Annotated in this window: 52 protein-coding genes and 1 tRNA gene (2 of these 53 cut by a window edge); 34 read left to right on the top strand and 19 right to left on the bottom strand. The window is 61.1% G+C overall.

Features of this window, described 5'->3' with window-relative positions:
* The 3 genes from G7068_RS08535 to G7068_RS08525 all read left to right on the top strand — a co-directional run.
* A protein-coding gene (locus tag G7068_RS08535) for an RNA polymerase sigma factor (RefSeq protein ID WP_166291123.1) crosses the window boundary here: on the top strand, positions 1-680 show its 3' portion. 667 nt of this gene lie to the left of the window's left edge; 680 of the gene's 1,347 nt are visible here — the last part of the coding sequence; the start codon falls outside the window, past its left edge; its stop codon occupies positions 678-680.
* Positions 681-829: 149 nt separating this feature from the next.
* Positions 830-1,402 carry an HdeD family acid-resistance protein gene (locus G7068_RS08530; protein WP_166291121.1) on the top strand — a complete coding sequence of 191 codons (573 nt, stop codon included), beginning with the start codon at positions 830-832 and terminating at the stop codon, positions 1,400-1,402.
* Positions 1,403-1,435: 33 nt separating this feature from the next.
* Complete coding sequence (locus G7068_RS08525; RefSeq protein WP_244304398.1) at positions 1,436-3,907, top strand: arylsulfatase; 2,472 nt, start codon at positions 1,436-1,438, stop codon at positions 3,905-3,907.
* Between the two features lie 138 nt (positions 3,908-4,045).
* On the opposite strand, the gene G7068_RS08520 is transcribed toward G7068_RS08525, so the two are convergent.
* Complete coding sequence (locus G7068_RS08520) at positions 4,046-4,501, bottom strand: SseB family protein (RefSeq protein WP_166291119.1); 456 nt, start codon at positions 4,499-4,501, stop codon at positions 4,046-4,048.
* A gap of 16 nt (positions 4,502-4,517) precedes the next feature.
* Positions 4,518-5,672, bottom strand: coding sequence for a sensor histidine kinase (locus G7068_RS08515; RefSeq protein ID WP_166291117.1), 1,155 nt, complete (start codon positions 5,670-5,672; stop codon positions 4,518-4,520).
* 231 nt (positions 5,673-5,903) lie between these two features.
* Here G7068_RS08515 and G7068_RS08510 point away from each other — a divergent pair, with 231 nt between their 5' ends.
* Both G7068_RS08510 and G7068_RS08505 read left to right on the top strand, forming a co-directional pair.
* Positions 5,904-6,554, top strand: a complete 651-nt coding sequence (locus G7068_RS08510; protein WP_244304396.1) for a response regulator — start codon at positions 5,904-5,906, stop codon at positions 6,552-6,554.
* Between the two features lie 271 nt (positions 6,555-6,825).
* Positions 6,826-7,602 (top strand): hypothetical protein, encoded by a 777-nt coding sequence (locus tag G7068_RS08505; RefSeq protein ID WP_166291115.1) that lies wholly within the window; start codon positions 6,826-6,828, stop codon positions 7,600-7,602.
* Positions 7,603-7,918: 316 nt separating this feature from the next.
* Here the strand turns inward: G7068_RS08505 and G7068_RS08500 are convergent, their stop codons facing one another.
* The 4 genes from G7068_RS08500 to G7068_RS08485 form a co-directional block, all read right to left on the bottom strand.
* Positions 7,919-8,401 carry a hypothetical protein gene (locus G7068_RS08500; RefSeq protein WP_166291113.1) on the bottom strand — a complete coding sequence of 161 codons (483 nt, stop codon included), beginning with the start codon at positions 8,399-8,401 and terminating at the stop codon, positions 7,919-7,921.
* 63 nt (positions 8,402-8,464) lie between these two features.
* Positions 8,465-9,148, bottom strand: a complete 684-nt coding sequence (locus G7068_RS08495) for an energy-coupling factor transporter transmembrane component T family protein (RefSeq protein ID WP_166291111.1) — start codon at positions 9,146-9,148, stop codon at positions 8,465-8,467.
* Positions 9,145-9,855, bottom strand: coding sequence for an energy-coupling factor ABC transporter ATP-binding protein (locus G7068_RS08490; protein ID WP_166291108.1), 711 nt, complete (start codon positions 9,853-9,855; stop codon positions 9,145-9,147). Before G7068_RS08490 ends, G7068_RS08495 begins: the two co-directional genes overlap by 4 nt.
* The gene (locus G7068_RS08485) at positions 9,848-10,474 is read right to left on the bottom strand and encodes a biotin transporter BioY (protein ID WP_244304394.1); all 627 of its coding nucleotides are present in this window, start codon (positions 10,472-10,474) and stop codon (positions 9,848-9,850) included. Before G7068_RS08485 ends, G7068_RS08490 begins: the two co-directional genes overlap by 8 nt.
* 86 nt (positions 10,475-10,560) lie before the next feature.
* Here G7068_RS08485 and G7068_RS08480 point away from each other — a divergent pair, with 86 nt between their 5' ends.
* From G7068_RS08480 to G7068_RS08470, 3 genes are read left to right on the top strand one after another with little or no spacing between them, the layout of a single operon-like run.
* Entirely contained in the window at positions 10,561-11,118 is a 558-nt protein-coding gene (locus G7068_RS08480; RefSeq protein ID WP_166291106.1) for a TetR family transcriptional regulator, read from the top strand.
* Positions 11,119-11,149: 31 nt separating this feature from the next.
* Positions 11,150-11,365 carry a helix-turn-helix domain-containing protein gene (locus G7068_RS08475; RefSeq protein WP_166291103.1) on the top strand — a complete coding sequence of 72 codons (216 nt, stop codon included), beginning with the start codon at positions 11,150-11,152 and terminating at the stop codon, positions 11,363-11,365.
* A complete protein-coding gene (locus G7068_RS08470) occupies positions 11,358-11,822 on the top strand; it encodes a Clp protease N-terminal domain-containing protein (protein ID WP_166291101.1) in 465 nt (154 codons plus the stop codon). Before G7068_RS08475 ends, G7068_RS08470 begins: the two co-directional genes overlap by 8 nt.
* Positions 11,823-11,840: 18 nt before the next feature.
* Here G7068_RS08470 and G7068_RS08465 read toward each other — a convergent pair whose 3' ends face one another.
* Positions 11,841-13,820, bottom strand: a complete 1,980-nt coding sequence (locus tag G7068_RS08465) for a sigma-70 family RNA polymerase sigma factor (RefSeq protein WP_166291098.1) — start codon at positions 13,818-13,820, stop codon at positions 11,841-11,843.
* Positions 13,821-14,414: 594 nt separating this feature from the next.
* On the opposite strand from G7068_RS08465, the gene G7068_RS08460 reads away from it, so the two are divergent.
* Positions 14,415-22,610, top strand: a complete 8,196-nt coding sequence (locus tag G7068_RS08460; protein WP_166291096.1) for an Ig-like domain-containing protein — start codon at positions 14,415-14,417, stop codon at positions 22,608-22,610.
* A gap of 101 nt (positions 22,611-22,711) precedes the next feature.
* A complete protein-coding gene (locus G7068_RS08455; protein ID WP_166291094.1) occupies positions 22,712-23,110 on the top strand; it encodes a hypothetical protein in 399 nt (132 codons plus the stop codon).
* On the opposite strand, the gene G7068_RS08450 is transcribed toward G7068_RS08455, so the two are convergent.
* Positions 23,107-23,715, bottom strand: coding sequence for a TetR/AcrR family transcriptional regulator (locus G7068_RS08450; protein ID WP_166291092.1), 609 nt, complete (start codon positions 23,713-23,715; stop codon positions 23,107-23,109). The two genes, G7068_RS08455 and G7068_RS08450, sit on opposite strands and share 4 nt — an antisense overlap.
* Positions 23,716-23,769: 54 nt before the next feature.
* On the opposite strand from G7068_RS08450, the gene G7068_RS08445 reads away from it, so the two are divergent.
* The 3 genes from G7068_RS08445 to G7068_RS08435 all read left to right on the top strand — a co-directional run bounded on the left by G7068_RS08445 (position 23,770) and on the right by G7068_RS08435 (position 26,001).
* Positions 23,770-24,222, top strand: coding sequence for a nuclear transport factor 2 family protein (locus G7068_RS08445; RefSeq protein WP_166291090.1), 453 nt, complete (start codon positions 23,770-23,772; stop codon positions 24,220-24,222).
* A gap of 13 nt (positions 24,223-24,235) precedes the next feature.
* Positions 24,236-24,853: a M23 family metallopeptidase gene (locus G7068_RS08440; protein WP_166291088.1), complete on the top strand. Its 618-nt coding sequence runs from the start codon at positions 24,236-24,238 to the stop codon at positions 24,851-24,853.
* A gap of 62 nt (positions 24,854-24,915) precedes the next feature.
* Positions 24,916-26,001: a glycosyltransferase family 4 protein gene (locus G7068_RS08435; RefSeq protein ID WP_166291086.1), complete on the top strand. Its 1,086-nt coding sequence runs from the start codon at positions 24,916-24,918 to the stop codon at positions 25,999-26,001.
* Here G7068_RS08435 and G7068_RS08430 read toward each other — a convergent pair.
* From G7068_RS08430 to G7068_RS08420, 3 genes are all read right to left on the bottom strand, one after another.
* Positions 25,998-26,249, bottom strand: coding sequence for a DUF4287 domain-containing protein (locus tag G7068_RS08430; protein ID WP_166291084.1), 252 nt, complete (start codon positions 26,247-26,249; stop codon positions 25,998-26,000). The genes G7068_RS08435 and G7068_RS08430 overlap by 4 nt on opposite strands.
* Positions 26,250-26,360: 111 nt before the next feature.
* Complete coding sequence (nucS, locus tag G7068_RS08425; protein WP_166291082.1) at positions 26,361-27,053, bottom strand: endonuclease NucS; 693 nt, start codon at positions 27,051-27,053, stop codon at positions 26,361-26,363.
* Between the two features lie 9 nt (positions 27,054-27,062).
* The gene (locus G7068_RS08420; RefSeq protein ID WP_166291080.1) at positions 27,063-28,349 is read right to left on the bottom strand and encodes an MFS transporter; all 1,287 of its coding nucleotides are present in this window, start codon (positions 28,347-28,349) and stop codon (positions 27,063-27,065) included.
* A 104-nt stretch (positions 28,350-28,453) separates the two neighbouring features.
* Here G7068_RS08420 and G7068_RS08415 point away from each other — a divergent pair, with 104 nt between their 5' ends.
* Positions 28,454-30,022: an alpha/beta hydrolase gene (locus G7068_RS08415; protein WP_166291078.1), complete on the top strand. Its 1,569-nt coding sequence runs from the start codon at positions 28,454-28,456 to the stop codon at positions 30,020-30,022.
* A gap of 83 nt (positions 30,023-30,105) precedes the next feature.
* On the opposite strand, the gene G7068_RS08410 is transcribed toward G7068_RS08415, so the two are convergent.
* The gene (locus G7068_RS08410; RefSeq protein ID WP_244304392.1) at positions 30,106-31,452 is read right to left on the bottom strand and encodes an MATE family efflux transporter; all 1,347 of its coding nucleotides are present in this window, start codon (positions 31,450-31,452) and stop codon (positions 30,106-30,108) included.
* A 52-nt stretch (positions 31,453-31,504) separates the two neighbouring features.
* On the opposite strand from G7068_RS08410, the gene G7068_RS08405 reads away from it, so the two are divergent.
* The 3 genes from G7068_RS08405 to G7068_RS08395 all read left to right on the top strand — a co-directional run bounded on the left by G7068_RS08405 (position 31,505) and on the right by G7068_RS08395 (position 35,868).
* The gene (locus G7068_RS08405) at positions 31,505-32,524 is read left to right on the top strand and encodes a zinc-dependent alcohol dehydrogenase family protein (RefSeq protein WP_166291073.1); all 1,020 of its coding nucleotides are present in this window, start codon (positions 31,505-31,507) and stop codon (positions 32,522-32,524) included.
* Positions 32,525-32,651: 127 nt separating this feature from the next.
* Positions 32,652-33,380 carry a PH domain-containing protein gene (locus G7068_RS08400; RefSeq protein ID WP_166291071.1) on the top strand — a complete coding sequence of 243 codons (729 nt, stop codon included), beginning with the start codon at positions 32,652-32,654 and terminating at the stop codon, positions 33,378-33,380.
* Between the two features lie 496 nt (positions 33,381-33,876).
* Positions 33,877-35,868: a M13 family metallopeptidase gene (locus G7068_RS08395; RefSeq protein WP_166291069.1), complete on the top strand. Its 1,992-nt coding sequence runs from the start codon at positions 33,877-33,879 to the stop codon at positions 35,866-35,868.
* 87 nt (positions 35,869-35,955) lie between these two features.
* On the opposite strand, the gene G7068_RS08390 is transcribed toward G7068_RS08395, so the two are convergent.
* Positions 35,956-36,549, bottom strand: a complete 594-nt coding sequence (locus tag G7068_RS08390) for an NAD(P)H-dependent oxidoreductase (protein WP_166291067.1) — start codon at positions 36,547-36,549, stop codon at positions 35,956-35,958.
* 64 nt (positions 36,550-36,613) lie between these two features.
* Between G7068_RS08390 and G7068_RS08385 the strand changes: the two genes are divergently transcribed.
* Positions 36,614-37,186: a TetR/AcrR family transcriptional regulator gene (locus G7068_RS08385; RefSeq protein ID WP_166291065.1), complete on the top strand. Its 573-nt coding sequence runs from the start codon at positions 36,614-36,616 to the stop codon at positions 37,184-37,186.
* A gap of 363 nt (positions 37,187-37,549) precedes the next feature.
* On the opposite strand, the gene G7068_RS08380 is transcribed toward G7068_RS08385, so the two are convergent.
* Positions 37,550-38,488: a tRNA uridine(34) hydroxylase gene (locus G7068_RS08380; protein ID WP_166291063.1), complete on the bottom strand. Its 939-nt coding sequence runs from the start codon at positions 38,486-38,488 to the stop codon at positions 37,550-37,552.
* A 109-nt stretch (positions 38,489-38,597) separates the two neighbouring features.
* Here G7068_RS08380 and G7068_RS08375 point away from each other — a divergent pair, with 109 nt between their 5' ends.
* Positions 38,598-39,479 carry a MerR family transcriptional regulator gene (locus tag G7068_RS08375; RefSeq protein WP_166291060.1) on the top strand — a complete coding sequence of 294 codons (882 nt, stop codon included), beginning with the start codon at positions 38,598-38,600 and terminating at the stop codon, positions 39,477-39,479.
* Here G7068_RS08375 and G7068_RS08370 read toward each other — a convergent pair.
* On the bottom strand, positions 39,476-40,264 hold the full coding sequence (locus G7068_RS08370) for a FadR/GntR family transcriptional regulator (protein WP_166291058.1): 789 nt from the start codon (positions 40,262-40,264) through the stop codon (positions 39,476-39,478). The genes G7068_RS08375 and G7068_RS08370 overlap by 4 nt on opposite strands.
* 163 nt (positions 40,265-40,427) lie before the next feature.
* On the opposite strand from G7068_RS08370, the gene G7068_RS08365 reads away from it, so the two are divergent.
* Both G7068_RS08365 and G7068_RS08360 read left to right on the top strand, forming a co-directional pair.
* Complete coding sequence (locus G7068_RS08365) at positions 40,428-40,985, top strand: YbhB/YbcL family Raf kinase inhibitor-like protein (RefSeq protein ID WP_166291055.1); 558 nt, start codon at positions 40,428-40,430, stop codon at positions 40,983-40,985.
* Positions 40,986-41,054: 69 nt separating this feature from the next.
* Positions 41,055-44,759 (top strand): proline dehydrogenase family protein, encoded by a 3,705-nt coding sequence (locus G7068_RS08360; protein WP_166291053.1) that lies wholly within the window; start codon positions 41,055-41,057, stop codon positions 44,757-44,759.
* 13 nt (positions 44,760-44,772) lie between these two features.
* On the opposite strand, the gene G7068_RS08355 is transcribed toward G7068_RS08360, so the two are convergent.
* On the bottom strand, positions 44,773-45,132 hold the full coding sequence (locus G7068_RS08355; RefSeq protein WP_244304390.1) for a GNAT family N-acetyltransferase: 360 nt from the start codon (positions 45,130-45,132) through the stop codon (positions 44,773-44,775).
* A 205-nt stretch (positions 45,133-45,337) separates the two neighbouring features.
* Here G7068_RS08355 and G7068_RS08350 point away from each other — a divergent pair.
* Positions 45,338-45,419, top strand: a tRNA-Tyr gene (locus G7068_RS08350).
* A 139-nt stretch (positions 45,420-45,558) separates the two neighbouring features.
* Here the strand turns inward: G7068_RS08350 and G7068_RS08345 are convergent.
* The 3 genes from G7068_RS08345 to G7068_RS08335 all read right to left on the bottom strand — a co-directional run bounded on the left by G7068_RS08345 (position 45,559) and on the right by G7068_RS08335 (position 47,137).
* A complete protein-coding gene (locus tag G7068_RS08345; RefSeq protein WP_166291051.1) occupies positions 45,559-46,071 on the bottom strand; it encodes a DUF6882 domain-containing protein in 513 nt (170 codons plus the stop codon).
* A gap of 145 nt (positions 46,072-46,216) precedes the next feature.
* Positions 46,217-46,666, bottom strand: a complete 450-nt coding sequence (locus tag G7068_RS08340) for an ImmA/IrrE family metallo-endopeptidase (protein ID WP_166291049.1) — start codon at positions 46,664-46,666, stop codon at positions 46,217-46,219.
* Positions 46,667-46,684: 18 nt separating this feature from the next.
* Positions 46,685-47,137 (bottom strand): helix-turn-helix transcriptional regulator, encoded by a 453-nt coding sequence (locus tag G7068_RS08335; RefSeq protein WP_166291047.1) that lies wholly within the window; start codon positions 47,135-47,137, stop codon positions 46,685-46,687.
* 154 nt (positions 47,138-47,291) lie between these two features.
* On the opposite strand from G7068_RS08335, the gene G7068_RS08330 reads away from it, so the two are divergent.
* The 12 genes from G7068_RS08330 to G7068_RS08275 all read left to right on the top strand — a co-directional run.
* The gene (locus G7068_RS08330) at positions 47,292-47,606 is read left to right on the top strand and encodes a hypothetical protein (protein ID WP_166291045.1); all 315 of its coding nucleotides are present in this window, start codon (positions 47,292-47,294) and stop codon (positions 47,604-47,606) included.
* Complete coding sequence (locus G7068_RS08325) at positions 47,603-48,301, top strand: hypothetical protein (protein WP_166291043.1); 699 nt, start codon at positions 47,603-47,605, stop codon at positions 48,299-48,301. The genes G7068_RS08330 and G7068_RS08325 overlap by 4 nt, the downstream gene beginning before the upstream one ends.
* 553 nt (positions 48,302-48,854) lie before the next feature.
* Positions 48,855-49,235, top strand: a complete 381-nt coding sequence (locus G7068_RS08320; RefSeq protein ID WP_166291041.1) for a hypothetical protein — start codon at positions 48,855-48,857, stop codon at positions 49,233-49,235.
* Positions 49,236-49,268: 33 nt separating this feature from the next.
* Positions 49,269-49,445, top strand: a complete 177-nt coding sequence (locus tag G7068_RS08315; RefSeq protein WP_166291039.1) for a hypothetical protein — start codon at positions 49,269-49,271, stop codon at positions 49,443-49,445.
* Entirely contained in the window at positions 49,445-50,011 is a 567-nt protein-coding gene (locus G7068_RS08310; protein ID WP_166291037.1) for a phage tail tube protein, read from the top strand. Before G7068_RS08315 ends, G7068_RS08310 begins: the two co-directional genes overlap by 1 nt.
* Positions 50,012-50,096: 85 nt before the next feature.
* Positions 50,097-50,468 (top strand): hypothetical protein, encoded by a 372-nt coding sequence (locus G7068_RS08305; protein ID WP_166291035.1) that lies wholly within the window; start codon positions 50,097-50,099, stop codon positions 50,466-50,468.
* A gap of 35 nt (positions 50,469-50,503) precedes the next feature.
* Positions 50,504-50,830: a hypothetical protein gene (locus G7068_RS08300; protein ID WP_166291033.1), complete on the top strand. Its 327-nt coding sequence runs from the start codon at positions 50,504-50,506 to the stop codon at positions 50,828-50,830.
* An 82-nt stretch (positions 50,831-50,912) separates the two neighbouring features.
* A complete protein-coding gene (locus G7068_RS08295; RefSeq protein WP_166291031.1) occupies positions 50,913-53,900 on the top strand; it encodes a peptidoglycan DD-metalloendopeptidase family protein in 2,988 nt (995 codons plus the stop codon).
* A 12-nt stretch (positions 53,901-53,912) separates the two neighbouring features.
* Positions 53,913-54,797 (top strand): hypothetical protein, encoded by an 885-nt coding sequence (locus tag G7068_RS08290; RefSeq protein ID WP_166291029.1) that lies wholly within the window; start codon positions 53,913-53,915, stop codon positions 54,795-54,797.
* 11 nt (positions 54,798-54,808) lie between these two features.
* A complete protein-coding gene (locus G7068_RS08285; protein WP_166291027.1) occupies positions 54,809-55,879 on the top strand; it encodes a hypothetical protein in 1,071 nt (356 codons plus the stop codon).
* Positions 55,880-55,888: 9 nt separating this feature from the next.
* Positions 55,889-57,340, top strand: a complete 1,452-nt coding sequence (locus tag G7068_RS08280) for a hypothetical protein (protein ID WP_166291025.1) — start codon at positions 55,889-55,891, stop codon at positions 57,338-57,340.
* Positions 57,337-57,671 carry the 5' portion of a hypothetical protein gene (locus tag G7068_RS08275; RefSeq protein WP_166291023.1) on the top strand. Its footprint extends 1,390 nt past the window's final position, so the window shows 335 of its 1,725 coding nt (coding positions 1-335); its start codon is at positions 57,337-57,339; its stop codon lies off the right edge, out of view. The genes G7068_RS08280 and G7068_RS08275 overlap by 4 nt, the downstream gene beginning before the upstream one ends.

The raw sequence follows: 57,671 nt of genomic DNA, 5'->3' as shown, positions 1-57,671 counted from the left end.
TTCTGACCTGCGTTGAGTGCCAGGCGACGCTGGCGGAGATCAAACATCAGTCTCGCCGGGTGAGCCCGGAGGCCCTCGGGCTCGGATTGCTCGTGGGTGGTGTTGTGGCAGGATCAACGCTCGCGCTTGGTGGCGGGAGCAGCAAAGCGAGCGCCCTGACCGAATCATCGGCGACGAAAGCAGCAACCACAACCGCCGGTGGGACGGCAGCTCGCTCGTCTACAGTGCTCGAGACTCTCGCTTCGACCGGCAAGGTTGCCTCAGTCGGCGGGATGTTTCAGACGTTAGGATCAGCCGGAACAATCGCGATCGGGGCCCTTCTCGTCGCGAGTCTGGCTGGTGCGGGGCTGGTCTACGCCTCAAGCGTTTCGCAGTCGGGCCAGACGGCGGACGGCTCAACTGCTGTGCAGCCGGAGACTCAGGGCAAAGCTGCGACACAGACGGTGCGCACCGACGACGGCGACTGTGAACTCAACATGACGATTGACAACGGAACCCTCATCGTTGATGCGGCCGTGCACTCCGGGAAGTGCTGGTTCACCTACAACCGCGTGGGAGATGAACCGCGAGGCGAACAGCGGGTCTCGACCGGCTGGATGATCGTTACTCGGGTGTCCGGGGATTACGACTTTGTCTTGCGAAGCACAAAGAGCGAAAAACGGGGAACAATCACGCTGTAATACTTGCCCAAGAGCGCGGGGCGAGCGCCGTCAAAAGTAATTGGTCCTAAAAAGGTGATGGCGCTCGCGTGCTAAATGCAGCATTATGAGGGTATGCGGTTGTGTCGGGGAGACACAGCAGAACGCACAGTCACGAAGGAGAGCCAATTATGAGCACTCAAGAAGCTAATGTCACCAACCGTGCGAGCGACGGGATGCGCATCGCGTTTGGGGTCGGAGGCCTCATCGCTGTTGTGCTTGGTCTGCTTGTCCTGTTTTTCCCGGTGAAGTCGGGCGCGGTCGTCCTGCAGATTGTCGCCGCGATCATCGCCGCTTACGCGCTGGTGATGGGTGTGGTTTACATCGGTTCCGCGATCTTCAGCCGGACCCTCGGTGGCTGGGCTCGTACCGGTCACATCCTGCTGGGCCTGCTGTACATCATCGGTGGCATCATCATGATGGTGAACCTCGGCGCAACCGCCGCGGTTCTCACGGTCTTCCTGACAGTGATCATCGGTGTGCTGTGGCTGTTTGAAGGCATCATGGCGTTCACAACGGTCAGCCAGAGCAACAACAAGGTGTGGACGGTTATCTACGGCATCATCAGCGTGATCGCCGGTCTGGTATTGATGTTCTCGCCGCTCATGGGTGCGATCACCCTGTGGATCCTGCTCGGCATCTCCATGGTCGTGCTGGGCATCGTGCAGGTGGTGCGTGCATTCAGCATGAAGTCTGTGGCATAACGCCAAGCTACGAAAAAGGGCCCCTCGCCGAGAATGAAGTTTCTCGGCGAGGGGCCCTTTGCGCAGCCCAAGGGTGCAGATGCTACCACGATGGTGCACCGAAAAGTGATGGTTGCGCGGCAGACAGACAAAGACAACTATCAGGGTATGACCAACCATCAGAGCTCCGCAGATAACCCTTCGCTCCCTCGACCTCCTGCTGCGTTTGAAGGGGTGATCGGGAAAACCTACCAGGAGTCGACCTCTGCATGGCCCGCGGTGCCAGAGGCGACGCCAGGCGCGCCAAACATCGTCGTGGTACTTCTGGATGACGTCGGGTTTGGCCAGTCCTCGACATTCGGAGGGCTCATTCCAACGCCGAATCTAGACAAGATTGCCTCGGAGGGACTGCGATACAACCGTTTTCACACCACGGCTGTGTGTGGCCCCTCTCGTGCGGCGTTGCTTACTGGCCGCAACCATCATGATGCGGGAAACGGTTTCTTAATGGAGTGGGCGACCGGTTTCCCTAGCTACACGACAATGATCCCGCAAACGACGGCAACAGTGGCCGAAGTCCTCAAAGGCAACGGGTATTCAACGTGGTGGTTTGGCAAGAATCACAACACCCCAGATTGGGAAACCAGTGTTGCAGGACCGTTCGACCGGTGGCCGACCGGACTCGGTTTCGAGTATTTTTATGGGTTCAATGCAGGGGAAACGCACCAGTACTACCCCGTGCTCTTTGAGAACACCTCACCGGTCGAGCCTGACAAGGGTCCGGAAGAGGGGTACCACCTGATGACGGACATGACTGACCGCGCAATAACTCGGATGCGGTATTCCAAATCGGTGGCACCGAATAAACCGTTCTTCATGTATTTTGCTCCCGGTGCGATGCATGCTCCTCACCATGTTGCCAAGCCTTGGCGTGACAAATTCAAGGGTGCTTTCGATATGGGTTGGGAAAAGTACCGGGAGCAGGTATTTGAGAACCAGAAGCAAATGGGTATTGTTCCCGAGGATAGCGGGATCAGTCCACGTCCGGACTGGGTTCCCGAATGGGAGACACTGTCGGAGCAACAGAAAAAGGTTTACTGCGCCCTGTTCGAGAATTATGCAGGGTACTTTGCCTTCACTGATCACGAGGTTGGTCGACTCCTCGAGGCGATCAAAGAACTTCCCGACGCAGACAACACGCTAGTCATCTACATCGTGGGCGACAACGGGGCCTCCTCTGAAGGTGGCCCCGATGGCACGCTGGACGAGATTAAAAACCTCGTTGGTATCACCCCAACTATGGAGGAAATCCTTGCTGACCTCGACAAGCTGGGTGGTCCGGAAACTGAACCTCACTACCCCATTGGTTGGGCTTGGGCCGGTAATACGCCTTTCCAGTGGGTCAAGCAGGTAGCTTCACACCTGGGCGGTTCTCGCAACCCGATGGTCGTGAGTTGGCCTGCGCGAATCACACCTGATCCGGTACCTCGTGATCCTTTTTTGCATTTGGTTGACATCGCACCGACGCTCTTTGAAGCAGCTGGAGTGCAGATGCCCGACACGGTAAACGGCATCGAACAGCTACCGCTTGCAGGCCGGTCGTTCCTCTCAAGCTTCACCGATTCAACGTATGAAGGCCGGTCTGAACAGTATTTTGAGATCATGAGCAACCGCTCGATCTACGAGGATGGCTGGAAAGCAAACGCGCAGCATACGCTGCCGTGGCGACAGGATCTGGCGCCGGGGAACTGGGAGCAGGATCGGTGGGAACTGTATAACCTCGATCAGGACTTTGCCGAAGCTGACGACTTGGCGCAGAAGCATCCAGAGAAACTTGAAGAACTCAAGGCGAAGTTCGATGCTGCTGCAGAGAAGTACCATGTCTATCCGCTCGACGATCGTGGAGTGGGCAGGTTGATGGAGCCTAAGCCTGCCCCGCCGGGTTCCGATGCCGCCATCACCAAATTCACCTTCTACGAGGGAGCAACGCGACTGCCGGAGGCTGCGGCTCCGTCCATGAAGAACCGTTGCTGGACGCTAACCGCACGGCTGGCGGCGACAACAGTTCCGAGCAGTGGCGTCGTCATGGCCATCGGAGGCGTCGCCGGAGGAATGTCGCTGTTCCTGACCGACGGAATACCCAGCTTCGTATACAACTACTATGGGGATTTCACGACGATTAAGGGCACGAATCCTATCCCGCTCGACCAGCCGGTGACCCTGGGCGTCTCCTTCGACTATGACGGCGGGGGTATAGGCAAAGGTGCGACGATCACACTGAATGTTGATGGCACATTAGTCGGCTCTGAGCGCGCGGAAAAAACGGTGTTTGCCAGGTTCGGCATCGACACCTTCGGCATTGGGGAGGACACCGGCCAGCCGGTGACCATGGAGTATCGACCGCCATTCAAGTTCTCAGGTCGGATAGACCGAGTCGACATCGACCTTGAACCCGTCAACTTGACACCAGCTGACCACACCAAAGTCAGAGAAACGGAACTGCGCGCGGCACAAAGACGGGAGTGATGCGAAAGATTGGTCACTCGGGTACGAGCTGCTTGGCGCCGAGGCTTCAGCGTTCCAGATTCCGCGTTGTGAGCACCCCCTCTCGCTTTTGAGAGAGCGACACTCAGCGATCCGGGGCACTTTGCGTGCGCCGGGGCGCTACCGCATCTGCTCCAGAACCTCGGGGGTGATGGGGTTCTCTCCCGCGGCGAGAGAGATGTACTTGCGCAGGATCACCAGCGACGCTGAGGCCTTATCGATTTCTGCGGCAACAAAACGATCGGAGCTGATCAGCGCCAGCGCCTCTCGCGCAACCATGACGGCGCCCTTGAGTTGCTCCTGATCCTTCGCGGGAATCGCGGCCCGCAGTTCTGCCATTGACGTGAACAGGGGCAGTACCAGTTGGCCCTTGGTTGAGCGGATCGTGCGCACTCGCGGTCCGCGCTTCGTTGAGGTGCCCGTGACATCGATCACAAGGTACCCCTCGCGCAGCGAGGTGAGAAACGCGGCGAGGTGATCGTAGTCGGGCGTCTGCTGCAGTGCTCGCAGCGCCTCTTGAACCCCCTCGTTCGCGTAATCAGCGTGCACACCGTCCGGAATCTGCGCTCGAGCCATACGTCTAGCCTACGTGCTATCGGAAAGGCAGCTTGGCCTCTATGAGCCAACCACCCTCATTGCTAGATGACCGCAGGTGGCCCTCAAGGAGTCCCACGCGCTCCGCCATGCGATTGAGTCCGTACCCGCTTGAGCGAGAGGTGTCGTGCTTCTCCTCAATGCCGGCTGCATTCCAGAATCTGAGTATGACGAGCCCGGCGGACTCCGTCAGCACGATCCGCACTTCAGGGGTCAACTTTGCGTGTTTGAGGATGTTTGTTGCGCATTCGCGAGCGACATGTACAAGGGTTGTGTTTATGGTGGAAGATAGGGCGGTTGTCGACGAGAGATCGAGTTCGGTCTGGATGCCGAGCGATAGAAAATGCTCTTGAATTTGCCGCAGCGTGACCGAGATCGGGGTTATTCCGGATTCGTTCTGGGAAGCTCCTTGTTCGAGCCCCTCAATTCGAAGCATGCGGTGAATGTCCGAGAGTGCCTGTTTCGAAGCGTCCTCGATGGTGGCCAAGGTTTCCCTGCGATGTTGATCATCTTGGAGGAGAGGCAGTGTGCGAACGTGCATCAGTACCAGAGTTATGTCGTGTGCGACGATGTTGTGAAGTTCGTCCGCAATTCGTGTGCGTTCCTCTGAGAGGGCCTTGTCTAAATCCGCTGTCGCGCGAGTGAGATCGGTGGAGAGTTTGACCTCCCTTGAGTGGCTGCTCCGTAGGGACCATCCGATGAGAAAGGCGGCGGCCCCCGCCAGCGTAGCTACTGCCGCGCCACCCTGGGGGATCTGATAAACGAGGTGCTCACCCGTGATGGCCAGCCCTGTTGTGAGTAGACCGAAGGTGACAATCAGCCACAGGTCGAGAGAGTAAGTCACCAGACCAACTGCTAGCGCGAGGAAAAGTATGTACACGCCCCCGTCCAGAATCAATCCGACCGGGGCAAACGCGACAAGTGCAATGCTGGCAACGAGTGGTCGCCAGGTGAACAAGCTGAGCGCCAGAATGAGCACCATTTCCATGAGCGCTTGCTGCGGAGTGACGATTCCGAGTGTGAGGAATGCGCCGGAGGTCACGAGAGCAACGATGCAGAGGAACCTGAGAACGTTGCTCGCGCGCGAAGAGAATGGGCGCCCAAACGTGCCGACCGCTACCCGGTCTGTGTCTGCACGGCTCGACACCTTCATATTTACTAAGTGTGAAGTACTAATCTGAGAGTTCAAACTAGCGGCAGAGGCGGGCTGCGCGACAGATCCATGAGATCACGGGCATTGCTCCTTTCGTGTGTGTGGCACTCGGGCGAGATCGAGCTACTCAAGAATCACACGGACGTGGCGCATTTGTTAGGTTCGTACGATTGCGTTTGCTAGCAACTTTTGAACTAATTTTTCAGTAGTCGCCATGTGTAGACTGAAGCGGTGCGAAGCATACGGGTCCTCATAGCCGATGACGAAGAGCTGGTGAGGCACGCGCTGCGAATCTTTGTTGAGAGTTCAGCTCAAATGGAAGTTGTCGGGGAGGCGACTACAGGGCTGGATGCGGTTCGGCAGTGTGCCGCACAGTCACCCGACATAGTGCTTATGGACATTCAAATGCCGCAAATGGATGGCATTGAGGCGACACGAAACATCGTCACCCAGATGCCCAACATTCGGGTTATTGCCATCACCAGCTTCTTGACCGAACGGCACATAGTTTCTGCTTTGAAGGCCGGTGCCACAGGTTACTTGGTGAAAGATACGCCGCCCGCGGCCGTCATACAGGCGATTCTTGAGGTGCACGAAGGGCGCTCAGTGTTGTCACCGCAAGTCACACGCGAGCTTGTGGCGACTGTGCAGCGAGATGGAGAAGAGGGAGCTTTCTCGCGGCGCGAACCGCTAACGGCGCGCGAGACCTCGATCGTCGAAAAGTTGGCACAGGGTAAATCCAACCTAGAAATAGCTGCCGAATTGCACATCGCTGAGGCTACGGTCAAATCGAATCTGCGTAGGGTCATGCAAAAGTGGGAGGTCCGTGACCGGGTGCAGGTGCTTATTGCTGCGGTTCGGAACGGCACAGTCTCACTCTAAAACCTCGTTGCATGTGGGGTAACTCGCAGAGCTAGATTGACGAGACGTGTACTTTTGGCGCCCCAAGGCTCGACAAATGGCTGTATTGCTGGTTCTTCCTTTCGGCCAGATTGATGGCAGCGGGGATCGTCCTCGCAGCACATTGCACTAGTGCCCGGTTGCTTGGCACCGGTGTAGGTGAATCGATCGAAAGAATCGGAAGACTCAAATGAGAGTAACAATCCAAAGACCTCGCGTTATGCGTGTGGTTTCGGTGGCCACGGTGGCGGCAGTGAGCCTTGCTAGCTTGACTGTTGGCCCGGCTGCCTGGGCCAACGAGGCTGCAGAAAACACACTGACTGAATCAGTGGTGACCGATTCGCTGAGCGAGTTAGGTCATCTTGTTGCCACCCCGGCTGCCGATAGTGGCTCGCCTCTTGGCGAAACTTTTTTGGGAGACGGAGTGGTTGACATTCCCGTCAACGCAGCCGAAGGGGTCTCGATTCTTGACGAAGACGGGTCGGGAGTGTTGATCGGCCTGCCCAACGCGTCGAAATCCGATAGCGCGGGAGTCGTTGAAGAGGGTGCCGTCACCTATCTGGGGTCCAACAGCGCAAACACGGTCGTTGTCGCGGATTACGGCGTCCAGATGCTCACCACAATCGCAAACGAAGACGCTCCAACTCGTTACGACTATCCGCTGACGCTTTCTGAGGGCCAAAAGCTGGCACTGACAGATGAAGGCCTTCCAGCAATTTTTGGTGTCGATGGCGAAATTGAAATGCTGGTAGCGGCACCCTGGGCCAAGGACGCTGCTGGGAAAGACGTGCAAACAGAATACGAGGTTAACGGAAGCACTCTTACTCAGATCGTTCATCACACCGACTCCTCCAGTGTTGTATATCCGGTGACGGCTGATCCCATTTGGATCGCCCCCTGGGTATTCCGGTGTCTTCTCGGTGTCGGAATTAGGGGGCCGGAGATTGTGAGAATTGCTGCGCTCGGCACACCAGGTTCAATTGCAGCCGCGTTTGGGCGCGGCGCGGTCGCTTGCATTTTCGGGAAGTAGGGCGTTGATGTTTCGTTCAACTCGCTCAGAGCTTGAGGCTCAGCTCGAAAAGATTGATGCTGCGCTTGAGAGGCACCCCTTTAACTCAGAGGAAGCGGCGGAGACTCAGAGGGTGATCGAAATGTTCGAGGGTGAAGGAACCGAACGGGTCGAGGCTGAGCTTGCTCAGCGTGGATTGCCGCCGCTCGTTGAAAATGGGCGGTCTGTGGCTCGAGGGCTCCTTTCTTTCGGAAGGCTCAACCGACAACGTCAAAAGTTACTGAAGAGAATTGCCCGTTTAGAATCGCGAAAGTGATCTTGTGCGCTGGCGACACGGTCAAGACGCTGAGCGTGTCGCCTCGCGCAGCCAATCGCGGAGGCTATCTGGTGAGTCGATGAGTTCCCTCTCTTCGGGGGAGTTGAGCATGTGATCGAGAAACCGTTGTACAGAGTTGACCTCTTTAGCCCAGTAGGTTCCGAGGCGAGGCATTCCGACGGCAATCTGCTTGTTTTCTCCCGCGACACCCACGGACAATGTTCCGTGATCTGACGGCGAAAGGGTGGGGTTCTCAGCAGAAATCAGGGCGATCACTGCGGCCAAGAGATCCCAGGCCTGCGCCGTGTAGCGGAACTGGCTCTGTGCGAGAGTGAGCTGGACGCTACCCACGGCAGCCCATTCAAACTCCTCAATCAGGTTGTTCTGTTCGAACGACGAGATGCCTTCCTGCGTGATTCGTGCGTGCGCACCAAGCGGATCACCGATCAGCAAGAAACCATCGGCGAACGTCAACGGGCCGTAATGCTTTGGTTGTGAAACCATCGAATCTCTTCCAGAGTGGGGGTGGACGCAGCTTACAACACGCGTCTGCTTGAAAGAGCAACGTCACCCTTCGTCTTCGCCCAGGCCCCGAGCGGCCAGCGCCTCGCCGGTCAGCTGCGCGTGTGCCACGGTGCGAATGACCAGTGGCACCACGAGGGCCCTGGTGCTGCGCTCAAGCCCGCGGGCTTTGGCGGCATCGTGACTCTCGCGAGCGATGCCAAGAATGTTCGGGATCGCCGTGATGACGAGCGAAAAGGCAAGACTGACCTGCTCGGTGGGAATGCCAACCCTGCGCAGTGGCCGCAGCAACCACGTGATGGTGTCGAGCATGTCTTCGAGCGCGGTGCTAGCGGTGAGTGCACTCGCCGCCAGAATCAGCGCAAAGAGATCCCCCACTACCGCGAAGCCGCGTGAGGCCCCCTGCAGCCACACGTCGATCGAGGCGGCCCCGATCCCACCGCTTCCCTGCGTGAGTGACAGCACGTCGCTGATCGTGGTGAACACAAACAGCGGCACCGCGATCAGCAGGAACCTGCGAGCGACCCTCCAGAAGTCGCGGCCCCTGAGCCCGGCGAGAACCCCGAGCAGGGCGGCGATCCCGAGTGCCACCGCCGCACTGAGCGCACCCGGCACCCACACCACAACAATTGCAAAGACAAAGAGGCCGAGCAGCTTGGCGCCGGGGCGCAGGCGGTGCAGCGGGCCGGATCCTGGCAGATAACTGCCGAGCGGGTTGACGTTTCTCATGCCAGCGCTCGGTAGTGCGCGATGGCCTCGCCGGGAGCGCCGTCGAACACAACACGACCCCCCTCGACCACCAGTGTGCGATCGGCCCGCGCCGCGAGGTCGAGGTCGTGGGTGACCACACACACCTGCTGGGGGAGCGACATCAGCAGGTCTCCAACCAGACGCGAGTTGCGCAGGTCAAGCAGGGTGGTGGGTTCGTCGGCGACGAGGATCGCGGGGTCGGTCGCGAGCACCGAGGTGATCGCGAGCATCTGCTTTTGGCCCCCGGAGAGGCTGTGTACGCTGTTGTCGGCGAGGTGGTGCAGCCCAAACCGCTCGAGTGCGGTCAGGGCTGCCGCGTGCCGCTCCTGTTTGTCGCGGTACTGGCGGCGCAGCGATAGTGAGACATCTTCGATGACGGTCGGCATGATGAGCTGGGCCGAGGGGTCTGTGAAGACAAACCCAACGCTGCGTCGCACCGCGGCCCCGTCGCGACGGGTGTCTAGGGGCTGCGGATCCGCGCCCCTCTTGCCTGCCCGAACCGTCACGCTGCCGCTACTCGGCTCTATGAGCCCGTTGAACAATCGCGCCAGGGTTGACTTGCCCGAACCGTTGCCACCGATGATTGAGATGCGCGGTTCGGTGAGCGAGAGGCTGGTGGGGTGCAGGATCGTGACGTCGCCGTCCGCAGACGGGACGGCGACGGTGGCCTCTCGCAGTTCAATCACGAGGTGATTTTAGCTCACTGTTAGTGCGACGACGGGGCGGCAGCAGCGCCGGGAACGCGCGGTGCACGGCTGTCGCCACAAGCGCGACGAGGAGTGTCTTGATAATGTCTCCGGGCCAGAAGGTGAGATCGAACGCGAACGCGGCACCAATGCTCATGTCGGCACGCCAGGCGAGACCGAGCGGCCCGAGGGTGTGAATGAACACCGCGTTTGCGGCAATCACCGCGAGGAAAATGAGCGGGATGCTGGTTGCGATGCGGCGGCGGGGCAGTCGCTCGACGAGGAACCCGGCGAGCCCGGCTGCGAACGGGAAAGCAATGAGGTACCCAACGGTCGGGCCCGCGAATGGTGCAAGGCCGGCGCTGCCGCCGGAGAAAATGGGGAGACCCGCGGCCCCAAGCACGAGGTACAACAGCGCTGCAAGAATCCCGCGCTTTGCGCCGAGCACGGCGCCGCTGAGGCTCACCGCGAAAGTTTGAAGCGTGATCGGTACCGGTCCGACGGGGAAGGCGGGGAGAAGGGCGCACACCGCGATGAGTGCGGTGAACGTGGCGATCAGTGCGACGTCGGTGGCGGTGCTTCGTCGGCGTGGTGCAGTGGCGATCTCGGTGATTGACAAGGTGTCTCCCGGGTTGTGGACGGATTACGCTCAAACCTGAACAGTGTTCTGGTGAACGGTGTTCAGGTTAGCGGTAAGCTGGGGTGATGCGCAACAATCGAGCTGACGTCGTCGCCGCGGCACTTCGTGTACTCGATTCGCAGGGGCTTGAAAACTGCTCGATGCGTCGCGTCGCGGCCGAGCTTGAGGTGCAGCCGAGTGCGCTCTACCACCACGTGCCCAACAAACAGACGCTGCTCGCGCTTATGGCGGACGAGATTGTTGCTGGCATTGACGTGTCGGCGGCGGATGTGGCGGCGCCCCCGGTTCAGGGTGCGCGGAGTATTTGCCACGCCCTGCGTGGTGCCATGCTGGCGGTGCGAGACGGGGCCGATGTAGTGGCGACGGCCGCCGCCTTCCGGTTGGGCGCGTCGGTTATTGAGGAGCGGCTCGCTGAGCTGGTTGGTGAAGACGGTGCTCGAACCCTGCTGCTCTACACCTTCGGGCAGGCGCAGTCGACGCAGATGCACCGGCAGGCTGCCGAGCTGGGTGCGCTGCTTTCGTTGGGGGAGCCGGCCGATCCCGAGCTGCTTGACCTCGATGACTCGTTTGCTCGGGGAGTTGATCTTATCCTCGCGGGCATCGAGACCGTCAGTTTGGCTTGACAAATCTAATGTGTCAGTTCAAACTGACACTATGACTGAATTTGATATGGAGCAGGTGCGCTCCGCCGACCCCGCGACCGGCCTGCGTGCCGTAGGGGCGCTGCACCGCCTCGCTGAGCGAGTTGAGGTGGAGCACGTCGCCAAGGCGCGGGCCGCCGGGTGGTCGTGGGAAGAGATCGGTGACGCGCTGGGAGTGACCCGGCAGTCGGTGCACGCTAAACACGGAAAGCGGGAGAAAAATGTTTGAGAAGTTTGCTGGCGAAACCAGGGCTGTGGTTGAGGACGCTCTCTACGAGGCAGAGCGCCGCGGGGATCGGCGGATCGCGTCTGACCACCTGCTTCTTGCGCTGTTGCAGAACGACGAGATTGCCGGGTGGGTCGGCACTGACGCCGCGACCGCCCAAGCCGCCGCCGATCAGCTCGACCGCGATGCGCTCGCAGCAATCGGGCTCTCGGTTGGTGAGGTACAGCTTTCGGGGCGCGCGCCAATCGGCAAGCGAGCCGCGCGCATGACCACGGGTGCAAAAGAAGTGCTGAAACGAACCCTCGTGCACGCGACGGCCGAAAAGTCGCGCACGATCACCCCGCGCCACATGCTGCTCGCGATTATTGACCGGCGCGATCCTGATCCTGCCGCCACGCTACTTGCAGCCTTGCCCGTCGATCAGACGGCGCTGCGGGAGCGCCTCGCTCGAGCTGCGTAGCTGGGTTCAACCTTTGGACTAGACACTGATTTTCTCTGTTACACCGACTCCAGAACGTTCGCCGTCTTCGGAGATGTAGCGCAGGGTGAGTCCTTTTGAGGTCGTCGCTGACGCGACAAGCCGCTCTGAAAAGAGCCTGATGGAGTCGAGACCGGTTGTCGGTGACACCGTGTGGGCAAAACGTTCCGCTTCGCCCGTGATGAGTACGTGGTGATCTGGAGTAGACGTCAGGACGACATCAATGTGGTCTTCGGGCTCGAGCGAGATGCTGGCGGAGGGTGCTTTCAGCTCGAACTGCTGTGGCTTGGTGCTCGCAGATTGCTGGCGTGATTGAGAGGGTCGTTGCGTCGCCGTGAGGGCGTTCTGGCCGAGAAGCAATCCCCCGTTGATCTGGGCTGTCCACTTGCCCTCGCTGTCCACGCGCTTTGTGGTCGTCACGCTGTTGAGGGTGAGTTCCACAATATTTCCGGGCTCGCCAGTTCCAGAGACGACGGGGGCGAGGGTGCCATCAGCTGTGTCAACCGAATCGATGACGGGTGCGCTCGCAGGTGCGTTCCAGGTGACCGAGTACTGGGAGGTGCTGAGGGGTGAACGCTGGCCGGTTGCGCTTGATTGATACGCACGAGCGACGAGGGCTCCCTCTTGCGGATTGCTGAGTGCATGGGCCCAGCCGCCGGCCTCGTTGACCCGCACGGTTTCTACGGCGTGTGGGGTCTTGTCGCCGGAGATATACAGCGTGACCAGAGCGCCGGGAAGAGCCGTTCCACTGATCACGGCGTCAGCCCCGTTGAGGATATTGCCGTGGGGCAGGTTGAAACTGGGTGCGGCCAACATGCTGTCTGCTTCACTCTCACTCGTCTGAGTGGCTCCTGCATCGGGTGTTGTCGACGCGTCCCTATTGTTCGTTGAAGATCCAACGAGCTGACCCGTGCCTGAATTGGTTTCTGGATCGGTGTCAGTTTTTGCCGCAGAGCCCTGTGAACCCGCGGTGACCTCTTCAGCATTCGGGCCCGAGGTTGTCGTCGGAAAATTTGATGCGAGGATCGCGCCACCCGAAACCAGGGCGGTAGCTGTGACGAGCCCAACCGCGATCTTGGGGGAGAATCCAAGCACCTGCTGCAGAGCGGCTTTGCCGCTCTCGAGCGAGGCGGCCATACCCTGTGCGAGTCCACCCCCGGTCGCGTGCGCGGCAGAGGGGGCCACGAGCGACAGCGCTGAAAATGTGGCGGGCACCGCAAACCCGCCGGCGAAAATAGTCACAAGCAGGGCGGACTTCAGATGGCCAGCGACAAAGTGGGCTTCTGTCTGGGCGCCTCTGCAGGATACGCACGTCTCAAGATGGGCCTCTACTTTTGCGCGTGTTTTGGCGGAGAGGGTGCCCCGCTCGAACGCAGCAAGCTGTTTCACCACGTTTTTGCATCGAGGAGCTGGAGGATGAAGATCAAGGTGCGCGTCGATCCAGGCCAGTTTGAGACCCTCGCGTGCGCGGTAGGTCAGCGCGGCTGCCGAGTTCGGGCTGAGACCGAGCGTCTTATACAGTTCCCGCGGTTCTCTATCTTCGACCTCTACTTCCCAGAGCACCTGCTGCCAGCGCTCGGGGAGCGACTTGAACGCCTGAAGCAGCACAGTCTTGTCGATGGAACTGTCTGCAAAATCCTCGATTGTCTCGGACTCGAGAAGCTCCTCGAAGTTCTCGGTGGTCGAGTCTCGTTTGTTCTGGCTCCAGCGCCGTGCGACATTTTTGATGGTCGTCACCAAGTACGGGCGGAAATGAGTGGTCGGGCCAGATCCTGTTTGCATGGCGCGATAGATACGCGCGTATGCCTCCGCTACGAGATCCTCCGGGTCGAAGGTGCTCGAGAACGATCTAGCCGCGTACAAACCTGCCTTGCTGTGGCGCGACCACAGAAGAGAGTGTGCCTCACGGTCGCCATTTCGAGCGCGCTTGAGTATCTCCTCGTCGCTCATGAGCGGCGCATCACTTTGTGTGTTTGGCATATAGGTATCCCCCCTGAATGTGCCCGGGCCGGAGGTTCCCCCATCCGGCAGAAAGCTAAAACCGGCCATACTTGCAGAGATCCATCCCGGGGTGAAGGTATGACGCCGAACTCGAAAAATATCGAAAAGCTCTAAAAGCGTGACCGAGATGACCGGCTCTCTGGCGCGGTTACTTCAACCAATATCGCGGATCCGCCTGACAACGGGCTGAATCTGATACACCCCGGGGGTTTTCATGTGAATTCCCTCAGTGGGGTGGGCTTCTTTTGCTTCCTAGGGTAGCGTTTTTCGTGCAGGGCGCCTCGTTGAAGCGTTTGTTCCGAAGGTCCTGTAAGCGCCACGAAGATTTTTCACTGTGCGCATCATTTCCGGCAAAGCCGATGTATCTCAAGTAAGTGAAGGGAAACCTTCTGCGCATTTTTGAGCGCGGGGTTTCCGTCCACCTTCCTGCTGAACACTCGGTTCCGCTTCGATCACCCATTGGGTAAGGAGTTGAAAGAAATTAACACGCAACAAAGTACAAGTTGGGTGGCCAAAAGCCGCTCAACGAACAGAGTTGAGGGTCGGGCCAAATGGTTCCGCGCCTTCGCTCTGGTGACAGCCGCAGTAGTCGGCTTCTCCGGTTTTTCCGGACTCATGGACGCGCAATCCGCCTCCGCTGTGAGCAAGGTGACCGTGGGTAACGCCACCACGATGAGCAAGATTGCGCTCGATTACCCCCTCCCGCTGTCAAGCGTTGAACTGAGCCAGGGCGGCAGCATGCAGGTCACGCACCGCACGCTCGGTAAAGCGTTCTACGGCACCGGCAACTCCTACCCCATGATTGTGGATCTGGACACCGGCACGGCCATGGGGTTCCCCACCGGCGCACCTTTCCCTAACGAAACTCGCATGACGGTGGGTGGCACCGGTACGGTCGCGGATCCATTCTGGATGAAGTCGGTCAATAACTTCGGCGGCACCTACTCCAACCTCAAGCAGACGCAGAAGATCAGCCACGTTGCTGGCACCGACTACGTCCGCAACGACATCACACTTTCTGTGCACCCCAGTTCCTCGAAGACCTTTAACATGCAGATCGGCCAGTGGGGCGACTGCTTCTTCGGATCGGGTGGGGACAGCGGACGCGCCAACATTGAGGCCGGCCGAGTCGCCCAGTGCATCTCCAAGACCGTTGACTCGCAGCGAATCTCGCTGATTCCGAGTACTCCGGGTTCGATGATGGTGGCCGGTGGTGTCGGTGGCACGAGGAACGCGCTCCTTTCACCCCTGGCGGGCAAACCGTACGTGGACAAGTGCACGCTCGACCAGAATCCACCGACAGTGAACAACGACTGCTCAACCATTATGGATAACGCGTTCAGCGTTGCCTGGGACGCGACGGTTTCGCCGACGCAGTCTGCCACGGTGACGTCGTACGTGAGCTACTCGGACAATCTCGCGATCGTGAACATGGCACCTTCGGTGTCTGTGGCACCGGCAACTGCGGGCATCGGACAGGACGTGACCTACACGCTGTCGCTCGCGAACAGCGGCCCCTACGATGCAGCTGATTCGACGGCCACATTCCAGCTTCCCGCTGGCATGACCTATGTCAGCTCGAACGGTGACGGATCGTACGATTCCGCCTCCGGCACCTGGACCGTCGGCACGGTCGCAAACGGCGGCAGTGCCTCCATCAACATCGTGGCGAAGGCCGCAACGATCGGCACAAAGACCGCGCAGGTATCGAGTGTTGGTACCTCAGCCATCAACCAGACCCCGTGTGCGGCGGGTGTGGGCTGCGGTGACCCCGCCGTAGTCAACGTGCTGGAGACCGGCTCTGCCACTAAGGCTCAGCTCGGGGCAGCACCCGCGACCGTAACAGCTGACGGCTCAGCCGCGTCGACCATCACGGTGACCGCGTTCACCGCAGGTGGCACCCGTGTGAACATTGGTGGCGCAGCCGTTGAGCTGACCACTGACCTCGGCGAGCTGAGCGACGTCGTTGATAACCAGAACGGCACCTACACGGCAACGCTCACCTCGTCCGTCGCTGGGAACGCGACCGTTGGTCTGAAGATGAACGGTTCAGTTGCTCCCGCAACGGCGAAAGTGAAGTTTGTCGCGGGCAACACTGATCCCGCAGCTGCTGGCACAAAGTACACCGTGTCTGACGCGTCGCAGCTTGTTGGCACCGGCGAGAACACCGTCACGGTGACGCTCGCTGATGCGAAGGGCAACCCTGTTGCTGGCAAGGAAGAACTCCTTGAGGCAACGACTGCGGATGATCTGGGAACAGGATCGATCAGCGACTTCACCGAGTCGTCGACGGTTGCTGGTACCTACACCGCGAAGGTGAAATCAACCAAGACCGGTGCGAAGGCCATTGAGGCCACGCTTGACGAGACCGCACTGCGTCTTGAGGGCAACGGAAACGCCGTGTTCCACGCGGGTCCGGTTGACCCGAGCAATGCAGCGGCATCATTTGCTGTGTCGGGTGGTAAGGAAGCGATCGTTACAGGCAAGCACACGGTTACCGTGAAGCTTGCTGACCAGTACGGCAACGCCGTAACCGGCATGCCCGCGAACAAGTTTGCGGCAACCGCTTCTGCTGGCGCAGAGATTGGTGCGTTCGCTGAGTCAGGCACCACTCCCGGAACCTACGAGGCGACCATCACCTCAGACACCGTTGGCGACAACACCATCACGGTGAAGGTTGATGGCGTTGTTGTGAACGCCGAGGGGGTACTCGACGTCGCCAAGTTCGTTGCGGGTCCCGTTGACCTTGCAAACGAAGGCTCCGGCTTTGAGGTCACCACAGACGAGCAGTCCATCGAGGGCGGCTCACACCAGGTGACGGTGAAGCTTGCGGATGATCGCGGCAACCCCGTATCGCTTTTTGCAGCCGAGCTTGCAAAGCTTGTTGGCACGGCAACACCTTCCGCTGGAGTAACCGTTGGATCCTTCCTTGAAGTTGAAGGTGAGCCGGGTAGCTACGCGGCGACCGTCACCTCGACGAAGGTTGGCGACAAGACTATCGCCGTCACACTCGACGGTAACGATGTCACCTCGACGGGCAACAAGGTTGCTTCGTTTAGCGCTGGCGGTCCGTCGACCGAAAACGCTGGCACCAACTACGCTGTGTCGACCGGAACAGCTCAGGTTGGTTCCGGCTCGCACGAGGTGACCGTAAACGTGACCGACGCCGACGGCAACCCGGTTTCGGGTCTTGCCCAGGAAGCCTTTGTGTTCGCCGCTGACCCGGCTGCGGGTGTGTCGTTCGACACCTTCACCGCCGGTGCGGGCGTCTACAAGATGACCCTGTCGTCGGAGTCGGCTGGTGTGAAAGACATCTCCGTGTCGCTCGGCGCAAACGCCATCAAGCTTGCTACGGACGCAACCGCGACCGCTGAGTTTGTGGCTGGTGCTCCGGTGCTGAACGATGCCAACCTGGTGAACTACACCGTGTCGAGCGAGCAGATTGTTGCTGGCTCGGGCGCGCACACCATCACGGTGAAGCTTGCGGATGAGTTCGGCAACCCGGTGAAGAACCAGGCCGCTCAGCTGAGCGCCGCAACGGTTGCTGAACTGGGCTCCGGTAACGTCACCGGCTTCGCTGAGAGCAGCGACGGTGTGTATGTCGCAACTGTCACCTCCACGGTTGCCGGTGTGAAGCCGGTTACGGTGAAGCACGGCACGACCGCTCTGAGTGTGCTGCCAGTGACCGGTAACGCAAACGCGACCTTCATCGCTGACGAAGCAAGCGCTGAGTCGGAAGAGACGAGCTACTCCGTTTCAGAGAACTCGGTGCTGGTTGGCACCGGCACGCACACCATCACGGTGCTGCTGGCCGATGCAAACGGCAACCCCGTTGCTGGACAGGAAGAGCTTCTTGAAGCGGCAACCGAGAGTGATCTCGGTGACGGCGAGCTGGGTGGCTTCACCGAGTCGCAGACCGTTGCTGGAACCTACACCGCTTCGGTGACCTCAACCAAGAGCGGCGCGAAGGCCATCACAGTGAAGTTCGACGGGGCAGACGTTCGCCTCGAGGGCAATGGCAACGCCATGTTCCACGCGGCTGCAGCCGATCCTGGCAACACGATTGCGACGACGTACAACGTCTCAACCGGCACCAAGCCGGTTGTGTCCGGTGAGCACACGGTTACCGTGGTGCTCGCTGACGAATACGACAACCCGGTTACAGACGAGGCTGAGTGGCTAAAGGCCACCACCTCTGACGATCTTGGCGAGGGCGCGATCAGTGACTTCACCGAGACCGAAGAGGGCACCTACGAGGCAACCGTTACCTCGTCACTCGTTGGCAAGAAGACCATCAAGGCATTCTTTGTTGACGACGAGATTGCACTGACCGAAACCGACGGCAACAAGACCGCCGAGTTCGTTGCAGGCGCGATTGATCCCACCAGCCAGAACTCCGGCTTCTCTGTAACTGAGGATGAGCAGTCCATCGAGGGCGGTTCGCACACGATCACCGTGAAGCTGGCTGACAACCTGGGCAACCCGGCGATCCTGTCGGCTGACGAGCTCGCTGAGCTCGGCCTTGCGGCCGCGGCTACGAAGGATGTTGACGGCGATGCAGTCGCAGACAACACCGTTACGGTTGGCGAGTTTGCTGCGGTTGACGGCGAGCCTGGCTCGTACGCTGCCACGGTAACGTCGTCCACAGTGGGTGCCAAGACCATCGTGGTGACGCTTGACGGCACCAAGGTGACGGCTCGCGGCAACACGATCGCGTTGTTCACCGCCGGTGGTGCATCCGTCGAGAACGAGAAGACCAATTACTCGGTTTCTGAAGAGGCTGAGCTGGTCGGAACGGGCTCACACACGGTAACGGTCAACGTAGCTGACGCTGACGGCAACCCGGTTTCGGGTCTGAAGGCGAACGCGTTTGAGTTCACCGCGGATCCCGCTGCGGGTGTCTCGTTTGACACCTTCACGGCGGGTGCGGGCGAGTACACGATGACTGTCTCGTCGACGACCGCTGGCAAGAAGGACATCTCGGTGAAGCTCGCCGGTAACTCAGTGAACGCGGCAGACGCTGCGAACACGGTTGCCGAGTTCGTCGCCGGTGATCCCGTACTGACTGACACCGAACTGGCGCACTTCGCCGTGACCACCGATGAGGTTGTCGCGGGTGCAGGATCGCACCAGATCAGTGTTCTGCTGCAGGACGAGTTCGGAAACCCGGTCACGGGCAAGGCTGCACAGCTGACGCCCGCGACGGTTGCTGACATCGGAACCGGTGTGTTCAGCGGCTTTACCGAGGCAAGTGACGGCGTGTATGTTGCGACGGTCACGTCCACGATCGCAGGCGCGAAGGCCATCACGGTGACCCTGGGCGCAGATTCTGTGCTCGCAGAGGGCAACGCGAACGCGCTGTTCATTCCCGCGGCACCCGCTGCAGCGTCGTCGACCATCACCGCGGCTCCGGCCAAGGTGCAGGCGAACGGTGTATCGGCCGCGACCGCGACTGTGCAGTTGGTTGACGCCTACGGCAACACGATCACGGATGCTCCCGCGGGAACGACCGTTGAGATCGAGTCCACGGTTGGTGCTGTCGGAACGGTTGAGGCCGGCGCCGCTGGCACCTTCACCGCTCCGATCACCTCCTCTGAGGCAGGCAAGGCGACCATCACCTTCTCCGTCAACTCCGAGGCTGGCACGGGCACCGCGTCAGTTGAGTTTGTTGCGGTGGGTGCTCCGGTTGTCGAGTACGCAAACGGATCGACCGTGGTTGGCACGGGTGTTCCCGGCGAAACCATCATTGTTCGCGACCAGAACGGCAACGAGATTGCTCGTGAGACCGTGAATGAAGACGGCGAGTTTGTTGTCAACATTCCGGTTACCGAGGACGGCACGACCCTGAAGGTGTCGTCTGTTGACGGCAACGGATTTGAGTCTGACCCGGTCGAGATCGTGGTTGACGCTGAGGCCCCCGAGGCCCCGGTTGTTGATCCGTCGAACGGTTCGACCATCTCGGGCAAGGCTGAGCCCGGCTCCACAGTCAAGGTGACCGACGGTAACGGCGAGATCCTGTGTGAGGCAACTGTTGGTGCTGACGGCAAGTTCTCCTGTGTTCCGAGCCCGACACCCAGCCACGGTGACACCATCACTGTTGTTGTGACGGATCCCTCGAACAACACCTCAGAGCCCGGCACGGTCGTCATCAACCAGGTTGCTCCCGAGGCGCCGGTTGTTGATCCGTCGAACGGTTCCAAGATCACAGGTGAGGGCCAGATCGGCTCCGAGGTCGTGGTGAAGGACGGCAACGGCAACGTGCTGTGCGAGACCACGGTTGGCGCCGATGGCAAGTTCAGCTGCGTACCCGATCCCGCTCCCAAGAACGGCGACAACATCACGGTGACGCTGACCGACAAGGAGGGCAACACCTCCGCTCCCGAGACGATTGTGATTGACACGGTTGCTCCCGAGGCGCCGGTTGTTGATCCCTCGAACGGCACGAACATCAAGGGTGAGGGCGAGCCCGGAGCCACGGTTGAGGTCACGGACGGCAACGGGAACGTGCTGTGCACGACCACCGTTGGTGACGACGGCAAGTTCAGCTGTGTTCCGGATCCCAAGCCCGGCCACGGCGACACCATCAAGGTGGTTGTGACCGATCCCTCCGGCAACTCTTCGGAGCCCGGTGAGGTTGTCATCAACCAGGTTGCTCCTGAGGCTCCGGTTGTTGATCCTTCGAACGGTAACAAGATCACCGGTGAGGGCCAGCCTGGCTCGAACGTCGAGGTCAAGGACAAGGACGGCAACGTTCTGTGCTCGACCACCGTTGGTGACGACGGTAAGTTCATCTGTGTTCCGGATCCCAAGCCCGGCCACGGCGACACCATCAAGGTGGTTGTGACCGATCCCTCCGGCAACTCTTCGGAGCCCGGTGAGGTTGTCATCAACCAGGTTGCTCCTGAGGCTCCGGTTGTTGATCCTTCGAACGGTAACAAGATCACCGGTGAGGGCCAGCCTGGCTCGAACGTCGAGGTCAAGGACAAGGACGGCAACGTTCTGTGCTCGACCACCGTTGGTGACGACGGTAAGTTCATCTGTGTTCCGGATCCGAAGCCGAACCACGGCGACAAGATCGAGGTCGTTGTGACCGATCCGTCGGGTAACTCGTCGGAGCCCGGTGAGGTTGTCATCAACCAGGTTGCTCCTGAGGCGCCGGTTGTTGATCCTTCGAACGGTAACAAGATCACGGGTGAGGGCCAGCCTGGTTCGAACGTTGAGGTCAAGGACAAGGACGGCAACGTTCTGTGCTCGACCACCGTTGGTACTGACGGCAAGTTCAGCTGCGTACCCGATCCCGCACCCAAGAACGGTGACAAGATCGAGGTTGTGGTGACTGATCCTTCAGGCAACACCTCCAAGCCCGGCGACGTTGTGATTGACACCGAGGCACCTGGTGCGCCGGTTGTTGATCCGTCGAACGGCACGAACATCAAGGGTAAGGGCGAGCCCGGAGCCACGGTTGAGGTCACTGACCAGAACGGCAACGTTCTGTGCGCGACCACGGTCGGTGCTGACGGCAAGTTCAGCTGCGTGCCGGATCCCAAGCCAAACCACGGCGACACCATCAAGGTGGTTGTAACCGATCCCTCCGGCAACTCCTCGGAGCCCGGCGAGGTCATCATCAACCAGATCGCTCCTGACGCCCCGGTTGTTGATCCCTCGAACGGCACGCCGATCAAGGGTGAGGGCCAGCCTGGCTCGAACGTCGAGGTCAAGGACAAGGACGGCAACGTGCTGTGCACGACCACCGTTGGTGCTGACGGCAAGTTCAGCTGTGACCCGAAGCCGGCCCCCGGCCACGGAGACACGGTTGAGGTTGTGATCACCGATCCTTCGGGCAACACCTCGGAGCCCGGCAAGGTTGTCATCAACAAGACCGCGCCTGACGCTCCGAAGCTCGACCTGTCGAACGGCAAGACCGTCACCGGTGGCACGATTTCTTCGGATCACGTGCTGACGTTTGTGGATGGCAAGGGCAATCAGGTTCCTGGCACCGTGGTGATCGACTCCAACGGTCGGTTCACGTTCACACCGGACGTGCCGCTGACGGAGAAGGACAGCGTTCGCGCCGTCGTCACCAGCCCCGAGGGTAACTCGTCGGAGGCGACAGTGAAGGTCAAGACGAAGGCTCCTTCAACCCCGGTTGTTGATCCTTCCGAGGGCGACAAGGTAACCGGTTGTGCGGAGCCCGGCTCCACAGTGACAGTGCGCGACGCTGACGGCAACGTGATCGGCGAGGCTGTCGCCGGCGACGACTGCCGCTTCGAGACCGTTTTGAACCCGAAGCAGAAGCCCGGCGACTCGATCTCGGTCGAGACCAAGGATCCTGCTGGCAACGTCTCCGGGTCGGTCACGATCCGCGTTGGCAAGGTCTCGATGGTGCTTGAGGTGCCGAGCCTGCGTGCTGGGGAAACCCAGACCGCGTACGGCTACGGTTTCCAGCCCGGCGAGAAGGTAACCGGTGTGTTGCGCTCGACTCCTGTCGACCTCGGTACCCAGGTTGCAGACGCGAACGGTGAAGTTACGTTCACCTTCACCGTGCCGGCGGATCTCGAGATCGGTGAGCACTCGGTCACCCTGACCGGGCCCTTCAGCGGCTCGGTCAAGGACACCTTCGAGGTGCTCGTCGAGAAGTCGGCAATCGAACTGGCAGTAACCGGTGGAGCCCTGTGGTTCCCGCTGGGTGCAGGTGTGCTGCTGCTTGGTGCGGGGATGATCCTCGTGGTGAGCAAGCGTCGCCGCAATGCCGAGGAGACGGCTGTCTAGCGATTCGTTCGCTGGGCTAACGCTCCGAAGATGCCGATGGGCCGCCGCTTACGCACGTAGGCGGCGGCCCATCCCATTTATAGTGACTCATGGGGGAAGAAGTGAAGATTTTACGTAACACGACGATTTGGGTGGCGACCGGACTGCTGCTGGTTGGCCTCGCCGGGTGCGCCGGTCAAGAAGCTCGGCCGAGCGGTTTGCCGAAGGGGCTGCCTGCTCCGGTTGCCGTTGAGTCAGGCGCCGTTTCGAACGCGGTTGAGGGGGAGGGCCAGTGGTCGTTCTCGCTGACTGTTTCTAATAAGGAGGAACAGCAGGCGGCTCTCGACAAACTCAAGGACGCCGGATTTAGGGTGTTTGACGACTCGACCGTCGGCGAGCGCAAGACCTACGCGCTGAGCAAGGATCGCCTCAGCGTTACCCTGGTCTTTGACACCGTTGCAGGCAAACCCGCCGTGATTTACAACGTGGTCGAGGCACCGGAGGACCCGGAGGGTGACTAGCCCTCGTCGGTGATGCACGAGCGGTCGCCGGAGTAGCCGAGAGCATCGAGGGCCGCATTGACGGTGTTGGTGATGAGCGCAACGTCGATCGGCGGGAGGCCGGGCAACATCACGCGTATGAGAAGTGGTCCGGTGAGCAGGTCTGCGATCCAGGCCGGATCTGCTCCCGGAGCAATCTCACCCCGCTGCACAGCGCGGTCCAGAATGACCGAAGTAAAGGAGCGGCGGGGGAGGAGGTATTCGGCGAGAAACGATTCTCCATCCGTCGGATGAGCTTGAACCTCAGCGATCCACCCGGCAAACCCGCTTGTCACAACCGGGTCAGTGAAGAGCCGTAGCTGCCGACGTTGCACTTCGATGAGGTCCTCAACCAGGGACCCCGTATCGATGTCTTCGTCGGTGCCGTGCCGGGAAGCCAATATGTGTGGCACGACAGCTGCAAGGTCGCGAAAGCGGCGATAAAACGCGGGTTTGTTCGTTCCCGCACGCGCAACAACCTCGTCGACTGTGACTCGCGCGTATCCGCGCTCGATCACGAGCTCAGCGACAGCATTCACAATGGCACCCTCTGTCGCGCTCTTGCGAGGGCGTCCCGTGTTCGACATAGTGTTACTAATAGTAACGTAAATGTACGAATGATGGATCTTGGGAGCGAGCGCATGTACAAACGGATCGTAAGGGCGAGGCTGCGCGACACGTTCGACAGGATTAACGAGGGCGACTACATGACGATGGTTGACGGCCTTGCCGACTCTTTCGAGTATCGGTTTCATGGTCAGCATGCGCTCGGCGGGCGCCGCACAAGCAGAGCATCGATGCTGCTGTGGTGGCAGCGTGTCTTTCGTTTGCTGCCTGGAATGCACTTTGCCGTTCAAGATGTGCTTGTTAATGGCGGCCCGAGAAGAACCCGAGTTGCCGTGCGATCTCTCGTGAGCGGTGCGCTCCCCGGTGGTCAGCGCTACGAAAACACGGTCTTTCAGTTCCTCACAATTGCGTGGGGCAAAGTTGAATCTGTGGAGACAATAGAGGATCTTCGTGTACTCGAGCACGCGCTGCGTGCAGTCGCGGAGTCGGGCAACCCTGAGGCCCTTGCTGATCCAATTGAGGACTGAGAGGGGGGAGTGTATGGCTGCCTCAATCGACCTGGCGTACCCGTTTCGCGGGCGCTGGCTCACGCAAAACAGCCCCGCGAACCGGGTGCCCAGTCATGGCACAACCCTGTTCGCCACTTCGTACGCGATTGATTTTGTTCCGGTAGACGAGGCTGGGCGCTCAGCGCCGGTGACCCTCCGGTCGTTCCTGCGCCCCGAGCCGCCAGAGCGGTTTGGTGGTTTCGGGCGTGCGGTGCTGGCGCCCGTTGAAGGGGTTGTTGTGGCCGTGCACGATACCGAGGCTGATCACGCCGCGTATCGGGGGCTGCCCTCGGTGGCATACGCACTCACTCAGCGGCGCCGGGCCCGGGCCGGGTGGATCGCGCTCGCCGGAAACCATGTGCTGATCGAGAGCAAGGGAAATGTCGTAGCGCTGTGCCATCTGCAGCGGGGAAGCGTTCTGGTGCGACCGGGGCAAGCGCTGCGGATCGGCGATGTGCTCGGCCGCTGCGGAAACTCGGGCAACAGCACCGAGCCACACCTTCACCTGCAGGTTATTGACGGGCGCGACGTGGGCCGTGCCCGTGCCGTGCCGTTTACCCTTGCGGGTTCGATGCCGCGCAACGGAGACATTGTCGATGTGCCCGAGTAGCCGTGCAGGATCCTGCCTTGACTGAAGGTCAATGTCAGCGGTAGGCCGTAGGCTTGATCATCGTGAAGGTCTTGTTTGATGCGCGCTACATACGAGTCGACTTTCACGACGGCATCAGCCGTTACTCGGCGGAGCTCGCCGCCGCGCTCTCTCAGCTCACGCCGGTCACCTTTCTGATTCACGACGAGGCGCAGCGCGCCTCGCTTCCCGCGGGCGCAGACTGCCTGAAGATCCACGCCCCCACCTCGGTGAAGGAGCCCTGGACCGCGCGGATCCTGAACCGCTACAAGCCCGACGCCGTGTTCTCTCCGATGCAGACAATGGGCGCGGCAGGGCGACGCTTCGGGTTGATCCTCACCCTGCACGACACCATTTACTACCGGCACCGCACCCCGCCCCGCGAGTTGGCCTGGCCGATCCGACTGGGTTGGCGTATCTTCCACCTCAGCTACTGGCCGCAGCGCCTCACACTCAACGCCGCCGATGTGGTCGCGACTGTCAGCGAAACGAGCAAGCGCGAGTTCGAACGGGTACGGCTAACCAAGCGACCCATCGTGGTGATCCCCAACGCGCCAAAGCTCGGGGCGGATCGGCAGACCGTCGCTACCACTGCGCCTTCCGGGCCCACGAACCTCGTCTACATGGGTTCGTTCATGCCTTACAAAAATGTAGAAACTCTCATTCGGGGAATGGCGTTTTTGCCAGACCACACGCTGCACCTGCTCAGTCGCATTTCCCCGCAGCGCAAGGCCGAGCTCACGGCGCTTGTGCCGCTGGGGGCGCGGGTTGTGTTCCACGAGGGTGTGAGCGACGAAGAGTACGAGCGGCTGCTGCAAGACAACGCGATCCTCGTCACCGCGAGCAAAGACGAGGGCTACGGCCTGCCGCTCGCCGAGGCGCTGACGCACGGTGTTCCTGTTGTGGTGAGTGACCTGCCGATCTTCCACGAGGTAGCCGCGGGTGGGGCCCTCTACTTCGAGACCACTAACCCGGGCGACTTTGCCATGAAGGTGCGACAGCTGGCTGATCCTGAGATCCTGGCCGAAATTGTGGCGCGCGGCTCAGATCACAGTAAGACGTTCTCGTGGGATCGCTCGGCGCGAATCCTGCTTGAGACGCTTGAAGCGGTTGCGCGCAGGGGCGCTTAGGGTTCGAGCTTCGCCCGCACGTACCCAACCACCGCGTTGGCGTGCCCGTGACCCATGCCGTAGGTTTCTTTCAGCATGGTGACAACCTCGGAGTGCCGCTTGCCCTTCGAGACCTCGTCGGCCGCGATGTCGAGCCAGTGCTGAATCGGCTCCCCGTACTTCTCGGTGATGCTCGGAAAGTAGGAGGCAGGGCCTTTGATCTTCTCGCCGGGCGTGATGTCGGGTGCCTGAACTCTGTTGGTAGACATGGGGCAATTGTGCCACTCCCGGGCCCCGCTGAGAAGCCATGATTTCGTCGAAAAGTCATCGTAGAGGGTGGCCTCTCGACGAATTGATGGCTTCTCGCGGGAGAACCTCGGTCAGAACAGCGTGTTTTTATCTTCCATGCCGCGCATCTCGTCGTAGTCGAGGATCAGGCAGCGGATCCCGCGATCCTCTGCCAGGGTGCGGGCCTGAGGTTTGATCTCCTGCGCCGCGAAGACGCCCTGCACGGGAGCGAGTTTTGGGTCGCGGTTCATGAGCTCGAGGTATCGGGTGAGCTGCTCGACGCCGTCGATGCCGCCGCGACGCTTGATTTCGATGGCCACGGATGTTCCCGAGGCGTCGCGCGCGAGGATGTCAACCGGGCCGATTGCCGTCATGTATTCGCGGCGCACGAGGGTGTGGCCATCGCCAACGCGCTCGATCTGTTCGGCAAGTAGCTCCTGCAGGTGGGCCTCAACGCCGTCCTTGATAAGCCCGGGATCGACTCCGAGATCGTGCGAGCTGTCGTGGAACACCTCAAACAGCGACACAACAAGCTTGTCGGCGGTCTTCTTGTGGGTCACCTGCCACGCCTCAACGATGCCGGCGGAGGTCTGATCCTCGTCCAGCTCGAGCGTCGCGAGCGAGCAGGGTGGGCTCATCCAGTTCAGCGGCTTGTAGGAGCCGCCATCGGAGTGCACCAGGATGCTGCCGTCATTCTTCAGCATCAGCACGCGCTTGGCGCGCGGAAGGTGAGCGGAGAGTCGTCCCGCATAATCTACAGAGCAGTCAGCCACAACGATTCGCACCGTCGTAGTTTACTCGGTTCGCGGGAGCGGCGGGGCAACACCGCGGGATCCGCGCCCCGGCTCGCGCGCCCATCCCGCAAAGATCACCACAATCACCGAGAACACGATGAGCGCCCAGAACGCATTCAGCAGGCCGAAGTGCTCACCGAGGAACCCGATCATCATTGGCCCGAGCAGGTACGCGGTGTAGGCGATCGCGGAGACGGCAGCAACGTCGCGAATGGCGGTCGCCGGGCGGTCCGCCGCCGCAGAGACACCAATCGGAAACCCGAACGCGCAGCCGACACCCCACAGCACTGCAGCCACGACGGCGACCCAGCTCGCGGGGATAAGGATGGTCATGCCGATCCCGAGCATCGTGAGCACCGCTCCGCCCCGCAAGATTGTCACGCGGCCAAAACGCGTCAACAACCACGAACCGGCGATGCGGGCACCCGTCATTGACACGAAGAACACTCCGAGCGTGAGGGCGGCGCTCTCGTTCGAGAACCCGCGCCCGTCGGCGAGCGCAATCGGTAGCCAGTCGCTCGCCGTGCCCTCGGCCAGGCTGATGCTCATCGCGATGAGTCCGATGATGAGGATCCGCGGATCGCGCCACGGGCTGTAGTTTCGGGGGACCGATGGTGCGGTCTGGATCACCGGGATTGGTCCGGTGTGAACGCTCGCGTGTGGATCCTGCGCGCCATGATCCTCGGCCATCTCAAGCTGCGACACCCGCGGCACAAATCTCAGGGCAAGCAGCACTCCGCCAACGATCACCACAAACACGATAATCAGGTGGAACGGAACCGGGATCTTTGCCGCCTCTGCGAGCGCGCCCAGTCCCATGGCGGTCACGCTGCCGAGGCTGTAGGCCGCGTGAAACAGTGACATTTGGGGTTTGCGGATCGCGCGCTCCGCTTCGGCCGCGCTCACATTCATGGCGACGTCGGCGGTGCTGAACGAGAACCCGTACAGCGCGAGGCAGATAACGGCCGGAACGATAGCACCAACCCAAAACAGCATTCCGGCCGTGGGCAGCGCGACGCCCTGCACGATGACGCAGAACGCGAGGGCTTGCCTGGGGCCGAGTCGCGAAACCGTGCGCCCTGAGAAGACGAGACCGCTGAGCGAGCCGAGCGCGAGCGCTAGCCCAAAGATGCTCATCTCGAGTGTGCTTGCTCCGAGGTGATCCCGCACCGAGGGAAGCCGGCTCAGCCAGCTGCCAAAGCCGATGCCGAGCAGTCCGAAGACAACCAGAATCGCGCGCACCCAGCGCACGACGTCTCGCGGGGCTGCGGCGGGAGAACGTGACACGAGGCTCTTTCGATCGGAGGGTTCAGTAAGCGTATCAACGGATTGGGGTTGAAGAAACGGTCGGCGACCTGACCGATGTCGGTGGCCACCCCTAGCATTGGAGCATGAGACCTCAACGCAGACCTGCAGCGGCGAAACGGGCCGCTCGTGCCTCGTCGCTGGTTGCCTCCGCGGCAGTGCTGGCGCTGCTGTTGAGTGGGTGCGGGTCGCTCAGCGCTGGCGCGGATCACGCCACCTCCGCAGGCGAGAACGCCAGTGCGCAGCAGGCGCGTGACTTCGCTGCCCTGTACAAGCAGAACATCAAGTGGACCAGCTGTGACGAAGAGGACGGGCTCGACGACGGCACGGCCGAGGCTCTCGACGAGGCGGGCATTGATGTGAGCGGGATCACCTGCGCCTTCATCAAGGCTCCTTTTGACTGGGAAGACCCCTCGATCAGCGAGACGATCGACCTCTCGGTCGTGCATATCCCATCTACCGGCAAGAACCCGCGGGGCACCCTGCTCGGCAACCCTGGCGGTCCAGGGGCGACCGGCGTCGACTTCATGCTGGGCATGGCAATGGCACCCGGGTTTGAAGACGTGGTGGCCGACTACGACCTGCTCGGGTTTGATCCGCGCGGAATCGGCCGCAGCACCCCGATCGACTGCGATGGGGCGGGCTCCGAGATCCCGGCAGTGCAACTTGGCGAGTGCATCGCCAAGAATCCGCTGACCCACACAATGGGCACCTCGCAGGTGGCGCGCGACATGGAGTTGCTGCGGCACCTCAGCGGTGACAGTGTGCTGAACTACATCGGCTACTCGTACGGCACCATGCTCGGGGCGACCTACACCACACTCTTCCCTGAGCGTGCCGGGCGCATGGTGCTCGATAGCGCTGAGGACGCGCAGTGGGCGAGCCTGATCCACAACTTCGATCAGCAGGTTGCGATCTCAAATGCCACCGTGGCGCTCGCCACGGCTTGCCGCACGGAGTACAAGGGTGAGGTTGAGGTCTGTCCGTTTACCGACGAAGAATCGTTGATCCGAGTGCTGAACGAGCTCGATGCCAAGCCGCTGGTCGCGAGCGACGGCACCGAGATCAACGGCCAGATGCTGCAGAGTTACCTGACCAACGCACTGTACGAAAGCCACTTTGAGCGCGGGCGAACCCTCGACACCATTGCGCTCGCGCTGTTTGGCAATCAGAAGGCCATCGACACCATCGGCGAGTCATTCTCGGGTGACGATTCCGGCGTAGACCTCGCGATGAATATTGTCACCTGCCACTCCTTCCCGATAGAGCCCGACGTACCGGGTCTGCTTAAGCACATCGACAAGGTCGGCATGCCGAAGCTGCTGGGCGGCCCCGAGATCAACGACGAAACGCTCGCGCCGTTTGTGGATCTCTCCTGCTACACACTGCCCGAGAGCGGTCTCGACATTACGGATAAGTTCACCGCGAAGGGTGCGGATCCGATTCTCGTCATCGGCATCACGGGTGACCACGCGACTCCGTTCCAGTACGCGAAGGTGCTCGCCGACGAACTTGGCGCGCGACTGCTCACGCTCGATGGGCAGGGCCACGCGGCGTCGTACTCGGGCCGCTCGAGCTGTGTCGACGACGCGGTGACGCGCTACTTGGTGGCGGGTGACTTGCCGGCGAAGGGCACGGTCTGCCGCGACGACTGAGTCGTGGCTGATTGGGCGGGTCAGTTGGACACAGTGTTTTTGATTCAGACTGTGCGCAACTGACCCGGTTGGTGGCGGTGGGCCTACTCAAACGCCTCAGGCGCCCGCTCAAACCGTCGCGCCCGAACTCCAAGCGTCACCGCACGGGCGAGCATAAACACGATCGTAAAGCTCGCGGTCAGCGCCACGAGCGCGGGAGTTCCCGTGGGCACGAGCCGCGTGACCAGCCACAACACGGGCAGGTACACCACGAGATTCACGAGGCTCGTCCAGGCGAGGTAGCGCGCGTCACCGGCACCCATGAGCACACCGTCGAGCACAAACACGAAGCCGCCCAGGGGCAGCGAGATCCCGAGCACCAGTAGGGCAGGGGGCAGGATCGCGAGCACCCCTGGATCGCTCGTAAATATGCGGCCGATGACCGGACTGGCCGCCGCGAGGATCAGCCCCACCGCTGCTCCCGAGGTGACACCCCAGAAGATCGTGCGTCTCACGATGAGGCGAGCTCGGTCGGGGTCGCGGGCTCCGAGGGCATCACCGATCATGGCCTGCGCGGCGATGGCGAGTGCGTCGAGCGCGAAGGCCGCAGTCGAGAACACAGTGAACACCACCTGGTAACCGGCCGTGGCAATCGTGCCGTGGCTGGTCGCGGCGAACACTGTCGAGAGGAACGCCACACGAAGTCCAACCGTGCGCAGAAAGAGCCAGCCGCCGCTGCGTCCGGCGTGCCCGAGACCGTCTCGCCGGGGGAACACGCTGGCCCCGGTCTTCCCGACCTTGCGCGCGATAACAATGAGGTACACAACAACCATGCCCCACTGCGCCAGGACGGTTCCCCAGGCGCTGCCAGCGATCCCGAACCCCAGTCCGTAAATGAACCACCAGTTGAGCAGCGCGTTGATCGCGAACCCAACGGTGGCAACCGCGAGCGGGGTGCGGGTGTCTTGCAAGCCGCGGAGCAGCCCACTCGCCGCAAAGACGAGCAGCATTGCGGGAATGCCGAAGCACGAGATGATGAGGTAGATGAGGGCCTGGTCCGCGGTCTCGGGTGCGGTGCCGAAGGACGCAACGAGTGGGCCACTCAGAGCGAAGAGCGCGGCGGCGACAAGGATCCCGATCCCGAACGCAAGCCACAGACCATCAACGCCGGCCTGCACCGCACCGCGCAGGTCGCCTGCGCCGCGCCGCCTCGCAACGAGCGGCGTCGTGGAGTACGCCAGAAACACCATGAGTCCGACGGCGGTCTGCAGGATCGCGGCGGCGACCGCGAGGCCAGCGAGAGGGCTCGCGCCGAGGTGGCCAACGAGGGCGGAATCGACGACCAGAAAGAGCGGCTCAGCAATGAGCGCACCGAGCGCCGGGACCGCGAGATTGGCGATGCTGCGGTCGATGCGGCGCCGCGCGGGCTTGCTGGCGGGGGAGGCGGACACGGTTCCACCGTAGCGGCATCTGTGCTTCACCTTAAGGGTGTAACGTTCCAGCATGCGCGCAACAAAAATTTATGGCCCAGGTGATATTCGAGTTGAAGAGGTCGCAGATCCGGTTCTGAAAACTGGGATCGACGCCGTAGTTCGTGTCGTGGCTGCATGCGTCTGCGGATCCGACCTCTGGCCCTACCGCGGCGTCACGGATACCGAGGAGCCGCGCAAGATCGGCCACGAGTTTGTCGGAATCGTCGAAGAGGTTGGCGCTGACGTGCAGCGGGTCGCCGTGGGCGACTTTGTGATCGCACCCTTCTACGACTGTGACATGAGCTGCGTGAACTGCCTCAACGGCTTCAGCACCTCCTGCCTGAACGGTGGCTGGTGGGACGGCGCCCAGGCCGAGAAGGTGTACGTTCCCCACGCTGAGGGCTCGCTCGTCAAGGTGCCGTCTGCGCCGAGCGAAGAGCTGATCCCGAGCCTGCTTGCCCTCTCCGACGTGCTGGGCACCGGACATCACGCAGCGGTGTCCGCCGGCGTAAAGCCGGGCAGCACGGTTGTGGTCGTGGGTGACGGCGCCGTTGGACTGTGTGCCGTGCTCGCGGCGAAGCGACTGGGGGCTGCGAGGATCGTCGCGATGTCTCGGCACGAGTCGCGGCAGGCGCTCGCGCGCGAGTTTGGTGCGAGCGACATCGTTGCCGAGCGTGGTGACGAGGGTGTTGCCGCCGTGAAGGAGCTGCTTGGTGGCATCGGTGCTGACTGTGTGCTCGAGGCCGTGGGCACGGAGGAGTCGATGGATCAGGCGATCCGCTCCGCTCGCCCCGGCGGTATGGTCGGCTACGTTGGTGTGCCCAACGGAGGCCCCAAGCTTCCCGTGCGCACGCTGTTTGCCAACAATGTCGGCGTGAACGGCGGTGTGGCCCCGGTGCGTAATTACGTAGAAGAGCTGCTCGCAGATGTGCTGGCCGGGTCGATCAACCCGGGGCGGGTGTTCGATCTTGAGGTGCCGCTGGCCGAGGCCCCTGAGGCGTACCGCGCGATGGACGAGCGCCGCGCGATCAAGGTGTTGGTGCGGCCGTAGCTTGGGGGGCGCCATCCCATATTAGGTCCGCCGCGGCAAGCGCGGCGTTGCCATTGTCGGGGTGGAGTATCGGCTAGGCTTTTGACACTTGTGGTCTTAAGGGTTCCCCGGGAAAGGACGTAACTCAATGTCGAGCGCCCCAGCAGGATGGTACGACGATGGATCAGGTCGAAAGCGTTGGTGGGATGGTCTTGCCTGGACTGATGTCTATGAAGACCAGCAGCAGCCAATTGAAGCTCCTGTTGCGGAAGCGAGCCAGTCGAAGCCCCAGTCGCTTAGCAACCGAATGAAGAAAAAGCATGATCTGGGTCAGGACGAGGACGCCATCTGGTCTGCTGTAGGGCGGCCTCTTTCTGGGCTGGGTGCTGGCCGCTACAAGCTCACTACTGAGTACCTGATTTTCGAGACGGGCACCCTGTCTTCGAAGGGCCAGCAAATCAGAACGCGAGAGATCTACGACGTTGATTCTTCACAATCGATGACTCAGAAAGCGCGAGACGTGGGGTCGATAACTCTATGGGCGCGCCGAGAGAGCGGCAACGAGCGTGTGGTGCTTCAAGACATCCCGAATTTCCGTGAGGGGGTCAACCTGATTAACCGCGTATCCGATGAAGCTCGGATTGCTCAGCACTTGCGCGAGAATACGTCGCGCTCAACAGTTGAGTACTCGGGCTTGGCTCAGACTCTGGCTGCTTCAGTGATACCCACTGCGACATCGCTTGCGGAAGCCGCGCCCTCTCAAGCAGCGGGACTAGATATTAATGCTGAGCTGGAGAGGCTTGCCGCGTTTCGTGATCAGGGCATTCTTGACGAAGAAGAGTTCACGGCAGCAAAACGAAAGATGCTCGGGCTTTAGCCCTAAGATTGCCTGAGTCACGCAGATCTACCAATAGGTGAGAACTTGGTGTTGAAGCAGCCTGACATTAGCGCGAAAGATGCTGTTCTTCCTGGATTAATCTTTATCGCGATGTTTCTCGTCATCGTGTACTTCGCAGTTGTTGGAGGCCTGAGCAAGTTTTACGAACTCGATTCGTGCCGTGTTGAATCGGTGGGAGAGCTCATCGGTAGCAGCAGGAGTTACTCTGAGCGCAGAACGATTTCATTCGATGGGTGCGGCTCTCCGGTTGGTAGTAAAGTGCTTGAGATCAATGGTCCCAGTCGCGAGGTGCATGATCCGCCAATCGAGGGAAATCTCTACAACATTAGGGTGAAAGTTTCACCCTACGGAACCGTCTCTCTTGTCAGCGCGAAACCTGTCCAGGGCTAAAACAAGGAGACGGCTTTTGCCGTTTCGAAGGTGGAGCTCGCAAGTTGCACCCACCAATGTCAGACCCTAAAGATAAGGTTGTCGCATGACCGAAGCAATCAACGAAGTGCTCTCCTCCGGCATCGACCTTGCAGAGCTCGACCCCAGCATCCGCCCACAAGACGATCTCTTCCGGCACGTCAACGGTAAGTGGATCGCGCGCACCGAGATCCCCGCAGACAAGGCGCGCTACGGATCCTTCGCGGTTCTCGCAGAGAATGCCGAAGAAGCGGTGCGCAACATCATTACGGGCACCGAAGCGCCGGCTGCCGGAGCGCTCGCCGCAGACGCGCCAGAGGCCGACAAGGTCGCTGCGCTTTACGCCAGCTTCATGGACGTGGATCGGGCAGACGCCCTGGGAGCGGCGCCGATTGCTGGCGACATCGACCGGGTACTCGCGGTCAGCTCCGTCTCCGAACTCATCGCACTCGTGGGTGAGCTCGAGCGCCAGGGCCTCGGCGGTTTTGCTGGCATGTTTGTTGACAACGACCCGGGTGATCCCTCGCGTTACATCATCTTCGTGATGCAGGGCGGCATTGGGTTGCCCGACGAGTCCTACTACCGTGAAGACCAGTTCGCGGAGGTTCGGGATCAGTACCGCGCTCACATCGAGCGCATGCTGACGCTCGCGGGAGTGGCCGACGCCGCGCGTCTCGCCGAGCTCGCGTACGACCTTGAGCGTCGCATCGCGGCCTCGCACTGGGACAAAGTAGCGAGCCGCGACATCCAGAAGCTCTACAACCTGCGCACGTTCGAGGGTCTGCAAGAGATTACTCCGCAGCTTGATTGGCGAGCCTACCTGGGCGCGATGGGAGCGCCCGAGGAAGCATTCGCGGAGGTCGTTGTTGGCCAACCCGAGGCGATTGCGGGTCTCGCAGGGCTCTTGGTTGAAGACGAACTTGGTGCTTGGCGCGCTTGGCTGATCTGGTCGATCGTGCGAGGATCCGCTGCGCTTCTGTCGCAGGAGATCTCACGAGCGAACTTCGAGTTTTATGGCACCGCGCTCACCGGAGCGACTGAGCAGCGCGAGCGCTGGCGCCGCGGGGTGTCCTTCGTGGAGGGCGCAATGGGCGAGGCCGTCGGGCGCATCTACGTTGAGAAGCACTTCGATGAAGACGCGAAGGCCGCAATGGACGGACTTGTCGAGCACCTGATCGAGGCATACCGCGATTCGATCCAGCAGCTCGACTGGATGAGCCCTGACACCAAGGTGCGCGCGCTCGAAAAGCTCGATAAGTTCACGCCCAAGATCGGCTACCCCGTGAAGTGGCGCGACTACAGTGCGATCGCTGCTGACTCAGGTGACCTGCTCGGCAACTCGCGTCAGGTCGCTGAGTACGAGTTCAATCGTGAGCTCGGCAAGGTCGGCAAGCCGATTGACCGTGACGAGTGGTTCATGACGCCACAGACCGTCAACGCCTACTACAACCCCGGTTTTAACGAGATCGTGTTCCCGGCCGCCATCTTGCAGCCGCCGTTCTTCGACAAGAACACTGACGCTGCCGCTAACTTTGGCGCGATTGGCGCGGTCATTGGTCACGAGATCGGTCACGGCTTTGACGACCAGGGTTCACGCTACGACGGCGACGGCAAACTCACCGACTGGTGGAGCGAAGAAGACCGGGCCGCGTTCGAGCAGCGCACGGGCGCACTCATCGGCCAGTACAACGCGCTCTCGCCCGAGGGTGCCGACGGCCAACCCGTCAACGGCGAGTTGACCATCGGCGAGAACATCGGTGACCTCGGCGGTCTCGCAATCGCGTGGAAGGCCTACCTGCGCTCGCTCGCCGGGGCAGAGTCTCCGGTCATCGACGGCCTAACCGGTGCAGAGCGTTTCTTCCTGTCGTGGTCACAGGCGTGGCAGCAGAAGTCGCGGCCAGAAGAGACAGTGCGACTTCTCACCATCGACCCACACTCGCCCAACGAGTTCCGCTGTAACCAGATCGTGGCGAACCTCGACGCGTTCCACGAGGCCTACAACACAAAGCCGGGTGACAAGCTCTGGCTTGATCCTGAGCAGCGCGTCAGCATCTGGTAGCTGAACGCTGCCAGCGAACCGTCGGTGCCGTTCCTTAACAGGCGGCACCGACGGTTGGGTTGTCACGCGACGGCGCTGGCGGTGCGATCAAGCTGCCACAAGCTCAGGGCTCGGGATCCGGCGCGCGTCAGTGGCCCCGAGATGCGACGCCGCCGAGATCCAGCCGGCGATCCTCGCCTCGCTCGCCTTGTTGACCCCCATAAAGCGGTGCACGCGAAAAGGGCGCACCCCACAAAACCTCATGGTTCGACGCGCAACCTGAGCCGCAGCTGGCGTACCCGAAAACGGCAGCGCAATGGCGGGGGTATCAGTCGTGAGCAAAAGCCGACCGCTCCGCCCGCGGAGCAATCCACGTGGCAACCCGAGGGGGGTCATCTCGTACTCCTCGTGAGGCAGCAGAGCCCGGTCGAAGAACCCCTTGAGCAGGGCTGGCACCGATCCCCACCACATCGGCGCAGCGATGACGATGTGCTGTGCATCGTGCAGTGCCTGCCGCGCCTCGGTCAGATCAGGCTCGATTGCCATGCGCGAGCGATACCCGAAGCGCATGTGCACGTCGAAATCGAGGTCGCGCAGCGCGAGCAGCCGCGCGGTGCCGTTGCCGGCGGCATAGCTCTGCGCCATGGCCGCGGTGAGCGACTCGGGATTTGGGTGACCATCGATCACGAGCACACGGGGCATACGACCTCAATCTTGACAGTGGCAACTTAACTAGACACTGTCAAGATAGGGAAGAATGTTGCTTGTGTCAAGTTCAATCGGTGCTTACCACCACGGCAGCCTGGCCAGCGCCCTAGAAGAGGCTGCGATGCAGCTGCTGGAACGCATGCCAGCGTCAGAAATTAGCCTGCGCGAGGTGGCGCGCGCGGCAAACGTGAGCCATAACGCGCCATACCATCACTTCGCCGATCGCCGGGGTCTGTTCAAGGTGCTCGCAGAGCACAGCATGGCCGACCTGGTCGCGCAGGTAAAAAACGACGTGGCAGCGGCCGAGACCACACGCGAAAAACTGCACGCCGGAAGCGCCGCCTACATCAGCTTCGCGGTGAACCGGCCCTACGCCTTCCAGGTCATGTACGACCCGACGGTGTGTATTCCGGGATCGCCCAGCGAGCAGATGGCTCCGCTCATTCAGGAGCTAGAAAGCGCTCTGGCCACGGTCGCAATGAGCGCGGGTCTCAACACCGTTGCCGACGTGCAGGCTCTCTGGGGACTCGTGCACGGCCTCGGCACACTCAGCGCGATGGGACACTTCACTCTTAAAGAGGCACTTGCGGCCGCTGATGCAATGATTGCGCGAGCGCTCGCGAACACTTAGGTCTCACGGCCTCACGGTCTCACGGTCTCACGCCCTCCTGGCCTACGGCCCCGTCGACAGGCCATGATTTCGTCGAGAAGCCATCAAGCACGATGGCCTCTCGACGAAACCATGGCTTCTCGAGAACGGCCGCCGGGCCGCCGGGCCGCCGGGCCGCCGGGCCGCCGGGCCGCCGGGCCGCCGGGCCGCCGGGCCGCCGGGCCGCCGGGCCGCCGGGCCGCCGGGCCGCCGGGCCGCCGGGCCGCCGGGCCGCCGGGCCGCCGGGCCGCCGGGCCGCCGGGCCGCCGGGCCGCCGAGTCGCCGAGTCGCCGAGGTGACAGAGCCGCCAGGTCGGCAGAGTCGCAGGGGCGACCGGGCCGAAGACTACGCAGCCACCAGGTGCTCGGCGCAGGGGCCGTTCTGGTGCTCGGCGCACGCCACGAAGCGGGCGCGGCACGTCTGGTCGGCGCAGTTGCTCAAGAGGTTCGTGGGGGTGCCGCAGGCGGCGCAGGATCCGAGAACCGCGGCACCGGGAGCGAAGTCCATCGTCTCGCGACTGTCGAACACCGCTAGGGATCCCTCCCACAGTCCGTCATTGCCGAATGCCTCGCCGTAGCGCACAATGCCGCCGTCGATCTGGTAGACCTCGTTAAACCCGCGGTTCTTCATGGCGACGGAGAGAATCTCGCAGCGGATTCCGCCCGTGCAGTAGCTGATGACCGGGCGATCCTTGAGGTCGTCGTAGGCGCCACTCTCGATCTGCGCGATGAAGTCGTGGGTGGTGGTCACGTCGGGCACGATGGCGCCCTTAAACTTGCCGACCTCAGCTTCCCAGGCGTTGCGGCCGTCGAAGAACACAACTTCGTCGCCACGAGCAGCAACGAGATCGTTGACCGCCTGTGGGCTGAGGTGTTCACCGCCGCCGACCACACCGGCGGCGTCGACGATGGTCTCGTCGGGGATCCCAAACGCCACCAGCTCGTCGCGCGCCTTCACGCTGAGCTTCGGAAAATCGGTGATGCGTCGCCAGGGCGCACGCCGATCCGTGCCGTGCAACATCTCGGGCTGTTCGGGTTCGAAGCCGGTGCCGTCACTCCACTTCACGTCGAGGCCAGCGAACGGCCCGTACTCGCGGCTGCGCTTGAGGTACTGCTTGCACGCGTCGAGCTCGCCACCGACGGTGCCGTTGATCCCGTGCTTCGAAATGATGATGCGCCCGCGCAAGCCGAGTGACTCGCACAGTTCCTTTTGCCAGAGGCGCACGGCCTCGGGGTCGGCGACGGGGGCGAATGCGTAGTACAGCAGGATCTTTGGCTCAGACACACTTCAATCGTACGCTTCAAATCTGCGCCCACTTGACATTGACGTTGCGTCAAGGTTTACCGTTGAGTGTGCGCCGGGAGAGTCCCGGCCGAAGAACGGGAGGATCCGCATGGAACGCTCGATTCAGGAGGTCGCAAAGGCCGCCGGAACCACGTCGCGCACCCTGCGGCACTACGACCGCATCGGGCTGGTCGAACCGATTCGCATCGGCAGCAACGGCTATCGCTACTACGACGATCGTGCACTGGTGCGGCTGCAGCGGGTATTGCTGCTGCGCAATCTGGGGCTAGGGCTCGACGCCATCGGGCAGGTGCTGGTTGCGCAGGATCGCGGTGCTGTTCAGGATCGCGGTGCTGTGCAAACCCGAAACGCGGCTCAGGATCGCACAGACCCCGCAAGCGCGGCGCCGGAACAAGCAGAGGCCAGCATCCTGGCCAATCACCTGGAGCTGCTGCGGCAGGAGCGCGAACGCGTAGACACGCAGATCGGTGCCGTTGAGCGCACCATCGCTGCGCTCCGCCACAATGCGGCACAAAACTCCCAAGACAACACAGAAAAGGAAGACCTCATGTCTCAGAACATGTTTGAAGGATTCGACCACACGCAGTACCGCGAAGAGGTCGAGCAGCGCTGGGGCGCCGACGCGTACGCGAACAGCGACAAGTGGTGGCGCTCCCTAGGAAAGGAAGGCCAGGCCGAATGGCAGGCCAAGCTTGCTGCGTTGAACGCCGACTGGGTCGCGGCAGTCGCGCGCGGCGATGATCCCGAGTCGGCCGAAGCGCAAGATCTCGCAAAGCGTCACGTCGAATGGCTCACTGCGACACCGGGCACCCCTGCAAGCGCCCCCGGTGGAGACCTCGCGGGCTACCTACTCGGCCTAGGCGAGATGTACGTCGCTGACGAGCGCTTCGCAGCGAACTACGGCGGGGTAGATGGCGCGACGTTCGTGCGTGACGCACTCGCTGCCTACGTGAGCCGCGAGCTCAGCTAGCGCGCCGCAATCCGCTGATCGTCGGCCTCAACCGCAAGGTCGATGCGCTGCTGCTGCTCGGGTGTGCGAGTGAGCGGCGGCACCACCTCGTGTTGCTCGTTGACGATGACCACGTCGTTATCGACGTGGTTGACCATCGCGTGCACGGCGTCGATGAAATCCTGGCGGCGGATCGCGTCAAGCACCCTGGCGTGATCCCGCTCCATCTCGGCACCGGTCGCCACCATCGCGAGCTTGCCGCGGTGCTCGGGGGTGCGCAGGCGATCGTTGATGCCGGCGTACAGCGAAGCGAGCAGGCGGTTCTTGGCCGCGTCGAACACCAGGCGGTGAAATTTGCTGTCAAACGCAGACGTGTCGTCGTCGTTTGCGAAACCTAGAACGGGGCAGCGTGTGCAGCCGACCTCGTCAATAGCGGCCTGCTCAAGCGCGATCAGGTCTTCTTCGGAGCGGTGAATCGAGGCCTGCTGGGCGGCCTCGATTTCAAGCGCACGACGGTAGCTCAGGATCTCTTCAAGCGTGAAGTCAGCGAGAAACTCATTGAGCAGAGTGCTGGTGGGAGCTGACGAACGAACAAAGGTGCCGCGACCGGGCAGGGTCTCGAGCATGCCGATGCTCGCGAGCGAACGAACGGCTTCGCGCACGGTGGAACGCCCGACGCCGGTCTGCTCAGCGAGCTCGGGCTCGATCGGGATCCTGCTGCCAACCGGCCACTCGCCGGTCGTGATCTTTCGCCGCAGGAAGGCGAGGGTCGCTCGGGCTCGATCAGAGCCTGTCGTCGATGCCATGGTTCCTCCGATTGAGCGCCCTTTGCGCACGCCGTTCGTAAGCCTCCAGTATATCTGTAGCCGCTCCGCAAAATCTCATGGATAACCCGCCGCTGCCGTCCTAAGCTGAAGGACCAGAGTGCTCGCCCAAAACCACGGGTCGCGCCGAGAACGAGGGAGTGACATGACCCAGCTTCACACGAGCCAAGGTGACATCAATCCGTACGCGGGAATGCGGCAGTTGCCCAGTTTTACGCTGATCAGCAATGACATTCAGGAAGGTGAACCGCTTCCGGCTGAGCTCTATGCGGAATACGCCGGCGGGCAAAACCGGTCGCCGCAGCTGAGCTGGTCGGGTTTTCCGAAGGAGACCCGTAGCTTTGCCGTCACCTGCTTTGATCCCGATGCGCCGACAGGGTCCGGGTTTTGGCACTGGGCGGTCGCGAATATCCCGCTTGAGGTCACTGAGCTGCCAGCGGGCGTGGGCGCGCAGGCGGGCGAGGGGCTTCCCGCAGGCAGCCTCACACTGCCCAATGAAAAGCGCGAGCCGTGGTTCATGGGAGCGGCACCGCCCGAGGGTACCGGCGTGCACCACTACTGGTTTGTCGTGCACGCTCTCGATGTGGAGCGCATCGACATCGATCCGCAGGCAACACCCGCCGCCATGGGCGGCATGATGCGCCCGTCTGTGCTGGCACGTGCGGTTCTCGTCGCCACCGGTGAGTTTGGTGGCGCGGCGTAGTTGATCCGGCGTAGGTCGACCCCTGCGCGCCTCGCGGCGGAGGCATGACCTCGGTTCTACAGTGGGCGTATGGCTGAAGAGCGTTTCTCCCCAGACACTATTTGGGGCGGGCTCACCGCCGCGAACGCCAAGCGGGCGGAGAGTTGGATTGCCGCGACGCGCGCAAACACCACCGCCTCACCCGAGCTGCTCGGTGGTGTCAGTAAGGATCCTGAAAGCTTCGAGTTCACCCGCCGCTTGATCGAGTTTGTCGCCGGCACCGAAGACGCCTTTACCTCGGCGCTCGGTCTGCGCGAGGTCGCGCAAGATATGCCGGAATCGATGCCCGCGCGCGATCGACTCGCGGTCAAGGCTGGCGGTGTCGCCTCGCTCGGCCTGCCCTGGGCTGTGATGCCGGTTGCGCGGCGCTGGCTGCGGGACCGCGTTGCGCACCTGGTGCTCGCGACGAAGCTGCCCGCGAGTAGCCCGCCCGGAAAGCTCGCTGGGCTCACCGAGGCCCTGCGCCGCCACTCTGAGGCCGGATTTATGCCCGTTGTGCAGCCCCTCGGCGAACGCGTGTTTGGCCCCGTCGGAGCCAAAGCCGAGATCGCCAGGCTCGCGGCTCTCGCGGCTCACCCGGCTGTGAAACACCTCGTGGTGGATCCCGCACGAATCGCACCCGGCGGCACAGACTGGTCCGCCACCGACGACGTGGCCCTTGCCGTCGCCTCGCTGCGGCCCATTCTCGACTCCGCCGCAGAACACAACACCGTGATCAGTATTGAGCCCACGAGCGTGCGTTGGCTTCGGCTGATCCCGGAGGTCTTGTCTCGAGCGCTTGCAGATCCTGAGCTCGATCGAGCACGCGTCAGCACCAAAATCTTCGCCGAACTTCCCGAGTCGCGAGAGATCTACGATCGTGTGAGCCGCTGGGCACTGCGCAGGGTCGCTGAGGGCGGTGCGCCGGCGGAGATCGTCATTGGTGTCGCCGGTGTCGCCGGATCCGAGCGCATCGCATCGATTCAGAGTGGGCTCGCGGTGCCTGTGATCGAGGATCGAACCGCGCTCACCGCTCAACTGCTGCGGCTGGCCGAGCTTGCACTGCACCCGGGCAGGGCGGCCGTGCTGCGGCCGGTCATTGCGTCGGAAGACCTGAGTGTGCTCGCGGCGGTTGCCGAGCTCGCCGCAAAGCGCGAACTGCAAGACCTGGTTTCGCTGCAACTGCGCAGCGGAGTTGTGCAGGGTCTCGCGCAGACGCTCCTCGCAGATGCGGGTGAGGTCAGGATCGTGCTCCCCGTTATTGCGCCACAAGACTTCGTGGGTGCCGTCGATCTTCTTGTGGGGTTTGCCGCGGAGGCGGCGGATCCCGAATCGGCTCTGTCGCGACTTGAGGCGTTGCTCACGGCCTCGGAGGGCACGGAAGACGCCGACGGCACCGCCGATCCCGAACTCAATGCCTTTCATGAAGCTGCGCTCGCCGCAGACGAAGACGCCCCCACCTCGCACCGAACGCAGCGTCGGGCGCGCGAGTGGGATCCGACCGAGCGCGACAGCGCACTCTTCTACCGCGCTCCCGACGAGCCAGCTCGCTTCGAGACCGGCGGCCTGACCGCGGCCGTGCTGGGGTTAACCCGCGGCGAGACGGGTGAGTGGCAGCTGGGTGAGTTCGCGCCGACGCGCGAGATTCCAGTCAGGTCAGACTCTGGCTTCGCAAACGAGCCCGACACCGACGCGAGTGTTGCCGAGAATCGAGATTGGGCTCGTGAGCGGCTGAGCCGCGCGCGCCAGCAGGCCGAGGCCTCGGAAGCCGTTTCCGCAAACGACACCGTGGCGCTCTCGCCCGCCGACCTCGATGCCGCGGCCGTCGCCGAGGCTGTGCGTGAGGCCGGTGAGCGCTGGGCTGCGGAGCCGCATCGTATTCGTGCTGTGCGGTTGCGGCGCGGGGCGCTTGCGGTTGTGGCGGCTCGGGATCGGCTCTTGCAGACGCTAGCTCTCGACACTGGGGCCCCGGTGGTTGAGCTCGACGCCGAAATTAACCGCATCGTCGACGCTGGCCGCTACTGCGGGCAGCTCGCCGAGGGCCTCGAAGCCGTGCGCGGTGCGACGTTTGTGCCCGAGCGCCTGGCGCTGGTCGCGGCCGACAACCAGACTCCGCTTTCTGCCCAGGCCGAGGCGGTACTCGCGACCCTCGCGGCGGGAACCGGTGTGCTCTGGGTGGTGCCCTCGCGGCTGCTCCGGTCGGCTTCGGCGCTTGTTGAGGAGTGGGAAGTCGGTGGCATCACCCCGGGGGTCGTGCGCATTGAGGCGGTGTATGCCGGTTGGACGCTGGGTGCGCTCGCCGCGTACCCGGGAACCGACCGGGCCGTAGTGTTTGGCGATCGCGCCGAAGCGAGGGAGTTGGTGCGTCGCCGGCCGGACCTGCGCGTCGAGGGGCACATCCGCGTGCGTGGCTCCATGCTCATCGCACCGTCGGCCGATCTGAGCCAGGCGGTTTCAGATCTTGTGGCCTCGGCATTCCGCGGTGCGGGATCGGATCCGCGAGCCGTGACTGCCGCGATTCTGGTCGGAAGTGTTGCGCGTTCAGCGCGGTTCCGCGAGGCGCTCGCCGATGCCGTGCGGGCGCTGCGTGTGGGGGATACCTCAAACCCGGGGGATCGTGATCCTCTCGGTTTCGATCTGGGTCCCCTTCCTGCGGCCCCCTCCGAGGCGGGACTGCGTGCGCTCACCGAGCTTGGGCGCGGGGAAGAGTGGCTCGTGAGGCCGGAGCAGCTGGACGATGAAGGCTTGTTGTGGAGCCCTGGCGTGCGACTCGGAGTCTCGGAGTCTTCAACTTTTTGGAGCGACGCGATCGGTGTGCCCGTCATCGGTGTAGTGCACAGCCACACGCTTTCCGAGGGAACTGCAAAACAGGGCCTCGTCGGCGGCGGTGCGGCCGCCGGGCTGCAGGCAAACGACGGCGACGAGATTCTGAGCTGGCTCGAAGAGTCGCAGGCGGCCTCACTGTCGGTCAACAAACCGACCACCGCGGCCCGCATCGAGCGACAGCCCGGTGGGGGCTGGAACGAAGCCGTCATGGGTCTGCCGGCGCTGGCGGGAGGGCCCAACTGGTTGCTCGCCCTGGGTTCCTGGCAGCCTCGCGAGGGCACCAGAAGCGACACCCTGCACTTGCGAGGGCTCGATCCTGAAATACAGCTCCTGATTGAGGCAGCTCAAGACGAACTCAGCTACGAAGAGTTTGATGCGGTGCGCCGGGCGGCCCTCGCGGACGCCCTCGCGTGGCGAACCTCGTTTGGGGTGGTGCGAGACTCGATCGGATTGGGGATCGAGCGCAACACGCTGCGCTACTGGCCCGTTGTGACGCAGATTCGCCTTGCCGAGCGGGCGTCCGTCGCTTCGCTGCTGCGGGTGCTCGCTGCGGCGTTGCTTGTGCGGGCTCCCGTCGCGGTGTCGACCGGTGAGGTGCTGCCGTCTGCGATCTCGTCGTTCTTGGCGTCCCAGGGCATCGAAGTGTCGCTGGAGCGCGACGACGACTGGATTGAGCGACTCGCCATAGCCGGGCCCATTGGTGCCGACGGCGTTGCGGCGTCGCGAGTGCGGCTGATCGGCGGCGATCGGGTGCGGGTCGCCGAGTGGATGGGCGGACTGGATCGGGCCGCGCTCTGGGCAGAACCGGTCACGATGGCCGGTCCGGTCGAGCTGCTGACGCTGCTGCGCGAGCAGTCGGTGTCTGCGCGGGCGCACAGGCACGGTTTGGCGGTGGCGGTTCCAGGGTTGGACGAGCTGCTGGGGGAGTGACCAGGCGAAACCGCTAGCCGATCCGCATCGGCGTGTGCGGTATGCCGTCTTCGAGGAACTCTTCGCCATTGGCCCGGAACCCAAAGCGGGCGTACCACTCAGTGAGATACGACTGGGCGTGAATCTGGATCGGGTGATCCTCGCAGATTTCAATTGCCGTGTTGAGCACGGCTGCCGCGATCCCGAGCCCCCTGTGCTGAGGTGCGGTGACGACTCGACCGATGCTGCGTAGGCCCGGTTCGAGAGCGTCCTCGTTCAGGATCCGGACGGAACTCGCGATCTCGCCCTGGTTTGTCTCCGCCCACACCTGAATGGTGGTTTGCTCGAGGTCGCGCCCGTCGAGGTCGAGGTAGACGCAGTCTTGCTCAAGCACAAACACCTCCTGGCGCAGTTTTGCGATCCTGTAAAACGTGCGCGGGGGACGTCGTCGAAGTTGTCGGCACGGTGGATAGTGGTCTCGGCGGGGAGCGCGTTCATCTCTCGATTTTGCCACGGGGAGGGCCTGTTGTGCGCGCGATTTCCGTTCTGGAGGGGTGAGGCTGTAAAGTTGATCCCTGGTTGCGTTTCACGCGGCCTTTGGCGGATTACCCGAGCGGCCAAAGGGGGCTGACTGTAAATCAGCTGGCTATGCCTACGGGGGTTCGAATCCCTCATCCGCCACAGAAAAACCCCCGATCAGATGCGAATCTGGTCGGGGGTTTTGTTGTTTCTACGGAGGAAGCGTGAGTTGGTGGCCGCTTAGTGGCCGCTTTGCTCGAAGAGTTCATCAATCACTGCGGCAGCTTCAATGCCCGGGCGCCTAAGCGGCGTGAATCTCTCGCACTGCGAAATAGAAAGTGGGATCGCTGGGGGTTTTGAAAAGGAACTGAGATTCGGCATACCCGAATGCCAGAGCGGCGAGTGAGTCTGCCTCCCGCTCATCGGCCCAAAGTGTCATTGTCGTAAGCGATGGAATCGATTTTGACTTTCCGAACTGCATGACTCCAAACGACGCTACAGTCAGGTCATCCGAAATATTCGGATTTGCCCAACCCCACATCCAACTTTCGGCTCCCGCGTTCAAGCTTCCCAGAACGTCGACTACACCTACCCAGCGCCCAGAGGGTGTTGCAAACGTGATGGTCCCAGCGTTCAGATCTACAGCCCATTCTTCGATGTGGTCAAGGCCAAACTGGTCTGCCGCGCGGGCATTAATTGAGTCTCGTTCCGCCTCGAGATGTTGAAGAACCGCCGCGATCGACGAGCGATCGACACGCTTTTCCTTGTCGTCTGCTGCTTTGGAAGCGGTCCGTTTCTTGCCAAACAATCCCATTGCGGCAGTATACAGAGCACACCCAAGCTGAGTGCTGAGGTGAGCCACCCCTCGGCGATGTGCAAGTGTGGCGTGTCCTTCGCCATCACGGAGCAGAGGTCTGAACGGCCCCTTAGCAACGGGTTCTCGGCTGAGACGGGGAGCGTTATGTCGCGGTTAAGCGCTGGGACCACTGACCTGCACCCATGCGGGGGTTCACGTACACGGTGTCGCCGACTCGTTCGAGCGTGCGTTCGTAGGCAACGACGAGTTTCTCAAGCACGCAGAGCTCCTGCGCGACGGAGGGTAGATGGCGCCCGAACTTGAGGGTGGCGTCTCTGTAGGCCGTTTCGTTAATGAGAAAGTGTGCGGCCCACTCGTCGGCACGAAGTTCCATGCGCCGATTGAGGTGTTCGAAGACCGTGGGCTCGTCGCTGTTCGTAGCGTGCCCGAGTTCGTGGGCAAGGATAGAGCGAGTTTTGCGGTAGAGCATGCCATCTTGGATGCGCACCTCACGGGTTTGCAGGCAGTAATCGCCAACTCGATGGAGGTGGCTCAGGTCTGCATACTCAATCGTCACGTCGATGCTCGCGGCATAGTCATAGAGAAGTTCCACGGCATCATCCCCTCTCGTCTAGTAGGTGTCTTCGCCCGTTTCATCGATTTCTTCGTGGGCCGCAAGCGCATAGTCGCTTCTTTGTCGAGGATCGTTATTCTCCGGCAGGCCACTGACACTCGGCTCTGCGATAACCGCGGCAATGGCGTTAACAGCGGCCTGTCCGGCTTTGCCCTGACGGTGTCGATCGAGTGTGTCGAGCATGCCCCCGATGATTCCAAGCCAGACCGTGGTGTCTGCGCTCCGGTTGCTTGTTTGCAGATCTGCGCCGAGAGCCTCGTAGATCTTACGTAGGTTCTCAATCTGCGGAGTTGCCCCGCGCTCGATGTTTGAGAGCGCCTGACGCGAGATGCCAACAAGGTCGGCAAGATCCTGCTGTTTCAGGCCAGCGCTTTGGCGAAGGCCTTTGACCTGTGAGGCCAGATGCTTGCGCTCTTCAAACGGAACCATGGCGGAGTCGTTTCTTGACATGCGCTCACTGTAACACGTCAAGAAGAATCATGCACCGCTCAATTTAAAGCGACATAAGTCCAGTTATTTAGCTCAACTAGCTTGCATTATGTCAAGTAGTGTGTAATTCTGCTTGACGTAACGCATCGGGGCGTGAGTTGAGAAGGAGACGGAAATGCAGGAGAGCATGTTGATGGGCGAACCGAATATTCGCTTGGCGGAGAAGGCTGAGCGCGTGAGCAAAGCCGCGGGGGTCAAAGAGTACCGCCGCGGGCTGTCGCTCGCCGATGTGGAGCGCGGCGAAAGACCGCACCGCTGTGGGCGGTGCATGAATCCCTTTTTGCGGGCGGGGAATCCAGAATGCCCTCGTCTTGCGAGGCAAGTGAAGCGAGAGCAATACGCCCTGTGGCTCCTGACTGATGATGGGCAGTTTGGGGACGATGGCGACCCGGATGGGTTGCAAGACGTGACTGAAGAGGAGGGTGAATGATGGTGGTTTCTGTGACCGCAGCGGAGCGCGCGATTGTGCGATTGACCCAGCCGCACACCGAAATGACAGAGGCCGGCGCGGTTGATTGGCCGCCTCTGCTCGATTGGTTAGACCGGTCGATAACCGAGGTTGTCAAACGTGGCGGTGCGGGCTCGAATGGCCTGGGGATCCCGATCAACTTTGGTGCGCTACGTGTTCTGAACGATATTCGACGCGCGAATGGGCGAATTCGAGAGGGTTTGTACCTGGCAAAACAGAGTGGGAGCAACGCTCTCTTGGCTGATGTCGCTGAGGCGTGGACTGTTGCGCGGCGTTCGAGGTCGCAGGGTGAGTTGGCCGACGGGCAGTGGCTGCAGGTGTGTGAGGAGGTTGAGTCGTGGGTGGTAAGGATCGAAGCCGAACAGAATGTGCGACCTCGCCAGATGGAGCTCACGGTTCCGTGCCCGCGTTGCGAGGCCCGCTGGGTGCTTGACGGCGGCGAGCGGCGAGCGGCGGTGGTCATCGAGTATGCAGAGGGGCGCGCTCCGATTGCGGAGTGTCGGGCTGAGGAGTGCGAGGCGCTCTGGGTTGGGTGGAGTGAAATTACGAAGCTCGGTTTTTCTGTGCAGGCCTCTGTGGATACCGCTGTGCTTGAGAGTTGTGGTATTCGTGTTGATCGGTCGGGGCTTTCGCGGGGCCAAGATGCGATGAGTTGATTTTTGTGTTAGGCTACTAAGTGGTCAGGGAGAAGTGTGCTTACTCCCTCGAAAAGCTCCGATCGAAAGATCAGGAGCTTTTTTCGTTTCTGGGGGCATTGCGCGGTTATCGGCCGCAAATGGTAAGTGAAGCCGGGTGTCATCCCACCTCCTCACCTGCGGCAAGGTTGTTGGCCAAAGGCCAGGTTCTTGACGGCTGTTCTTCCTCGCGATCGGCGAGGATCCTTGCCAATGCCCGCACGTTGAGTCTGTAGAGCTCACGGGTCTGAGGTTGTGCGCAGGAACGCTGCAAGAGCGTTATCTGCTGTTCTGCTGTTCTGCCGCGACGAGTAACGCGGCTAACGCACCCACCGATCTCATTCGGCGTGCCAAAAATCGAGGTTCGAAAGGAGGCCGCTGATGTCCGACGGCCAGCAAGAGTGTGATGTCTGCGGCTCGCGCTATCCCAGCGTCAAAGCCGCGCTTCTCTGCTGCGACAGGAACTTCGAGATCAACGAAGGCCTATCGGCGTATTTGTCAGAAGAAGTTAAGACCGCACAGTTTTGGAGGACTCGTGAATCAGTACCTATTTGAACCAGCAGAGGACGCGCTCGTGGCCTATCTGCGATCAACGCAGGCCACCGAGGTTGGTGTTGATGTTCCCCCCGAACGGCCAGACCGGTTCATCCGCGTGGAACGCACGGGCGGAGCGCCAAAGTTGGCGCACGACGTGGTGAAAGTCACCTTCCACTGCTGGGCGGAAACTCGAGAGGCGACCGCGATCCTCGCCTCGGAGACCATGCGACACGTGCTAAACGCACGCGTCGTGGCCGATAGACCTGTGAGGCGCAACCGCGTGCTCAAAGGACCGCGCCGACCCACTAAGAATGGCGGCTCGGAGCACTACCAGTTCACTGTCCAGATGGAGATCCGGGGCAGGTTCCCAACCCCCTAATTCTTAGGGGCACGCACAAAGAAAGGAGTGATCGTGACGAAAGTTGTGATTGCAAATGACTGGGTCGATGCAGAGGGTCGAACCCACGAAGGGGGACACCCCGTAGAGGTTGAGCCGGGTACCGCCCGCGACCTCATCAGCCGCGGTAAGGCACGCGCGGTGGCCACAGACCAGAAGAGCGCCGTTCAGGCAAAGAAGGAGAGCAAGTAATGGCTAAGAACCAGGACAACATGCGGGAATGGAACGCCGAAGAATCAGGCGTTTGGATCGCTCCCAAGGGCTCCACGCTGCCCACAACCGATCTCACCATTCCGACCGAATTCATTGAGGTTGGCTGGATTTCTGAGGGTGGTATCGAAGAGAGCGTCGAGGTCGAGGCGAAGGAAACGAAGGCTTGGCAGGGCGGCGCCATTGTGAAGCTTCGCAACACCTCGACCAAGAAGTCGCACAAGTTTGCGGCACTTGAAGATGACCCCGAGGTCACAGGGCTCTACTACGGCCACGGCAAGCCGAGCCTTGTGGGTACCGGCGAGAACAAGATCGCGCGTGTCGACATGCCGAAGTCGATTCCAACGATTGAGAAGACCGTGATCGTCAAGTTTGTCGATAACGCAGGCTACACGCGTCTGAAGTGCATCGAGCTGGCTGCGGTGTCTGAGCGCGGTGCTTACGTGACAAACGTCGAGGACGATTCCGTGTACGAGTTCACGATGACCGAGACAAGCGGAAGCTACTGGCTGTCTGACGAGCCCGCCTTCCTCGAAGCCGCGGCTTAACAAAACCGAACGGGGCGCGTGGTGACTCCGCGCCCCGTTCTTCTCTCCAGAGTCACACCCCTATTTCAAGAAATGGAGTCACCACATGACCAACACGTATTCCAACACCCACCCGAGCGACAGCGACTACACCGCACGTGAGTCTGGCGACACTGTTCGCACTCGGGAGCAGTCGCGGGCAAAGCCGAGGGATCACCAGCGCGGACCTCACGACGTGATCCGCGTCGACTTTGCGGGTGAACACTTCGAGGTTGATTCGCGTGCTCCGAAGCACACACCAACCATGTTCGCGCTGCGCAACAACGACATCGAGACGGTTCTGAGCAACCTGATCGGTGAAGACTCACTCGCCCGTGTGATCAAGGCGCTTGAGGACGAAGACGGCTTCTCGGACTTTGAGAAACTGACCGAACTCGTCAACGTGATCTACGAGAAGGTCGGCGCAAAAAACTCCTAACGCTCGCCTACCTTCTTCGAGAGTGTCCGGACCGAGTGGCTGCCGATCTGCGGCGGTTCTACTCGGTCCGACTCTCGGACATGTGGGCGGGCACCGAGGATCCTGAAGACGTTGCCTTGTACGTCAGGCACATGCCACGCGGCGGTGCGATCGGCGTTTGGCTTGGTGGTCAGTCTGCGCTCACCGGCGAAGAAGACATGCTCAGGTGGATCGAGCATGCCGTCTGGGCATCACAATCGTCGAAGCCCAAGCGAGTCAAACCACGCCCCTATCCCGAGGGTGAGCACGAACGCGAGCGGCGGTTGGAACGCCTGAGATCTGGAGCGAGCCGCTTCAAACAACGGAGGATCCAGCATCCGTAGCCCTGACCACTGATCCGGGCGAATACAAGTTTCTTTTCGCCCGGATCCCTTGGGGTTCGGTGCCCTACCCCAAGGAGGCCACATGGCAAGCAGTTCAACAACCACGAGCGGGCAGGTTTCATATTCGCTGAAGCTCCCGGACTTTTCTAAGGATATTAAGCTTCCTGATCTTCCTGTAAACGTCAAACTTCCGAATAGCTTCAAGGATTTCAATCTCCCTGATGTTCCAGTAAATGTAAAAGTTCCTGAGGTTGCCGAAGACGTCAAGAAAGAACTTGATAAGGCCGATGGTGAGGGTCCGGGATCCCGCATTGCGAAGACCCTCGGTGCCGGATTTCAAAAGGGGCTGGCAACTGTTGGGAACGCTGTCATGTCAACCCTGGGTAATGCGTTCTCTTCGGGAGTTGACCAACTGAACGCGATAGATGTCGCGCAAGCAAAAATGCGCGGCCTCGGGAATGATAGCGCGGCGGTCGCAAAGGCAACAGACAATGCGTTTGCTGCTGTTCAGGGGACAGCGTTTGGAGTAGGTGATGCCGCTGGTGTCGCCGGTCAGCTGATGGCGGCGAACATTGCCCCTGGTCAACAGCTCGAAAGTGTACTGAAGACAGTCGGGAGCAGCGCCGCCGCCGCGGGCACTGACTTTGGCACAATGGGCTCCATCTTCGCAGGAGCTGCCTCGCAGATGGGTGGCGTTCAGAACGATGTGCTCAATGACCTTGAGGGTCGTGGGATCCCGGTTTACAAAGCACTTGCTGATCAGCTTGGGGTGACCACCGACGAGGTCTTCAAGATGGCTGCGAATGGGCAGATCAGTTTTGGGGCGTTTGAACAGGCGGCTTCGACCGCCGCGGGTGCCATCTCGAACGAGATGGGTGGCACCGCCACTGGTTCGTTCGACATCATGATGGGATCGCTAGAGCGGCTCGCCATGACGATCATGGAGGATGTCTTCCCCCAGATTGCGCCGGTGTTCCAAGAGATTTCAAAATGGCTCGATGAAGCGGCGGTAAATGTGAAGCCTCTGGCCGAGGCGTTTGGGACGTGGTTGAAGGGGGCTCTTGAAAGCGCTGCAACAGCCATGCAAAACGTAAGCAAATGGTTACAGGACAACTACACCTGGGTCGCGCCCATCGCTGCGGCGATTGGTGGGGCTGCGTTGGCGTTTGGGGCCTGGACGCTCGCGACAGAGGCTGCGGCTGCGGTGCAATTGCTTTACAACGCTGCGCTTGCAGCAAACCCAATCATGCTCATCGTTATGGCGATTGCCGCGCTCGTCGCTGGTCTTGTTTGGTTTTTCACGCAGACTGAGCTCGGTAAGCAAATCTGGGAACAATTCACCGGGTTCCTCAGTGAAGCTTGGGAAAACGTCAGTGGGCTTTTTGTCATGGTCTGGGAGACCATGCTGAAGCCGGTACTTGAGGGGCTTGGTGCGATCTTCACTTGGATCTGGTTGGAGATTATTCAGCCGATTGTTGACAATATCAGCGTCGCGATCCAGATTCTTGGCCAAGTTTTTATGGGGTTGTGGCAGGAGCATGTTCAGCCGGTGTTTGATGGGTTGGGGCTGCTCTTTAATTGGATTTGGTTGGAGATTATTCAGCCGATTGTTGACAATATCAGCGTCGCGATCCAGATTCTTGGCCAAGTTTTTATGGGGTTGTGGCAGGAGCATGTTCAGCCGGTGTTTGATGGGTTGGGGCTGCTCTTTAATTGGATTTGGTTGGAGATTATTCAGCCGATTGTTGACAATATCAGCGTCGCGATCCAGATTCTTGGCCAAGTCTTTACGGGGTTGTGGCAGGAGTACATCCAGCCGGCTTGGGATGGGATATCTGGTCTGATTCGATCCGTGTGGGAGGACCACATCAAGCCGGTCATCGACACAATGTCGAGTGTGATCCAATCGGATCCGAAGAAGGCCTTCGAGGCAGCTCGTGATGGGATTGGCAAGGCCTGGGAAGGGATCCAGGAGCTCGCCAAGAAGCCTGTGCGCTTTGTAGTGAACACCGTGCTCAACGGGCTGATCGACATGATCAATGTGATTCCCGGTGTGAATCTGGCGCCGATCAAACTACCTAAGGGATTCTCGGAGGGCGGCTACACGGGCAATCTGCCACATTCCGCCGTCGCGGGAGTCGTGCACGGCAACGAGCACGTGATCCGCGCTGCTTCGCGTAGGCAGATCGAACGTTCCCACCCCGGGGCGCTCGACCACATGAACCGCTTTGGCGAGATTCCCGGTTACGCCTCTGGTGGCCTTGTGAACCCGCTCAAGAAGGGAAGCTACAACGTAAGCCAGCCGTTCCACGGCGGGCACAACGGCATCGACCTGGCTGCGGCGGAGGGAACGCCCATCATGGCGGCCGCCGAGGGCGTCGCGACCAACGTGGGTGTTGTCAACATGGGCGGCAAGGAAATTAGGCTGCAACACCCGTCAGGGTTTGCGACCCGGTACTCCCACCTGTCGCGATTCGCGGTGCACGAAGGGCAATCTGTGCAGCAGGGCAACGTGATCGGCTACGTCGGTTCAACGGGCATGTCGACCGGACCTCACCTGCACTATATGGTTCACACTCCTCCGGGAGGCTGGAACAACATGACCGATCCTGCCCCCTACCTCGACGGCAGCGCGAAGATGCTTGGCGAGGCTTGGAACCCGCTTGCCGGTCTAATCGACTGGGTCGCGGGCAAGGTGAAGGAGGCGTTCCCGGAGGGTGGAATGTGGATCGACGCCGCTGCCGGGCTCGTGAAAGACACCGCGGAGCGCGCTGTAAAGCTGTTCACTCCCCGGATCGGCGGTGACGGATCAACCTCGGCGACCCTCTACGACACGGGCGGCTGGTTGCAGCCGGGCGTCTCTCTGGTGGAGAACCGCACGGGTCGGCCGGAGCCGATCCTTACCGGTGCGCAGTGGGACGCAATGAAGAGTGGAAGTGGCGAATTCCCTGACCAGGTCACGCTGCTCGATGCAGACGGATCGATCCTGACCCGAGCTCGTGTTATCGCCGATGACGCGGTCGATCGTGGCCTTGAAGATGCTGCCGTCATGCAGCGTCAGTATGTATGAATGGAGCAGTAAATGACTGACCTCAACAGTGGGTCAATCACGCATCGCGGTGCGTCCCTACACTTTGGTGGGGACGCACCCTACGTGTTGACCAGTTTCGTGCGCGGGGTACCCGGTTTGAGGGCGACCGATGTCCCAGCTCCAAACAGGAATGGCACAATTCTCGGGCGTGCGTTTCGTGACGGGCCGCTGCATCAGTTGAAGATCGCGGTTCTTGGTGGCGGCACCTCGCAGTCGGAGAAGGAAGCCAGTGTTCGTAGTCGTCTCCGAGAACTTGAGTCGTTCTGGGACGGTGACACCGAATGCGGTGATATTGAAGATATAGCCGAGCTGCGGATCGGTGAGGTGCGTGCTTTTGGGCACATGCGAGAGTTCACCCCGGATGATTCGACCCTTTGGGACGGATCGGCAGAGCCCTCACTAACTTTTCAGACGGTGGACAAGCGGTGGTACGGGGACCCCACCGTAACCCGAATCAATATGGTGCCGCCGGTGTCGGGCGGGTTGGAGTTTCCTGCAGAAGCTCCCTTCACGTTTGATTCTGGTCCGATGGTGCGCAGTAAGTCGATTCGTGTGACTGGGGAAGCCGCTGCGTGGCCCGTATTCGCGGTGCACGGCCCGATCACGAACCCAATCATTGATGTGCCCGGTGTTGGAAAGCTGATTCTCAACGGCATTCTCGCATCAGACCAAGTGGTAGTGCTCGACACGCGTCCTTGGGCGCGTTGGGTACTCAAGGACGGCAACGGTGCGCCGGGCATGTTATCGCCGGCTGGATCGCGGATGTCTGAAATGGCGCTCCCCGTGGGCGCCCACACCGTCATTCTCAGGGGTTACGACACCACGGGCACAGCGTGGCTTGACGTCTCAGTTGAGCCGGCATACACGAGTTTTTAGAGGAGATCATTATGGGGTTTTACGTTCCACACGTCATTAACGGGTCGAAGCATAGTGCGAGGCTGTTCCGACGCACACTTCAGAAAGAAAATGGTCCGGGATCTGGAGTTGATCAGCCAGGCGACTTGAAGGTCTTGCCGCTGAACCAGCCCGGCACCGGGTTTCGAGTGATGCCCGGCGGTGGCATCGCTCAGTCGCGAGACACCGACGGCTCCAGACGAGAATCGTACGGGCCGATCCTTGATGGGGAGCTCACGGTCACGGATGTGCCGGGCACGGGCTCGCAAACTACCCGCCGAGACCTGATCATCCTAGAGATCACGGATCCCGAAATGGAATCGGTCACCTATTTGGAACCTGTGACCCCTGAGTCTTGGCAGGACGGCGATAGTTTTTGCCGCATCACTGTGATTCCCAACGTAGATGCGCTCGTGCCACAGGAACAGCGACCGGTTACGTCCCTGAACCAGATCAAATCAGGGGCGTACGCAAACGTGACGGGGATCACTCTCGCTGCGATTGACTGGCCAAAGTCGACAGCCACCATCACCGCGGACATGATTACAGATCTCAGGGCGCTTCAGAACCCGCGTCGAGAAAGTATTGCCCGCACGATGTCGCTACAGGAAATCGGTGGACTTGAAGGGCGTCAGCACATCACCTCTACGACTGCCTACCCAGCCGGTGGCACGTTCCCGACGCAGGGCAATCTTTACCAGGGGTTTCTTCTCGATATTCCTGAGTGGGCAACTCATTGGAATGTGCAGATGGAGTGGATGGGGCTCGGTAACTACGGAGGCAAGGGTAACGGCTGGGGATACTTTTGGATCCAGTGTGGACAGACCGTCGATCCTGACGTGTGGCGTTCGCGGGTGCGGGGGTGGGACACGCTCGAGAACGTGACGACCTTTATAGATATTGCTGTATCTCAAGAGGGGCGCATCCCGGAAAAGCTGATCGGCACCAGCAAGAGATTCTTTCCGAGGGCAGTACGAATGAGCGGTGTGCTTGAGTGCACACCCGCAATTGTCTGGTCGTCGCAGCTCAAACTGACGGTTGATTTTGAGCAGCGCATTGTTTAGGAGGTGCCCGTGCTTCGGTACATTGTGGAGCGGATCAGTGATGGTGCGTTTCTCGAACTAGAACTGCCCATCGTCGTCACAACCGCGGGAAAGAAGCTTTGCGGAGCCGGCGCGTTTTCTGGAGAGGTGCTTCCGATCGCGGAAGCGTATCGGCATGCAGGAAGTAAAACTTTGATTGATCCTCGCGCGACCTACATCCATGAGGAGGCGGATGGGATTATTCGCAACACATGGCTCGTCACGCGATCTTCTTTTGAGGGGGCACGCTGGAAGATTGAGGGCCAAGGCTTTTCGTCTTACTTCAGCGGGTACCCGTACGAAGGGGAGTACCACGGTGTGAAGGTGGACCCGATTGCTGTAGCACGGCATGTTGTTGAGTATGCGCAGGCGAAAACGGGGGCAAACATTGGTGTGAAAGTTACGGGTGCTTCGAGTGTTCGTCGTGGGACTGATTCGGATCTGAAAGCTGACGCGGCCAAGAAAATCATGGACGCAAAAAAGGCCTCCTGGGACGAGTACGCGAAGCCTCGCAAGGCACTTGAGGCGAAGGTAGCAACCGCTTCTAAACCTTTCGATGCTGCGATCCTTGTTTTGAACCGAGATCGCCGTGTTCTAAAGGATGCGTATGCCGCTGCCATCGCCGCGAAGGCACCTGCTGCGACCATCGCTGCGAAGAAAAAACTTGTTGATACGAAGTCGACCGAGATCAAGACGAAGCGTGAGGCGAAAGAAGCGCTCATCAAGTCTGATCAAGAAAAAATTGCAGGCCTTAAGTCGACGGAGGCGCCGCTCGAAGAGTCCTATGAGGCCGCAAAGGCTGACTATGATGCTGCGAGACAAAAGGCCGACACTGACAAGGGGGCCTGGAAGATTCTATGGTGGGACACACCTTATTGCCTCGACGCGATGGTTGATGCCATTACCGAAGCCGGGTATGAATGGGTGGAGTGGTCTGGCTGGAACAGCGATCGCACGAGGGTGCTAAAAGAGATTCGCTGCCTTCCCAGAATTGGTGAGAAACGCACCGATCTAGCATTCATTGAAGGCGCGAACATCACTGAGCAGGTTTCGGTCACGGATGACGTGAGTAAGTACGCCAATTCGGTGACGGTGCTTGGTGCGGGTGAAGGCAAGAGCGCTTTACGCGCTGAGGTTGGCCTCGCGGATGGTCGTCGTCGTACCCCAGTCGTTGTTGCCGCGAAGCACCTCACCAAACAATCTTTAGTGGAGGCGCTCGCACGCAGTGAATTAGCGGCTCGTTCGGCGAGCCTAAAGATATCTGCCATTCGAATAGATGCGCGGCACCCGAACGCGCCTCGTGGCACCTTTGGAGTGGGCGACACGATCCTCGTTGACATTGACGCAGGGTGGCTTGGGCGACAACGGCTCTGGGCAAGAATCTCGGAAATCGAGTGGAACAACCTTGCAGTGGCTGATTTAGTGTTGGAGGTAGCAGCATGATTTCGTTAGCTCGAAAAGAACTCTTGCGAGAGCAGGCGGCACGAGCCATGGCGCTGAAGTTGTCGGTTGGTAGCCTGGCGCGAACCGGGCAGATTGAGCGTTCATCTGTTGAAGTTGGTGACGAGACAGTCAACGTTGGAGAGGCGGTGGCTAGCGTTCCAGAAGTGGCAGATGTGGTTCTAAGTCACTCCGAAGATCTCGCTGTGCTTGATCCGATTTATGACCTGACGGACCAGACTCAATCGCTAGAGGACGCGACACACGATGCAAGCATGATTGGCATTGAGAATTCTGTGGCGGTCGAAGAGGCTCTGGAAGCGGCTGAGAAGGC

Source organism: Leucobacter viscericola (genome assembly GCF_011299575.1).
Classification (GTDB): Bacteria; Actinomycetota; Actinomycetes; order Actinomycetales; family Microbacteriaceae; genus Leucobacter; species Leucobacter viscericola.
This window is presented reverse-complemented; position numbering and strand designations above follow the sequence as displayed.

What these genes read in the sequence shown, in the direction of transcription:
- G7068_RS08325 (WP_166291043.1), top strand. Translation starts at nt 47,603, where the DNA reads ATGATGGTGGTTTCTGTGACCGCAGCGGAGCGCGCGATTGTGCGATTG.
- G7068_RS08525 (WP_244304398.1), top strand. Translation starts at nt 1,436, where the DNA reads ATGAAGTTTCTCGGCGAGGGGCCCTTTGCGCAGCCCAAGGGTGCAGAT.
- G7068_RS08495 (WP_166291111.1), bottom strand. Translation starts at nt 9,148, where the DNA reads ATGAGAAACGTCAACCCGCTCGGCAGTTATCTGCCAGGATCCGGCCCG.
- G7068_RS08520 (WP_166291119.1), bottom strand. Translation starts at nt 4,501, where the DNA reads ATGGCTCGAGCGCAGATTCCGGACGGTGTGCACGCTGATTACGCGAAC.
- G7068_RS08465 (WP_166291098.1), bottom strand. Translation starts at nt 13,820, where the DNA reads ATGCCAAACACACAAAGTGATGCGCCGCTCATGAGCGACGAGGAGATA.
- G7068_RS08395 (WP_166291069.1), top strand. Translation starts at nt 33,877, where the DNA reads ATGACCGAAGCAATCAACGAAGTGCTCTCCTCCGGCATCGACCTTGCA.
- G7068_RS08390 (WP_166291067.1), bottom strand. Translation starts at nt 36,549, where the DNA reads ATGCCCCGTGTGCTCGTGATCGATGGTCACCCAAATCCCGAGTCGCTC.
- G7068_RS08450 (WP_166291092.1), bottom strand. Translation starts at nt 23,715, where the DNA reads ATGTCGAACACGGGACGCCCTCGCAAGAGCGCGACAGAGGGTGCCATT.
- G7068_RS08440 (WP_166291088.1), top strand. Translation starts at nt 24,236, where the DNA reads ATGGCTGCCTCAATCGACCTGGCGTACCCGTTTCGCGGGCGCTGGCTC.
- G7068_RS08515 (WP_166291117.1), bottom strand. Translation starts at nt 5,672, where the DNA reads ATGAAGGTGTCGAGCCGTGCAGACACAGACCGGGTAGCGGTCGGCACG.
- G7068_RS08375 (WP_166291060.1), top strand. Translation starts at nt 38,598, where the DNA reads ATGGAACGCTCGATTCAGGAGGTCGCAAAGGCCGCCGGAACCACGTCG.
- G7068_RS08345 (WP_166291051.1), bottom strand. Translation starts at nt 46,071, where the DNA reads ATGGGATTGTTTGGCAAGAAACGGACCGCTTCCAAAGCAGCAGACGAC.
- G7068_RS08290 (WP_166291029.1), top strand. Translation starts at nt 53,913, where the DNA reads ATGACTGACCTCAACAGTGGGTCAATCACGCATCGCGGTGCGTCCCTA.
- G7068_RS08305 (WP_166291035.1), top strand. Translation starts at nt 50,097, where the DNA reads ATGACCAACACGTATTCCAACACCCACCCGAGCGACAGCGACTACACC.
- G7068_RS08310 (WP_166291037.1), top strand. Translation starts at nt 49,445, where the DNA reads ATGGCTAAGAACCAGGACAACATGCGGGAATGGAACGCCGAAGAATCA.
- G7068_RS08335 (WP_166291047.1), bottom strand. Translation starts at nt 47,137, where the DNA reads ATGTCAAGAAACGACTCCGCCATGGTTCCGTTTGAAGAGCGCAAGCAT.
- G7068_RS08285 (WP_166291027.1), top strand. Translation starts at nt 54,809, where the DNA reads ATGGGGTTTTACGTTCCACACGTCATTAACGGGTCGAAGCATAGTGCG.
- G7068_RS08500 (WP_166291113.1), bottom strand. Translation starts at nt 8,401, where the DNA reads ATGGTTTCACAACCAAAGCATTACGGCCCGTTGACGTTCGCCGATGGT.
- G7068_RS08330 (WP_166291045.1), top strand. Translation starts at nt 47,292, where the DNA reads ATGCAGGAGAGCATGTTGATGGGCGAACCGAATATTCGCTTGGCGGAG.
- G7068_RS08400 (WP_166291071.1), top strand. Translation starts at nt 32,652, where the DNA reads ATGTCGAGCGCCCCAGCAGGATGGTACGACGATGGATCAGGTCGAAAG.
- G7068_RS08405 (WP_166291073.1), top strand. Translation starts at nt 31,505, where the DNA reads ATGCGCGCAACAAAAATTTATGGCCCAGGTGATATTCGAGTTGAAGAG.
- G7068_RS08480 (WP_166291106.1), top strand. Translation starts at nt 10,561, where the DNA reads ATGCGCAACAATCGAGCTGACGTCGTCGCCGCGGCACTTCGTGTACTC.
- G7068_RS08370 (WP_166291058.1), bottom strand. Translation starts at nt 40,264, where the DNA reads ATGGCATCGACGACAGGCTCTGATCGAGCCCGAGCGACCCTCGCCTTC.
- G7068_RS08475 (WP_166291103.1), top strand. Translation starts at nt 11,150, where the DNA reads ATGACTGAATTTGATATGGAGCAGGTGCGCTCCGCCGACCCCGCGACC.
- G7068_RS08470 (WP_166291101.1), top strand. Translation starts at nt 11,358, where the DNA reads ATGTTTGAGAAGTTTGCTGGCGAAACCAGGGCTGTGGTTGAGGACGCT.
- G7068_RS08415 (WP_166291078.1), top strand. Translation starts at nt 28,454, where the DNA reads ATGAGACCTCAACGCAGACCTGCAGCGGCGAAACGGGCCGCTCGTGCC.
- G7068_RS08360 (WP_166291053.1), top strand. Translation starts at nt 41,055, where the DNA reads ATGGCTGAAGAGCGTTTCTCCCCAGACACTATTTGGGGCGGGCTCACC.
- G7068_RS08295 (WP_166291031.1), top strand. Translation starts at nt 50,913, where the DNA reads ATGGCAAGCAGTTCAACAACCACGAGCGGGCAGGTTTCATATTCGCTG.
- G7068_RS08365 (WP_166291055.1), top strand. Translation starts at nt 40,428, where the DNA reads ATGACCCAGCTTCACACGAGCCAAGGTGACATCAATCCGTACGCGGGA.
- G7068_RS08430 (WP_166291084.1), bottom strand. Translation starts at nt 26,249, where the DNA reads ATGTCTACCAACAGAGTTCAGGCACCCGACATCACGCCCGGCGAGAAG.
- G7068_RS08445 (WP_166291090.1), top strand. Translation starts at nt 23,770, where the DNA reads ATGTACAAACGGATCGTAAGGGCGAGGCTGCGCGACACGTTCGACAGG.
- G7068_RS08530 (WP_166291121.1), top strand. Translation starts at nt 830, where the DNA reads ATGAGCACTCAAGAAGCTAATGTCACCAACCGTGCGAGCGACGGGATG.